Below are 52,791 nucleotides of genomic sequence, written 5' to 3' on the forward strand. Positions count from 1 at the left end.
CATGCCGGAGATGAACGCGCTCATCGGGATCGCCGACTACAGCACCCAGTCCGACCAGCCGCTCATGAAGAACGTCGCGGTGCGGCTGGTCAAGTCGGCCTAGCCCGGGAGCCGGTCGGCCCCCGGACCGGGGTCAGTACCGGGCGATCGTCTCCACCTCGTCGGCCTCGGACTCGAGGGTCTCGGGGTCGTCGTCGGGCGCACCGTCGACCTCCTTGCCGCCCGTCAGCAGCGAGGCGACCGCGCCGAGGAGGCAGACCACCGCGGCGAAGGAGAAGGCGAGCTCCAGGCCCGAGCGGAAGGGCTCGGCGATGAGGTGCGGGAAGAACTGCAGGCCCGTGAGGTGCTGGGTCTGCTCGGCCGTGAGGTGCAGCTGCGCCAGGTGCGGGCCGAGCAGCTCCTGCACCGGGTTGTAGCCGAGGAAGGCCGCGAACAGCACCGCCACCGGCGGCAGCGCGGCGATCTCCGAGGCGTACTGCGGGGGAACGCCGTTGGCCTGGAGCCCCGTCGACATGGCGCCGGGCAGCGAGCCCGACAGGCCCGCGATCATCAGCGAGAAGAACAGGCCGATCGAGAGCACCATGGCCGAGTTCTGGAAGGTCGTCATCATTCCCGAGCCCGACCCGCGGGACGTCGCGGGCAGCGAGTTCATCACGACCGCGCGATTGGGCGAGCCGAACATGCCCATGCCGACGCCGTTGACGAACAGGATGACGGCGAAGGCCCAGTAGGCGAAGTCGACCGGCAGGGCGATGAGGGCGAGGAAGGTGAGCGCGGTGATGACGAGGCCCACGGAACTGAGTGCGCGGCCGCCGATCCGGTCCGAGAGGGCGCCGGAGATCGGGGCGGAGAGCAGGAATCCGACGGTCATCGGCACCATGTAGATGCCCGCCCACAGCGGGGTCTGCGTGTAGTCGTAGCCGTGCTGCGGCAACCAGATCCCCTGCAGCCAGATGATGAGCATGAACTGCAGCCCGCCGCGGCCCAGCGAGCCGCAGAGGTTCGCGGCGTTGCCCCATATGAACGCCCGGTTCCGGAACAGGTGCAGGTCGAACAGCGGGGAGTCGACCCGGAGCTCGATGACGCAGAAGACCGCGAGCACCGCCGCGCCGCCCAGCAGGCAGGCGAGCACGAACGGCGAGGTCCAGCCCATCGCGTGGCCGCCGTAGGGCTGGATGCCGTAGGTGATGCCGACCAGGACCGCGATGAGACCGACGGCGAAGGTCAGGTTGCCCCACCAGTCCATCGTCGCCGGCACGCGGGCGCCGCGGTCCTCGAGTTTCAGGTACGCCCAGACGGTGCCGATCACCCCGAAGGGCACGGAGACCAGGAAGATCAGGTGCCAGTTGATCGGCGCGAGCAGGCCGCCGATGATCAGGCCCAGGAACGAGCCGGCGATCGCCGCGACGCTGTTGATGCCGAGCGCGAGCCCCCGCTGGTCGGGCGGGAAGGCATCGGTGAGGATCGCGGAGCTGTTCGCCATGAGGAAGGCGCCGCCGACGCCCTGCACCACGCGCCAGCCGATGAGCCACAGGGCCGCGGCGTGCCCGTCGAACCAGGTCGCCGCCAGGAAGATCGACGAGACCGAGAAGATCAGGAAGCCCATGTTGTACATGCGGGCCCGCCCGAACATGTCGCCGAGCCGGCCGAAGGCGACCACGAGGACCGCGGTCACGACCAGGAAGCCCATCATCATCCACAGCAGGTAGCTGGTGTTGCCCGGCTCCAGCGGGTTCAGGTGGATGCCCTTGAAGATGTCGGGCAGCGCGATCAGCACGATCGAGCTGTTGATCGTCGCGATCAGCATCCCGAGGGTGGTGTTGGACAGGGCGATCCACTTGTACGAGTCGCTGTGCGGCTTCGATGCGGGGGTGTCGAGCAGGGCCGGCGCCAACGTTCCGTCCTTAAGGTTAGAAGATCTTATCTATCTACCTCGAGGAGCTTAGGCCTGCGAACGGAGTGCCGCCACGTGGGGCGGGAGGTGCGTCTTTTTCGCCCGATTCGGGACTGTCAGACCCGCCACTCGATCCGCTCGACCTGCTCCGGCGGCCACGGCGCGGGAGGAGCGAAGGGGGCGCCGGTCAGCGCGACGACCGAGACCGCCGATGCCGGCTTGCGGGCGGGGGCGCCGTCCTCGTCCAGGAGGTAGAGCCACTGCCGGTAGCCGGCGTCGTCCCGCTCGGACCGCACCTGCACGCTGGAACCCAGGGGGATCGGCGCGAGGTACTCGATGATCGCGCGGTGCGGGGCCGCGAGAAGGGCGTCGCCGTTCAGGTCGTCCTCGACGAGCTGCAGGTACGCGGCGTTGTTGAGGTGCTGGTACGGATCGAAGTCGGTGGCGCGCAGTTTCACGGTGTAGTCGCCCGCCGAGGGTTCGGGCGGCGTGGCGGTGTTGAGCGCCTTCCAGCGCAGCCGGGTCTCCGTCACGTACTGCTGCAGGTACTCCATGCCGCCGTCACTGATGTGCGTCGGCATCCCCGAGTCGGCGCTGAACCGGATCCAGAAGGCCTCGGTCTCGATGTGCCCACCGGAGCTGCCGCGCAGCGTGATCCGCATGTTGCACCACCGGGAGCTGGTGGACTCGCACCAGCGCAGCAGCGTCACGTCCGAGGGCCAGTGCAGCGGCTCGAGCACGTCGATGATGCTGCGGCGCACCAGCCAGTACGGGTCGGTGGCGTCGAAACCGCGGTGGAACATCTCGTCGTTCGCCATGTCCTGCAGGTAGCGCGCGACCCCGTCGAGCCGGACCCGCCGCTCGGGGTCGACGTCACCCGTGCGGACGGGCCAGCTCCTCTCGAAGGAGGGACCGGGCGGCGCAGCCTGCAGGAACTCGTAGTCACTCACATGGCGAGCCTAACGACGTGGGTGGTCAGTCGCGGCTGAACTTGGCCTTGAGGGCGTTGATCCGGTCCTCGTTCTTGTCGTGGCGCTCCTGCTTCTTCTGCTCGTGCGCCGCCTTGCGGGCGGCCTTCGCGGCGGCGTCCGCGGCGTCCTGCTGCGCCTCGAGCTCGCTGATCACCTCGTCGAGCGGGCGGCGCGCGATGCGGCCGCCGGCCCGCGCGACCTGCGCGTCGAGCGCGTCGGTCGTCGGCTCCTCGGTCTGCACGATGATCGCGTTGTTGCCGGGCGGGAGCTGCTGCGCGAAGAGGGAGATCACGTCGTCGCTGTCGTCGAGGTTGCTCGCGTCCACCAGCGCGCCGGTCGCCGTGCCCACCGACATGCCGAGCAGCATGCCCACCGGGCCGCCGAGCACGCCCACGAGCATGCCGATGAGCGAACCGCTGAGGGTGCCGGTGCCCGTGGTGCCGTCGGTGGTCTCGGGAATGTCGTAGGTGCCGTCCGCGTTGCGCTCGACGATCGCGGAGGACACCACCCCGTACGTGTCCGCGGTGTTCTTGAGTTCCGAGTACTCCTCGTACGTGGCGGCGCGGGTGGGCAGGGAGATGACGGCAACGTATTCGCTCATGGCACTTCCTTGTATCCGTGGGTGATTCGTTCGGGGTGGTGACGCTGCAAAGCCTACGCTGCGATTGCGAAGAGGCGGTGGCATCGCGGGAACGGCCGCCGCGGCCGGCGACGGGCATGACAGGCTGTCCGCATGGCTGAGGTGACGATCGTCGGTGCCGGCGTGATCGGACTGTCGTGCGCGGTGCGCCTGCTCGAGGCGGGGCACGGTGTTCGCGTGTACGGGCGGGAACTCTCGCCCGGCCTGACCTCCGCGGTCGCCGCCGCCGTCTGGTACCCGTACCTCGCCGAGCCCCGCGACCGGGTGACCGGATGGTCCGCGGCGACGCTCGCCGAGTTCACGGCGCTCGCCGCCCGCGGCGTCGACGGTGTCGTCATGACGCCCGGTACCGAGATCTTCCGCGAACCGGTCCCGGAGCCGTGGTGGACCTCCGCCGTGCCGTCGGTCGAGCGGGTCGCGGCGCCGCGACCCGGTTACGCCGAGGGGTGGAGCTTCGTCTCGCCCGTCATCGAGATGCCCGTCTACCTGCCCTGGCTCGCGGGCCGCGTCCGCGAGCTCGGCGGCACCGTCGAACAACGGGGGGTTCGGTCCCTCGACGAGCTGGACGGCACCGTCGTCAACGCGACCGGACTGGGAGCGCGCGAGTTCGTCGGCGACGCCACCCTCGAGCCGGTGCGCGGGCAGGTGGTCTACCTCGAGCAGGTGGGCGTGCACCGTTGGTGGATCGACGATTCCGCGCTCGACCTCGGCGTCACCACGTACGTCGTGCCGCGCTCGAACGACGTCGTGGTCGGCGGCACCGAGGACCACGGCGCGGAGGACCTCACCGTCGACCCGGCCACCGCGGACGCCATCCTCGCCCGGGCCCGCGCGCTCGTCCCCGAGCTCGCGGACGCGCGGGTGCTCGGCCACAACATCGGCCTGCGGCCGTCCCGCCCGACGGTGCGCCTCGAGCGCGAGGGCGACGTCGTCCATTGCTACGGCCACGGCGGCGCCGGGGTGACCCTGAGCTGGGGCTGCGCCGACGAGGTCGCCGCGCTGGTCGGGTGAGCGCGGCCGCGTAACGTGCGCGGCAGGCGAAGCGGGAGATGAGTACTGACGCCGATGCCCTTGGGGCACTGCGGTTCGTACCGTCGAGCGATGACGATCATCAGACACCGCCGGCACGTGCGCGCCGCCGCGACGATCTCGCTCCTCGGCCTCGCGGTCGTGGGCTGCGTCCCGCTCTCGGACGCGGCATCAGCTCCGGGCACGACCTCGAGAGGCCCCGTCGACGCTCTCACCGTGGAGGTCAGCGGCGGACCGACCGGGAAGTCGACCGAACTCGCCGAGCCCGTCACCTGCCGGTGGTACCAGTGGGGGACCCGCGGCCACCACTACACCTTCAACGGCGTCGTGCGGATCAACGGCCAGCCCTACCGGCTGTCGATCGGGATCTCGTCGGTCGAGGAGGGCCGGACACGCTTCATGATCACGAGCATGAGCACCGGCGTCGTCACCTTCTACCGCGACTCGGCCGGCGTCGTCTCGGACGAGCGCTGGGCGTCCGGCCCCGTCACGAACGCGAGTCAGGTCAAGGGGACCATCACCCTCGACGCGGACAAGTCCGGCAGCATCGACGCCGTGCTGTCCCGGCAGAAGGGGACCCCGGGTACGCCGCTGACGATCAGGGCCTCGTGGAGCTGCGCGACGATCCTCGGGGCGCCGTGATGCGGACGCCGGGGCGGTGCTGCCGGGGCGGTCAGCGGGTGCCGTAGTCCGGCGTGCGCGGCGGGGCGGTCGGCGGCGCGGAGGCGCCGGTGGGCGGGAGGACGCGGGTCGTGACGCGGACGGAGCTGGGCGTGGTCGGAGTGACAGTGGTGTCCGAGGCCCGCAGGAACGTGAAGCCGAGGAAGCCGGCGACGGCGAGGACGCCCACCAGGAGAACCGCGATGCCGCCCTTGAGGATCCCGGTGCCGCGGGACGATTCGGTGGGCTCCGGGGCGGGCCCGGCCGCGCGGAGTTCCGTGCGTGCGAAGTGATCGGCGGCGGGCATCGTCGTAGGAGGCACTGCCGGCAGGGCGATCGCCTGCGTCGTCGGAGGTGGGGCGGGGACGGGAGCCGCGCCGGACAGCGCGGCGACGAACGACGCGCAGTCCTGGAAGCGGTCCCGCGGCTCCTTCGCCAGCACCGTCGCGAACACCGCGTCGAGGTAGCCGGGCAGGGTGGGCACGCGCTCGGTGATCCGGGGGATCGGCCGGTTCAGGTGCGCGGACATGAGGGCGACGGAGGTGCCGGTGTACGGCATCGTCCCGGTGAGCATCTGGAACGCGGTGCAGCCGAGCGAGTAGACGTCGGCGCGCAGGTCCAGCGGGCGGCCCTCGATCGCCTCCGGCGCGATGTAGCTCATCGTGCCCACGGTGACCCCGGTCGAGGTCAGCGACGTCGTCTCGCCGGCGGCCTTGGCGATCCCGAAATCGACGAGCTTCACCGTCGTCGCGCGGCCGCCCGTCAGCCGCACCAGGATGTTCGCGGGCTTGACGTCCCGGTGCGTGATGCGGTGCTCGTGCCACCCGAAGTCGAGCGCCGCCCCGGCGCCGGCGACGATGTCGGTGACCAGGCCCAACGGCATCGGCCCGTTGCGCGCGAGGATCACCGCGACGTCGTCGCCCGCGACGTACTCCATCGCCAGCCACAGCCGGCCGTCGACCTCGCCGCGGTCGTACATGCCCACGATGTTCGGATGCGACAGGATCGACAGGACGTCCGCCTCCCGGCTGAACCGAGCCTTGAAGTCCGCGTTGCGCGAGACGCTCGAGTCCAGCAGCTTCAGCGCGTCCCGGCGGGGCAGCCGCGGATGCTGGACGAGGAAGACCTCGCCCATGCCCCCGCTGCCGAGGCGGCGCAGTACGCGATAGCCCGCGATCTCCTGTGCCTCCCCCGTTCCCTCTCCCATGCGACAGCAATTTACCCGGGACGGGACTACCGTCGGAGTATGTGCCGGAACATCACTGAACTGCGGGGACTCGAACCCGCCGCCACCGACGAGGAGATCGAGGCCGCCGCGCGGCAGTACGTGCGCAAGGTCTCGGGGATTCAGAAGGTCAGCGACGCCAACCACGACGCCTTCGAGCTCGCGGTCGCCAAGGTGACCGCCGCGACGGAGGAACTGCTCGACGCGCTGCCCGCGCGCCGGCAGCCGCCGAAGACGGTGCCGCCGCTGCGCCGCCCGGAGGTCAGGGCGCGGATCGAGGCCAGAGCCGCCGCGACCGAGTCCGCGTGACCGGACCGGCCTCGCTCCCGTGAGGTTCGGCGGGACGTAGCTCAGTCCCCGTCGTCGGTGGTCGTGGTGTCGCCGGACCCGGTCGCGTCGGTGGGCGTGGTGGCGTCGCCCGACCCGGGGGCGTCGACGGTGGCCGACGGGCTCTGCCCGGCGCCCGCGGCATCGTCGGGGTTCGTCGACCGCGCGCCCGCGCTCGTCGGCCCGCCGGTCGACGGCGTCGAGAGCGCCCGCTCCAGGATCCGCGCGTTCTCCGCCGCCACCGCTCCCGCGGCGTCCAGCCCGGCCTGGACGGCGGCGACGGGGTCGCCGGACTCCGCGAGCGTCGTCGCCGCGGCGTTCGCGGTCTGCGTCGCCCCGAGCAGCGACAGCTCCGGGACGTAGAAGGCCGCCGCGAAGAAGGCGTTCGTCCCCTGCGCCACCGCGGTCTCCGCCGCGTTCTGGGGCGTGGGCGTGATGCCGAAGGCCGGCGGCGTCGTGAGCGGGGGAGGAGTGGCGGCGACCGGCGGCAACGGCTGCTGCAAGGCGGCGAGCAGGTCGGTGCGCAGCGCGCCGACCGAGCCGGTGCCGCCCCCGATCCGCATCAGATCGAGCAGGCCGATGACCACGCCGTTCTGGAACCGCGGCACCACCTGATTGAGATCGTTGCCGATGATGCCGGTCATCGCCGCGTCCGCGGGACCGGTCACCGCCGCCGCCCCCGCGCCGAGCGCGCGGAACGGGCCGCCCGCGGCCGCGGCGAGCGCCGCGCCCGGCGCGGCGACCACCCCTGCGGGCACCCCGATCGCGCCCTGCAGCGCGTACGGGCAGATCGCGGCGCAGTTCTCCAGTTGGTTCTGCGCGAACTCGCCGAGCAGCGCGCCCGGCGGCGGCGACGCCCCGAACGCAGGGGCGGCCGCGCACAGCGCCAGCGCCGCCGCGAGGGAGAGGGAGTGCCGCACACGCATGGCAGTGAATCTACTCCGTCTGTGATCCGCATCACAGAGCGATCTCCACCTCGGCCTCCACCCGCGGGTGGATCCGATCGGCGCAGGTCGCGGGCATCGTCGACAGCATGACACCGGCACTGGAACTCAGATCCCTGACCAAGACCTACGCGACCCCGACGGGGGAGCGGTTCACCGCCGTCGACGGCGTCGACCTGACCGTCCGCCAGGGCGAGGTGGTCGCCTTCCTGGGCCCCAACGGCGCGGGCAAGAGCACCACCATCGACATGATCCTCGGCCTCATCACCCCGGACGCCGGCACGGCGACGCACACCGGCACCGTCGCCGCCGTGCAGCAGTCGGGCGGGCTCCTCCCAGCGCTCACGGTGCAGGACACCGTCGACCTGATCGCGTCGCTGCACCCCGGTTCCGATCCGGACGCCGCGATCGCCCGCGCCGGCCTCGAGGACCTGCGGCGGCGCACCGTCGGGAAGTGTTCCGGCGGGCAGCAGCAGGCGCTGCGGTTCGCCCTGGCCCTGCTCGCCGAGCCCGACCTGCTCGTCCTCGACGAGCCCACCGCCGGCATGGACGTCGACGCCCGGCGCCGGTTCTGGGCCGCCGTCCGCGCCGACGCCGGCCGCGGCACGACGGTCCTGTTCGCCACCCACTACCTGGAGGAGGCGGACCAGTTCGCCGACCGGGTGGTCATGATCGCGGGCGGGCGGATCGTCGCCGACGGCGCCACCGCCGACGTCCGGGCCGCCGCCACCGGCCGGCGGGTCTCCGCGGTCCTCGGCCCCGACGGTGCCGCCGCCCTCGTCGCGGCCGTGCCCGGCCTCCGCGTGGCGGAGGTGCGCGGCGAGCGCACCGTCTTCGCCGTCGACGGCGACCCGCGCGCGTCCGACGACGCGCTCCGCTTCCTGCTCACCCGTACCGACGCCCGCGACGTGGAGACCCTCACGCACGGTCTCGAAGAGGCGTTCCTGCAGCTCACCGAGGAGAAGGCATGACCACCATCGCGACCTGGGGCCTGACGCCCCGCTTCCTGCTGCTCGACGTGCGGCGCCAGCTGCGCAACCGGCAGACCCTCATCATCACGACCGTCCTGCCGGTGGTGCTGTACCTGGCGCTGCACGCCCAGGCCGGGCCGGACGCGCGGTTCGCGCACGGCGACTTCGCCGCCTGGATGATGATCGGCCTCGCGCTCTACGGCTCGGCGGCGGCGGCCACGACGACCGCCGCCCAGGTTGCGGCGGAGCGCTCGACCGGCTGGGTGCGCACCCTGCGGCTCACGCCCCTGCGGCCGCCCGGCTACATCGCCTCGAAGGTGGTGAGCGCCCTGACCATGTCGGCGCTCCCCGTGGTCGTGCTCGCGGCGCTGGCCGCGGTGACCGGCGCGCAGGCCGAGCGGCAGGTCTGGGTGCTCTCGCTGCTCCTCGCGTGGCTCGGCTCGGCGCTGTTCGGCGCGCTGGGGCTCGCCCTCGGCCTCGCGCTGCGGCCCGAGATCGTGATGCACGTCCCGGGGCTGCTGCTCACGGTGCTCGCCTTCGGCGGCAACGTCTTCTTCCCGCTGTCGGGCGGGATGCTGACCGCCGCGCAGTTCACGCCGATGTACGGGATCACCGCCCTCGCCCGCTACCCGCTGACCGGCGGAGAGATGCTCTCCGGCGGGCACGTCTCCCTGCTCGGGGCCGTGGTCAACGTGCTGGTGTGGTTCGCGGTCTTCGCGGGCGCCGCGGCCCTCGCATACCGGCGCAGCGGCGAGCGCTGAGCGTTTCGCCACGATTGTGAGCGGAATCACACCGGCGTAGCGTGGAGGCATGACGACTACGCGAACCACACCGAACCTCCTCGAGCGGGTGAAGTACCTCATGGGGATGCGCCTGCCCGACTCCATGCGCGACTGGGTGGTCAACGACGCCACCGGCCCCGGCCACAACCGTCGCTTCTTCATCCGCGGGGCGCTGATGTTCGTGCCCTTCCTCGTCGTCGCCCTGCTGCTCCCGTCGCCGCTGTGGGTCAAGCTCGCCCTCGTCGCGATGATGGCCCTGCCGGCCATCGTCTTCGTCGGCGGCCTGCGCTCGATCTACCTGCAGGAACTGCTGGTCGACAACGGCATCGACCCGCACACCGAGAGCGGCAGCCAGCTCGCCGAGCACCGTCGCCGCGCGCAGGTCTACGAGGAGAAGTACCGGCACCGGGCGGCGTAACCTCGCCGGGTGACGGCAGAACGCTCATGGGCTCCGGGGTACTTCCTCGACCTTCATGGCACCGTCGGCGTGCTCCGCCGCGGCGCGGGCGATCCGGCCTACGCGCGCACGCCCGACGGTGCGCTGTGGCGGGCCGTGCACACCCCGGACGGACCGGGGACGCTGCGCCTGCGCTTCGTCGACGGCACGGTGACGGCGCAGGCGTGGGGGAGCGGCGCGGACTGGCTCCTCGACCACGCCCCCGCGATGGTCGGCGCGGACGACGAGCCGTCGGCCCTGGTTCCGCGCCACGACGTCGTCGAGCGGGCGGTCGCGGCCTCGCCCGGGCTGCGCCTGACCCGGTCGAACCGGGTCTGGGAGACGCTCGTCCCGACGGTGCTGGAGCAGAAGGTCGTGGGCGCGGAGGCGTGGCGGTCCTGGCGGTACCTGGTCCGACGGTTCGGCACGGTCGCCCCGGGACCGACGGGCGGACCCGACCTGCGGGTGCCGCCGCCGCGCGCCGCCTGGGCCGCGATACCCGGCTGGGAGTGGCACCGCGCCGGCGTGGAACCCGTCCGGATGCGCACGATCATCGGGGCGAGTGCTGTGGAGGTCGAGCATCGGCCCGCGAAGCTCGGGGCCCTCCCCGGCATCGGGCCGTGGACCGTCGGCGACCTGCTGGGCCGGGCGTGCGGCGACCCGGACGCCGTGCCCGTCGGCGACTACCACCTGCCGCGGATCGTGGGAATAGCGCTCGCGGGCGAGGCGTTGGACGATCCCGGAATGCTCGACGTGCTCGAGCCTTATCGGGGCCAGCGCGGGCGGGTGATCAGGCTGCTGGTCCGAGCGGGCGTCGACCGCGAGCGCCGCGGGCCACGGGTGTCGGTGCGCGACTATCGTGGCCTGTAGGCAATGCATTTTGACCAGTGTGAGTTCAGGCGGGTAAGCTAGGTCGCCGTGCCTGGGTAACCAGGACTGTTCACACGTGTCCATGGCTAGGCCGGACCTCCGGAACCGCCCACGGATACGCGACACGCCCGACCTCGGGGTACGTGCGAGGCGGGTAGCTACTTCCCGGAAACGGGACTGACCAGCGGAAACGGCGAGAGCCGTTGAAGCGGGTGGGGCCGCGCTGCGGAAGTCGTTCTCCCCTTCGCGGGGGCGCGCGGCTTGCCCGGAGCTACAACCGCAGCAGCAGGAAGAGTCGACCGTGCGGTCGGCGACAGCCGAAACGAAGGAAAAAGCGCTTCTATGCCAACTATCAACCAGCTGGTCCGCAAGGGCCGCCGGGACAAGGCCACCAAGACGAAGGTGGCCGCCCTCAAGGGCTCGCCGCAGCGTCGTGGCGTGTGCACCCGCGTCTACACCACGACCCCGAAGAAGCCGAACTCGGCTCTCCGTAAGGTCGCCCGCGTCCGCCTGACCACCTCGGTCGAGGTCACCGCGTACATCCCCGGCGAAGGCCACAACCTTCAGGAGCACTCGATGGTGCTCGTCCGCGGCGGTCGTGTGAAGGACCTCCCGGGTGTTCGCTACAAGATCATCCGTGGCTCGCTCGACACCCAGGGTGTCAAGAGCCGCAAGCAGGCCCGCAGCAAGTACGGCGCGAAGAAGGAGAAGGGCTGATGCCTCGTAAGGGACCGGCGCCCAAGCGCCCCGTCGTCAACGACCCCGTCTACGGCTCGCAGGTCGTCACGCAGCTCGTGAACAAGGTGCTCCTGGACGGCAAGAAGTCGACCGCCGAGCGCATCGTCTACGGCGCGCTCGAGGCCACCCGTGAGAAGACCGGCACCGATCCGGTTCTCACCCTCAAGAAGGCGCTCGACAACGTGCGCCCGTCGCTCGAGGTGAAGAGCCGCCGCGTCGGTGGCGCCACCTACCAGGTGCCGATCGAGGTGAAGGCCGGTCGCGCCAACACCCTCGCGCTGCGCTGGCTGGTGACCTTCACGCGGCAGCGTCGCGAGAAGACCATGGTCGAGCGTCTCGCCAACGAGATCCTCGACGCGAGCAACGGCCTGGGCGCTTCCGTGAAGCGTCGCGAGGACACCCACAAGATGGCCGAGGCCAACCGGGCGTTCGCGCACTACCGCTGGTGATCTGATCCCGCGGGCCGGCCCACCGGCCGGCCCGCGGGACACCGGAGAACCGCTGCCGCTACCGAGCTGCAGGTGCCGCTCCCGCGGCGGAGTTCCAACCATCCTTTAACGAGAACGAGGCTTACCACCGTGGCACAGGAAGTGCTTACCGACCTCACGAAGGTCCGCAACATCGGCATCATGGCGCATATCGATGCCGGTAAGACCACCACTACCGAGCGCATCCTCTTCTACACCGGTGTGAACTACAAGATCGGTGAGACCCACGACGGTGCCTCGACCACCGACTGGATGGAGCAGGAGAAGGAGCGTGGTATCACCATCACCTCCGCCGCCGTGACCTGCTTCTGGAACGGCAACCAGATCAACATCATCGACACCCCCGGGCACGTCGACTTCACCGTCGAGGTGGAGCGTTCGCTCCGCGTGCTCGACGGCGCCGTGGCCGTCTTCGACGGCAAGGAGGGCGTCGAGCCCCAGTCGGAGCAGGTCTGGCGTCAGGCCGAGAAGTACGACGTCCCGCGTATCTGCTTCGTCAACAAGATGGACAAGCTGGGCGCCGACTTCTACTTCACCGTGCGCACCATTGAGGAGCGCCTCGGCGCGAAGCCCCTCGTCCTGCAGCTGCCGATCGGCGCCGAGGATGCCTTCGACGGCGTCGTCGACCTCATCGAGCAGAAGGCCATCACCTGGCGCGGCGTCGTGCCGACCGGTGCTGAGCCGACCATCGAGGAGATCCCCGCCGATCTCGTCGACAAGGCCGCCGAGTACCGCGAGAAGCTGCTCGAGACCGTCGCCGAGTCCGACGAGGCTCTGATGGAGAAGTACTTCGCCGGCGAGGAGCTCTCGATCGAGGAGATCAAGGGCGCCATCCGCAAGCTCACCGTCTCGCGCGAGCTCTACCCCGTGCTGTGCGGCTCGGCGTTCAAGAACAAGGGCGTGCAGCCCATGCTCGACGCCGTGATCGACTACCTCCCCAGCCCGCTCGACGTCCCCTCCATCGAGGGTCACGCCGTGGGCGACGAGGAGAAGATCATCTCGCGCAAGCCCAGCAAGGACGAGCCCTTCTCGGCCCTGGCCTTCAAGATCGCCGCGCACCCCTTCTTCGGCAAGCTGACGTTCGTCCGCGTGTACTCGGGTCACATCGACTCGGGCACCGGCGTGCTCAACGCCACGAAGGGCAACAAGGAGCGCATCGGCAAGCTCTTCCAGATGCACGCCAACAAGGAGATGCCCGTCGAGGATGCGACCGCCGGTCACATCTACGCGATGATCGGTCTCAAGAACACCACCACCGGTGACACCCTGTGCGACCCGGCGAACCCCATCGTCCTCGAGTCGATGACGTTCCCGGACCCGGTCATCAACGTCTCGATCGAGCCGAAGACCAAGTCCGACCAGGAGAAGCTGGGCGTCGCGATCCAGAAGCTCGCCGAGGAGGACCCCACCTTCTCCGTCGAGCTCGACGATCAGACCGGCCAGACCGTCATCGGCGGCATGGGCGAGCTGCACCTCGACATCCTCGTCGACCGCATGCGTCGCGAGTTCAAGGTCGAGGCCAACGTCGGCAAGCCGCAGGTGGCGTACCGCGAGACGATCCGCAAGACCGTCGACAAGCACGAGTACACCCACAAGAAGCAGACGGGTGGCTCCGGCCAGTTCGCGCGCGTCATCATCAAGCTCGAGCCGCTCACGGAGGCCGAGGACGGCGTCACCTACGAGTTCGTGAACGCCGTCACCGGTGGTCGCGTGCCGAAGGAGTACATCCCCTCGGTCGACGCCGGTGCGCAGGACGCGCTGCAGTACGGCGTGCTCGCGGGCTACCCGATGGTCAACGTCAAGGTGTCGCTGCTCGACGGCGCGTACCACGACGTCGACTCGTCCGAGATGGCGTTCAAGATCGCCGGCGCGCAGGCCTTCAAGGAGGCCGCGCGCATGGCCGGTCCCGTCATCCTCGAGCCCATCATGGCTGTCGAGGTCACGACCCCCGAGGATTACATGGGTGACGTGATCGGCGACCTCAACTCCCGCCGTGGCCAGATCCAGGCCATGGAGGAACGCAGTGGTGCCCGTGTCGTCAAGGCGCAGGTCCCGCTGTCGGAGATGTTCGGCTACATCGGCGACCTCCGGTCGCGGACCCAGGGCCGGGCTAACTACTCCATGGTCTTCGACTCGTACGCCGAGGTTCCGGCGAACGTGGCGAAGGAGATCATCGCGAAGGTGAACGGGGAGTAATTCTCCCCGCTCTCCGGAGCGTGACGCCACAGAACAATTCCGCGGCGTCGAACAACTGAAGTAAATACACCCGCTTGTGGGGCAACCGGCCTCTCAAGCACCTACGTCCAGGAGGACATCAAGTGGCGAAGGCGAAGTTCGAGCGGACGAAGCCGCACGTGAACATCGGCACCATCGGTCACGTCGACCACGGCAAGACCACCCTGACGGCTGCCATCACCAAGGTTCTGGCCGAGAAGTACCCGGACCTGAACGAGGCCTCGGCCTTCGATCAGATCGACAAGGCGCCGGAGGAGAAGGCTCGTGGTATCACGATCAACATCTCCCACGTCGAGTACCAGACGGAGAAGCGTCACTACGCTCACGTCGACGCTCCCGGTCACGCCGACTACATCAAGAACATGATCACCGGTGCGGCCCAGATGGACGGCGCGATCCTGGTCGTGGCCGCCACCGACGGCCCGATGCCCCAGACGCGTGAGCACGTGCTGCTCGCCCGCCAGGTCGGCGTGCCCTACATCCTGGTCGCCCTGAACAAGTGCGACATGGTCGACGACGAGGAGATCCTCGAGCTCGTCGAGATGGAGGTCCGCGAGCTGCTGGGTTCGCAGGAGTTCGACGAGGACGCCCCCGTCGTCCGCGTTTCGGGCTACCAGGCGCTGCAGGGCGACCCCAAGTGGACCGAGTCGATCCTCGAGCTGATGAACGCGGTCGACACCGCGATCCCGGATCCCGAGCGTGAGACCGACAAGCCCTTCCTCATGCCCGTCGAGGACGTCTTCACGATCACCGGTCGTGGCACCGTCGTCACCGGTCGTGTCGAGCGCGGCATCGTCAACGTCAACGAGGAGGTCGAGATCGTCGGCATCCGCGAGAAGTCGACGAAGACCACCGTCACCGGCATCGAGATGTTCCGCAAGCTGCTGGACTCGGGCCAGGCGGGCGACAACGTCGGCCTGCTGGTCCGTGGTCTCAAGCGTGAGGACGTCGAGCGCGGCCAGGTCGTCGTGAAGCCCGGCACCACCACTCCCCACAAGGAGTTCGAGGGCCAGGCGTACATCCTGTCGAAGGACGAGGGCGGCCGTCACACCCCGTTCTTCAACAACTACCGCCCGCAGTTCTACTTCCGTACCACGGACGTGACCGGCGTCGTGACCCTCCCCGAGGGCACCGAGATGGTCATGCCCGGCGACAACACCGAGATGAGCGTCAAGCTCATCCAGCCGGTCGCCATGGACGAGGGCCTGCGCTTCGCGATCCGCGAGGGTGGCCGCACCGTCGGTGCCGGCCGCGTCACCAAGATCATCGCCTGATCTTCGGTAACCAGCCGTGAACGGCGCCTCTCCCTTCGGGGAGGGGCGCCGTTCCGCGTTCCGGGCTTCTCGGGTTCGCGCCCCGGCGTTCGCGCGATCGGCGATAATCGCCACGACACGTGGGTCGGGCCCACCGGAGGCGAGGAGCGAGACGATGCCGAAGCTGATGAGGGCGGTGGCGGCCGCGGCCGTGGCGCTGGGGTGCGCCGCGCTGGTGCAGGCGCCCGCGCAGGCCGACGGCCGGCTCGACGAGGGCCGGTTCGTCGTGGCCTCGAAGAACCTCCACGACTTCACCAAGCCGTTCGGCGATCGGACCACGGACGCCCAGATGGTCCGGTTCGGCTACCGGGCGTGCGCCGCGCTCGACCGGAACCCGGGGAGCACCGCCGGGGCGACGCGCGCGCTCTACAACGACGAGCGGGCGTACCCGCTGTGGGAGCGGCAGCAGCTCGTCTTCTACGCGGCGCAGTACCTGTGCGTCCGCCACTGGGACCGGTACAAGACGTACCCCTGATGGCCGCTCAGCGCGCCAGGTAGCGCGCGAAGGTCCAGCCGTAGATCGCGGACTCCAGGTCGTGCCGGGCCGCGGCGATCGTGACCTCCACCAGCGCGCGCTCGACGAGCCGGGACCGGAGCGCCGCACCGTCGGGCGGGCCGCCGCCGGCGGTCAGCGACCGCGGCGGGGTGCGCGCCAGGTTCAGCGCATCGGCGAGGGCGTCCTGGTCGAGCAGCAGCTGATCGCCCACCGCCGCGGGCACGTCCCGGCCGGCGGCGAGGTACCGTCGCGCCTCCGCGCGGGCCTCGTCGACGCCGATCGCGTACTCGGGCTCGACGGTGATCCGCTCCAGGTCGCGGAGGAGGGCGCGGGCCTGGCGATCGGCCTCGTCGGGGTACAGGGTGCGGATGTGCGCGACGCGGGCGGGGGAGGCGACGGCCTCGAAGCGCGTGACCCGGTACGGCAGTACCTGCCCGGGATGGCGCTCGCCGACGAGCTTCCACGGGCCGTTCGGGATGTGGTGCGCCCGGCTGGGGTGGGTGGTGGCGACCGCGTGGATCGTGTAGCCCTCGGCCTCCGCGAACTCCACCAGCTGCCGCACGGGATCGTCGACGGTGGCCCACGCGGCCGCCGTGGGGACGTTCCACAGCACGCGCACGCCCGCGGGGACGATGGTGCCGAGCGGCAGCCAGCCGGCGTCGGTGGTGGTCACGACGAGCAGCGGCTCGGGTCCGCGCGTGAGGTAGGCGGCGGCCCAGTTCAGGCCCGACTCCGGCAGGTGCGGACCGCCGCGGAGCGACCCGAGGATCGACGCGATGACGGCTCGGACCTGATGGACGGCAGGGTTTTCCGGCGGCACGCCCTCGGGCACCGGGCGGCGCACGATCGGTACGGGGATCAGTAGCGGAAGGTCGATGACACCCTCCTCGTGCGACCGTCGTAGTGCGATCGCAAGTCTATCGGATGCCCTGACGGGTCGCCGGTGGGAGGAGGTGACGGTCGCCACGCGCCCGCCCGGTACGTCGACGGCCCGGCGATCCCTGTCGGGTTCGCCGGGCCGTCGCGCGGTTCCGCTATCCGCTCTTGCGGCGGAACTGCTGCTGGTGGCTCTCCGACCCGTGCGGGGTCGCGGGCTTCGCGGACCCGTCCAGGTGGGCGGAACCCTTGCGGTTCGACGCGTTCTTGCGTTCGAGTGCTTCCTTGAACTTGTCGGCGATACCGTCGTCGGTCATGGGGTCTCCTCTGGTCGGCGTGCGTTCACGCTAAACCGGACCGGGGCGGATGTCATCCGATTTGCCGCGAATCCGTTCGCAGGGGGAAGGATGGGGGATATGAGCATGTACGTGGTGACGGGTGCGGCGTCGGGTCTCGGCGCGGCGACGGCGGAGCGGCTGCATGCCGCCGGGCACGGCGTGATCGGCGTCGACCTGCGCGGGACCGACGTCGAGGCCGATCTCGGGACGCCCGGGGGCCGGTTCGAGGCCGTCGCGCGGATCGGCGAGCTGGTGGGTTCCGCGCCGCTCGCCGGCTTCGCCGCGTTCGCCGGGCTGGGGCCGGCCGCGGGCCGTTCGGGCGCGTCGGTCGTCGCGGTGAACTACTTCGGGGCGGTCGACCTGCTGGTGGGGCTGCGGCCCCTGCTCGCCCGCGGGCCGTCGGCGGCGCTGCTGGTGAGCTCGAACTCCACGACCACGCAGCCGGGCTGGCCGCTGGAGCTGGCCGAGATGTGCCTCGACGGCGACGAGCACGCCGCTTCCGACCTCGCCGACTCCTACGGCGAGTACGCCTCGATCCTGGCCTACCCGGCGACGAAGGCCGCGCTGGCCTACTACGTGCGCACGCACGCCGCCGAGTACGTGCGGCAGGGCATCCGCCTCAACGCCATCGCGCCGGGGCTCATCGACACCCCGATGACGCAGGCCGGGCGCGCCGATCCGCAACTCGGCGCCGCGATGGACGCCTTCCTCGAGCTGATCCCCGCGGGCCGCGCCGGGCGGCCGGAGGAGATCGCCGCGCTGGCGCAGTTCCTGCTCGGCCCCGAGTCCGGGTACTGCGTCGGTTCCGTCGTCTTCGCCGACGGTGGCCTCGACGCCCAGCAGCGCCCAACGGACTGGCCGCGGCCCGCGTCGCCGCCGGAGGCGCCCGAGGCGTAGCTCAGAACAGGATCACCTGGCGGAGACCGGCTTCCTGCTCCACAGTGCCGCCCCGAGCGTGATCAGCAGACTCAGGGCGACGAAGCCGGAGCCCGCGAGGAATGCGCGATCCATGCCCGAGATCAAGTCCGGCACCGTCGTCGTCGCACCCTCGCCGGAGCTGATTCCGGAGATCGCGATGAGCACAGCGAGGCCGAGCGCTACGCCGCCGGCCTGCTGCGCCGTCTGCATCAGGCCCGCGGCCGCGCCCGCATCGGAGGCGGGGACGCCCGAGAGGATGCGGCTGGTGAAGGGCATGAAGGCGAGCCCGCCGCCGATGCCGAGCAGGAGTGTGGGGACGAACACGGCGGCCCAGTAGCCGCTGCTCGTGGTGAGTTGTGCAAGCTGGAAGTGCCCCACGGCCAGCAGGATCGTGCCGACGACCGCGACCGGCGCGGGCCCGAATCGGTTCACCAGGCGCGGCGAGATCCGGGAGACGCCGAAGATGCCCAGCGTCAGTGGGAGGAAGGCGACGCCCGTCAGGAACGCGGAATAGCCGTGTACCACCTGGAGGAACTGCACCAGGAAGAAGAACGCGGTCATCTGCGGGCCCACGATGAGCACGAACCCGACCAGTGCGGCCACCCGGTGGGGATCCCGGAGCAGGCGGAACGCGAACAGCGGGTGATCGGTGCGACGTTCGACGACGCAGAGCGTGGCCAGGGCGATCACTGCTACGCCGAACGCCGCCACGGTGCGCGGCGCGATGCCGCTCTCGGGGAGCCAGACGAAGCCGGCGACGAGCGATGTCATGCCGATGGTCGCGGCGAGCGCGCCGGGCACGTCGAAGGGCTCGCGTCGACGGGGCGTTCTCGGGAGCAGCCGGGATCCGAGGATCAGCGCGGCGATCCCGATCGGCACGTTGATGAAGAAGGCCCAGCGCCAGGACGCCCACGAGGTGAGGGCGCCGCCGAGGAGCAGGCCGACCGAGCCGCCGCCGGAGCTGACCGCCGCGAACAGGCCGAGCGCGCGGTTGCGCGCGGCGCCCTCCGGCTGTGACCGGGTGAGCAGGGCCAGCGCCGCCGGCGCGGCGATCGCCGCACCCACGCCCTGCACCGCGCGGGCGGCGACCAGCCAGACGCCCGTCAGGGCGAACCCGCCGAGCACTGAGCCGATGAGGAAGACGACGAGCCCGCCGAGGAAGGTTCGCCGGTAGCCGAGCACGTCGCCGAGACGCCCGCCCAGCAGGAGCAGCCCGCCGAACGCCAGGGTGTAGGCGTTGAGTACCCACGACAGGTCGGCGGCGGAGAAGCCGAACGCGCTGTGCACGATCGGTAGCGCGACGTTCACGACGGTGGCGTCCAGCACGAGCATGAGCTGGACGGTGAGGATGACGGAGAGGATGAGGCCGGGGCGCGCAGGCGCTCCTGGTCGGTCCGGGAGAGCCGATGCGGTGATCGTCGACATGAAGTGTGTCCTGATTCACTGGTGATGGCGGGTCGATGGTCCCCGGTTCTCGGCCGAGGGGCTACGATGTGGAGAGCGGCTCCGGTTTTTCGGAGATGAATCGGCGAATCGGAGGCCCTCTCCGGTTACGCTACGGAGGCAGTCTCCGGTTTGCAAGGGGTGTGAGCGAAGTGTCCGAAAGGTCGGTATCGGTCGGCGGTGCGCCACGGGTCGAGGCGCCGCGCCCGCTGCGTGCGGACGCACAGCGCAACCGCGACAAGATCCTCGCGGTCGCCCGCGAGGCGTTCGGTGATCGCGGAGCCGATGCGTCTCTCGATGAGATCGCCAAAGCCGCGGGCGTCGGGCCGGGCACCCTGTACCGGCACTTCCCGACCCGCGCGCATCTGCATCGCGCAGTCCTGGACGACTGGCAGGTGGAGGTCGCCGCCGACGGGGAGCGGCTGATCGCCCTCGCCGACGTCGAACCGGAGCGCGCCCTCTCCGAGTGGGCGCACAGCCACTACGAGCACAAGTCGTTCTTCCGCGGCCTGCACGCTCGCCTGCTCGCCGACGCGGACGACGACGACACCTCGGTCCTCTACAGCTGCAAGACCGCACTCGGCTCCGCCGGCGAGGGTGTCCTCGAGCGCGCGCGGGCCGCCGGCCTCGTGCGCCCCGAGATCGGCTACCGCACCGTGTCGCAGCTGATCAGCGGTATCGGCATGGTCGCCGAGCAGGTGCCGGACGGCATCGACGTCGCCGGTCAGATCGGCATCGTCCTGGCCGGCATCCGGCCCGCGACCTAGGCGTCAGAAGCGGATCACCTGGCGGACGGCGGCACCGTCGGCCAGGGAGTCCATACCCTCGTTGATCTGCTCCAGCGTGATGACGCCGCTGATCAGCTTCTCGACCGGCAGGCGGCCGGCGCGCCACATCTCGACGTACCGCGGGATGTCGCGCTGCGGGACGGCGGAGCCGAGGTAGCTGCCGATGATGGTGCGGGCCTCGGCGGTGAGCACGAGCGGGCTGATCTCGGACCGCGCAGCGGGATTCGGCAGCCCGACGGTCACCGTCCGGCCGCCGACAGCGGTCGCCGCCACCGCGGATTCGAAGGCCTTCGGGTGGCCCGCCGCCTCGATCACGACGGGCGCGCGCACGCCGGCCTCGGCGAGTTCCGCAGGGGTGTAGGCGGCGTCGGCGCCGAGGGCGCGCACCTGCTCCAGCTTCGCGGGCTGCGCGTCGACGCCGATCACGCGGCCGACGGCACCGTCGGCCTGCAGGGACAGGGCGGTGAGGACGGCGGCCATGCCGACCCCGCCCAGGCCGACGACGATCACGTCGTCGCCGTTCGACGGTGCGCCGGCGTTGAGCACCGCACCGCCGCCGGTGAGCACGGCGCAGCCGAGGACGGCCGCGATCTCCGGCGGCACATCGGCATCCACGCGGGTGACGGAGCGGGCGTCCACCACGGTGTGCGTCGCGAAGCCGGACACCCCGAGGTGGTGGTGCACCTCCGCGCCGTCGCGCGACAGTCGCCGGCCGCCGCCCAGCAGCTCGCCGGCGTTGTTGGCGACGCTGCCCGGCGTGCACGGAAGCTGGCCGTCGGTGCGGCAATTGGCGCACTCGCCGCAGCGGGGGAGGAAGGCCATGACCACGCGGTCGCCGACCGCGACGCCCTCGGTACCGGGCCCCAGCGCCTCGACGATGCCGGCCGCCTCGTGGCCCAGCAGCATCGGCACGGGGCGGACGCGGTTGCCGTCGACCACCGACAGGTCCGAATGGCACAGGCCCGCGGCCTCGATGCGGACCAGCAGCTCGCCGGGGCCCGGCGGCGCGAGCTCGAGCTCGCCCACCGAGATCGGCTGCGACTGCGCGTACGGACGCGCGCGCCCGATCTCCTCCAGCACCGCTCCGCGGATCCGCATCAGTACTCGACCTCCAACTCCGGCGACGTCGGCTTCGCCTGGCACCCCAGAATGTAGCCGTCCTCGGCGTCGTCGGGGTCGAGTCCGTCGGTCACCGCCATCGCGACGGTGCCCTTCGTCAGCTTGCACAGGCACGTGGCGCACTCGCCCGATTGGCAGGAGTACGGCACGTCGTGGCCGTTGTTGATGAGCACGTCCACCAGCGACTCGCCCTCCGGCCACGGCACGGTGAAGCTCGCGCCCAGGTTGTGGACGGTGACCTGCGGCGAGTCCGCGGTGACCTCCACCTCGTGGGGCACGATGTCGGCGAAGGCGTCGCCGGTGAGCGAGGCGTAGATCTCCTGGTGCACCTGCTCGCGCGGGGTGCCGATCACCCTGGCGGCCTCCTTGCAGGCGGCCATGAACTCGTCGCGGCCGCACAGGTAGGTCGCGCGCGAGTGGTACGGCGTGAGCAGCGCGGACAGCATGTCGGCGTCGGGGATGCCCCGCTCGGACTCCATCCACCAGATCACCGTGAGCCGTTCGTGTTCCGCCTCCAGTCGCGCGATCTCCGCGCGGAAGATCGTGGCCTCCGGGTCGGCGTTGGCGTACAGCAGCGTGACCGGCTGCGTGCCGGCCTTGAGTGCGGCCGCCAGGATCGACATGATCGGCGTGATGCCGCTGCCCGCCGCGAGCAGCAGCAGCGGCACGTCGAGGCTCTCCGGCACGAAGACGCCCGACGGCGGCAGGACCTCGAGCTCGTCGCCCGCGGTGACGTTGTCGCAGAGCCAGTTCGAGGCGTACCCGTCGACGGTCCGCTTGACGGTCACGCCGGGCTTCGCGTCGTCGAACGGGGAGGTGTACAGCGAGTAGGAGCGGGCGACCGACCCGGTGCGCTCCGACGGGACGCGGACGGTGACGAACTGGCCCGGCCGGTAGTCCCACTCCGCATCGAAGACGAAGGACTTCGCGAGCGCCGTCTCGTCGATCACCTCGGTCACGGTGACGATCTGGCTGCGGCTCGAATGGGGGGTGAGGCTCATGCGTCCAGGTTATCGGCCGAGCGTGCGGTGGATTCTGCCCGCCCAGCGGGCACTATCGACCGCACGGGCCGGGAGAGTGCGGACTCAGCGTTCCCACAGCGGCCGTGACTACCGTGCACCGGGTGGATCCCGCCCTTCCCGACGCCCTCGCCCACGCCTGGGACCGCGTCGTCGCCGACGTGGCCGACCGCCAGCCCGCGCCGAGCACCGCCGTCCTGGTGGGCACGGCCGTCGCGGCCCTCGTCCTGGTCCTGTGGCGGCCGGCGTGGCGCCGGGCGAGGCACGTGGTGACCATCGCCCACGAGGGCGGCCACGCCGTGACCGCCGTGCTCTGCGGACGCCGGCTCAGCGGCGTCCGCTTGCACTCCGACACCTCCGGACTCACCGTCTCCCGCGGGCGACCCCGCGGGCCCGGCATGGTCGCCACGTTCGCGGCCGGCTACCCGGCGCCGACGGTGATCGGCCTGGTCGCCGCCGTCCTGCTCTCCCGCGGCTACGCCCTGGCCGCGCTGTGGGCCGCGGTGCTCCTGCTGGCGCTGCTGCTCCTGCAGATCCGCAACTTCTTCGGCCTGTACGTGGTGCTCCTCGCCGCCGCGGTCGTGGTCGCCGTCTCCTGGTGGGCGGCCCCGGACGCGAAGGTCGCGCTGGCCCACGTGGGTACCTGGTTCCTCCTCTTCGGGGCGCCGCGCGCTGTCGCCGAGCTGCAGTCCCTGCGCCGTCGCGGGCGGGGCCAGGAGAGCGACGCCGACCAGCTGGCCCGGCTGACCAGGATCCCCGGCGGCGTGTGGGTGGCGCTGTTCGCGGCGACGACCGTCGGGGGAGCGGTGCTGGGCGTCGTGCTGCTGGCCGCGCGGGCGGGCGCGACTCCGCCCTGAGTAGGAGGCGGCGGGATGCGCCCGGTTCTACACTGACGTAGATTTCAACTGACGTTCCGTTCACAAAAAGGGCAGTGGACGATGGAGGGACTGGACATGACGCACGACGTGATCATCGTCGGCGCGGGGTTCGGCGGCATGGGTGCCGCGATCGAACTCCTCGGCCGCGGTCGCAACGACATCCTCATCCTCGAGCGCGAGGAGGACCTGGGCGGGACGTGGCACGTCAACCACTACCCGGGCCTCGCGGTCGACATCGCCTCGGTGACCTACTCGTACTCCTTCGAGCCCAACCCGAATTGGTCGCGGCTGTACGCGCCCGGCTCCGAGCTCAAGGCCTATGCGAGCAGGGTCGCCGACAAGTACGGGCTGCGGCCGCTGATGCGCTTCGGCGTCGACGTCACCGGCGCCGTCTGGGATCCGCAGGCCGCCGAGTGGGAGGTCACCGTCGTCCGCGACGGCGGCCTCGAACAGAAGCTCCGCACCCGCTACCTCATCACCGCGACCGGCTTCCTCAGCCAGCCCAAGCTCCCCGACATCGAGGGCATCGACGACTTCGCCGGCACCGTCATCCACAGCGCGAAGTGGGACGACGACGCCGACCTCGCCGGGCAGCGGATCGGGATCATCGGCACCGGCGCGACCGGCGTGCAGCTGGTCCCGGAGCTGGCGAAGGTCGCGGGGCACCTCACCGTCTTCCAGCGCACCCCGATCTGGGTGGTGCCCAAGGTCGACTTCGAGGTTCCCGGCCCGGTGAAGGCCCTGTTCGGCCGGCTCCCCGTGACGCAGCGCGCGGCGCGGCTCGCGAACTCGACGGCGCTCGAGGTGCTCAGCACCGTCGGCGTGCTCAACTACAAGTACGGGCACCGCTTCAACGACGTCGCGGCGCTGCTCGCCAAGGCGCACCTGCGCGCGCAGGTCCCGGACCCGGAGACGCGGGCGGCGCTCACCCCGTCGTACTCCTTCGGCTGCAAGCGGCCCACCTTCTCCAACACCTACTTCCCGACCTTCAGCCGCGACAACGTGACCCTCGAGGCCTCGTCCATCGCCCGTGTGCTGCCGCACGGCATCGAGATGGCCGACGGCACCGTCCACGAGCTCGACACCCTCGTGCTCGCCACGGGGTTCTCGCTGTGGGAGAAGAACTTCCCCGCGATCGACGTGACCGGCCGGGACGGGCGGAACCTCGGCGAGTTCTGGCGCGAGGGGCGCTTCCAGGCCTACGAGGGCATGGCAGTGCCGAAGTTCCCCAACTTCTTCAGCCTGCACAGCCCGTACAGCTACACGGGCCTGAGCTACTTCTGGACCATCGAGGCGCAGATGGTGCACCTGCGCCGCGTCTTCGACGAGATCGACCGGACCGGCGCGCGCACCGTCGAGGTGACGGAGCAGGCGAACGCGAAGTTCCTGGAGACGATGTCGTCGCGGCTGGGGCGGTCCGTCTTCCAGCTGGGCGCGTGCGAGGGCAGCCGCAGTTACTACTTCGACCCGCACGGCGAGGCGACGCTGCTGCGGCCGAGCTCCGTGATCGGCGCCCGCCGCGACGCCCGCACCTTCCCGATCGAGGACTACGCCTTCGCCTGATCCAGCAGCGCGATCACGGCGTCGGCGGCCTTCGCCGGTGCGCCGGACTTCGCGGGCGCCAGGTCGTGCGCGGCCGCGACCTCGACGGTGGTGGTGGGGCCGGCGATGAGCGCCGCGGCCTCCGCCATCTCCTCCGGCGAGGCGAAGGGGTCGCGCCGGCCGTGCACGAGCACCGTCGGGACGGCGATGTCCGGCAGGTGCGCCGTGCGGGCCTTCTCCGGCCGCCCGGGCGGGTGCAGCGGGTAGGACAGGAGGAGAAGGCCGTCGGGCCGCTCCGGTCCCTCCGCGACGGCCATCGACGCCATCCGCCCGCCGTAGCTGTGCCCGCCCCACAGGATCGGGCCGTCGAGCTCCAGGAGCCGGGCGGTCTCCGCGAACGAGGCCCGGTCGGCCGCCTGGCCCGACGGTGACGGCGGCCCCTTCGGCCGCAGCCGCCGGAACGGGAGGTCGATGCGGACGGTGCGGACGCCGCGCTGCGCGAGTTCCTCGCCGAGCAGCCGCAGCATCGCCTGGTCGCGGTTGCCGCCCGCGCCGTGCGCGAGCACGAGATTCGCTCGCACGTCACCGTCGGGGTCGTGAATCGAGAGCCAGGTCACCCGCCCAGCCTACGGGCAAGTTAACGTGCATTCATGACTGATTCGAAGCAGGGTCCCCTCGCGGGACTGAAGGTGGTCGAGTTCGCAGGTCTCGGCCCCGCCCCGCACGCCGCGATGCTCCTCGCCGACCAGGGCGCCGACGTCGTCTCGGTGCAGCGCCCCGGCATCGGCGTGAACGGCATCACGGGCACGCCATCGGGCGTCAAGCGCGGCCGCACCATCGTCGAGGCCGACCTGAAGAACCCCGCCGACATCGCCACCATCCTCGAGCTCATCGACCGCGCGGACGTGATCGTCGAGGGCTTCCGCCCCGGCGTCATGGAGCGCCTGGGCCTCGGCCCCGACGTGGTGCTCGAGCGCAACCCCCGCATCGTCTTCGCCCGGATGACCGGCTGGGGCCAGGACGGCCCGTTCGCGCAGCGCGCCGGCCACGACATGAACTACATCTCCCTCACCGGCCTGCTGCACGCCATCGGCCGCAAGGGCGAGCGTCCCGTGCCGCCGCTCAACCTCGTCGGCGACTTCGCCGGCGGCTCGATGTTCCTCGTCTTCGGCGTGCTCGCGGCGCTCTACGAGCGCAACACGTCCGGCAAGGGGCAGGTCATCGACGTCGCCATGGTCGACGGTGCCTCCCTCATCGGGCAGATGCAGTGGGACTTCCGGGGCCAGGGCATCTGGAGCGACGAGCGCGGCGTGAACACCCTCGACGGCGGCGCGCCCTTCTACGACACCTACGAGACCTCCGACGGCAAGTACGTCTCCGTCGGCGCGATCGAGCCGCAGTTCTTCGCCGAGCTGCTCGACAAGCTGGGCCTCAAGCAGGAGGACCTGCCCTACCAGCTCGATCAGGCCCGCTGGCCCGAGCTGCGCGCCGCCCTGGAGGCCGCGCTGAAGACGAAGACCCGCGACGAATGGGCCGAGGTCTTCTTCGACTCCGACGCCTGTGTCGCGCCGATCCTCACCTTCGAGGAGGCCTCGAAGCACCCGCACATGGCCGCCCGGCAGAACCTGCAGGAGGTCGGGGGAGCGATGGCCCCGATGCCCGCGCCGCGCTTCTCGCGCACGCCCGCCGCGACGCCCGAGGCGCCGAACCCCGAGGCCGTCGACCCGGCGACGCTCTGGCGCTGATGCAGGCTTCCGAAACCGGCGGAAATCGCGGCCGCGCCGCGCTATTCGCGGCGCGATCGCAAATAACGCCGGTTTCGGGAGGTATGCCGGAAGCCGTCGGCGGTGGCCGCTAGGATTCGCGCATGTCGATGCAGGCCGGTGCAGAATTCGCCGGGTTCCGGGTGGTCCGCCGGCTGGGCGCGGGTGGCATGGGTGAGGTCTACCTCGTCGCGCACCCGCGGCTGCCGCGCGAGGAGGCGCTGAAGATCCTCCCGCAGGACCTCTCCACGGACGAGTCCTACCGCGTGCGGTTCAACCGCGAGGCGGACCTGGCGGCCACGCTGTTCCACCCGAACATCGTAGGCGTGCACGACCGCGGCGAGGCCGACGGCAAGCTGTGGCTGTCGATGGACTACGTCGCCGGCGTCGACCTCGACGCCCTGCTCCGCGACCGGCACCCGCGCGGGCTGCCCGTCGCCGACGTGGTCTCCGTCATCACCCAGGTCGCCTCCGCGCTCGACCACGCCCACGGCAAGGGCCTGATCCACCGCGACGTGAAGCCCGCGAACATCCTGCTCGCCGAGTCGGGCGCCGACGCGGGCGGCCGCGTCCTGCTCGCCGACTTCGGCATCGCCCGCCGCATGGACGACGACGCCGGCCTCACGGCCACGAACACCGCGGTGGGCACGGTGACCTACGCGGCGCCGGAGCAGTTGGCGGACGAGGCCGTCGACGGCCGCACCGACCAGTACGCCCTCGTCGCGACGGCGCTGACCCTGCTCACGGGCCGCAGCCCCTTCGCCGGCACCACGCCGGGCGCGGTGATCAGCCGGAAGATGCGCGGCGAGGTCCCGCGCGCCGCCGACACCGATCCGCGCCTCGCGCCGCTCGACCGGGCGCTGTCCACGGGCATGGCCGCCGACCCGGCCCGGCGGTTCCGCACCTGCGCCGAATTCGCCCGCGCCCTCGAGGCCGAGGCCGCGCACCTCGGATCCGGGCCAGTGTCGCGCGTGACGCCGCAGCCGCCGCGGGCGCCGCGGGCGCAGACCCCGCCGCCGGCCCCGCAGACTCTGCACACCCCGCCGCCGTACGGGCAGGCCCCGGCGCCCGCGGCGTACGGGCAGGCGTCGATGCCGGGTCCCGCGGTCGCGCAGCCGGGGCCGGGACCCGGGCCCTACGGCTCGCAGCCCTCGTTCCCGGCGTTCGGCGCCGCCCTGGTCCCGGCGAAGCTGCCCTGGCAGGCGATCATCGCCGCGATCGTCCTCATCCTGTGCGGGATCTTCGGCGTGCTGCTCGGGATCTCGGGATTCGCGGACCCGGAGATCGGCGTGCCGCTGGGCGTGCTCTGGGTGGTGAGTTCCCTCGCGGGCCTGGTCGGCGCCGGCCTGCTCTTCGCGAAGCGGACGCGCACGGCGCTGATCGTCGCGACCGCGTCGGCGGTGATCCTCGGCGCCACGTGCTCGGGCCTCATCGCGACCGTGCTGGTCCCGATCCTGCTGTGGGCGCCGAAACCTGTCCGGGCCTGGTACAGCGAGTAGCGCGCGGCGGACTCTCGGATTCCGTCCGAGATGGACAGCGTGTCCGAACCGGACAGAATTCGAGAGTCGACGAGACGATGGCCGGTCCGGTCCCGGCCGCCGGCCGGGCTGCTAGCCGACGACGAGCGACGTGCCGGTGGCGCGGAGCGTGGAGCCCAGGTCGTAGAACAGCGAGCCGCTGCGGGCGAGCGGACCGTCGAACGTGGCGGCGCGGCTCGCGATGCCGAGCGCGGCGTTGTCGGAGCTGCGGATGAGCGGGCCGCCGCTGTCGCCGACCTGCACCGGGATCGTGGTGGCGATGTAGCCGCCGTCCACACTCACCACGGAGCCGCAGCGCCAGCCCGACGAGACGCCCTGGCTGCACACCGCGTCGCCGGGGCGGGCGGTGCCCACCGAGGTCGGCCGGACGCGGCCGCCGGGGGCGGCCTTCGCGAGCTTCGGGTCGAGGGTGAAGACGCCCCAGTCGGGGGCGTCGGGCACGACGAAGGTGTCGGACTTGGTCAGCGCGGGCGCCGACGAGCCGGTGTTCACGCCCACGATCCGCCCGTTCACGACCACCTGCTGGCCCTGGGCGCCGCAGTGCCCGGCGTACAGGCCCACGCGGGTGCCGTCGGCCCGCTGGCCGACGAAGCCGACGGTGCACCCGCGGCCGTCGGCGACGTTGCCGACCAGCTTGGTGACCGTGAGCACGGAGCTGCCGGGGAAGACGGTCGCGACCGGCTCCGCCTGCGCGGAGGCGGGAAGGATCAGCGCGGCGACGCCGCCGAGGACGGCCACGGACGCGGCGGCGTTCCTCGGGAACGACGTGATGGTGCGGCGCATGATCCTCCTCGGGTGGGCGCAAGACTGTGCGACGGTAGCGTGCCACACGCCACACCGCCTGTAAACCGAGTGAACGACGATGCGCAGGTCAACTCGAGTGACTCGAGTTGCGAATTTTCCCTACTTCGAGGGCTTGGGTGTGACCCAGGTCGTGATCTTCGCGTGCACCACCTCGGTGCCCTTCTTGTCGCGGACGGCGATGTCGACGACCACGTCGCGCCCGGTGGTGATCGCGTCCCAGTCGATCTCCTCGGCCAGCGTCGCGGTGGCGACGAGCGAGGACTCGGCCTTGGCCAGGTAGTCGACGGTCATCGACTTCGGCAGCCAGCGGTGCGTGCCCGGCGTGGACGCCTCCATCACCATGCCCATGCCCACCTCGGCGAGGTTGCAGGCCGCGATGGCATGGAAGGTGCCGATGTGGTTCTGCACGAACCACCACTTCGGCCCGTGGACCACGGCGCGGCCGTACTCGATCTCGGAGATGTACGGGGTGACGGAGGCGAAGTACGGCGCCTTGAGCGACGCGGCGGCGGAGAAGGCCAGCTTGCCGAGCGGCTTGTCGCTGAGCGTGCGCCACATCTTGTACGTGGTGGTGTCGGTCATGGCCGCTATCTTACTCCACGGTAAGTTCGACGGTGCGCGTCACCGGGGCGGGTTCGCCGCGAGCGCGTCGAAGCCCTCGCGGGCCAGCTTCACGATGGTCTCGCGGATCCGCGGCCAGTACGGCGAGCGCACGTTGACGGGGGTGCCGTGGTTCGCCCCGTCGAGCTCCACCAGCAGCGACGGTGCGCCGAGCGCCCGCGCCGCCGCGACGAAGTCCACCGACTCCGACGCGGGCACGATCGAATCCTCCGAGCCGTGGATCGCGACGGACGGCATGAGCGGATCGATCCGCTGGATCGGGTTCGCCAGCGCGTACCGCTCCGGCACCCGGTCCGGCATGCCGCCGAGCGCCTTGCGGACGTGGTCGTTGAGGCGCGAGCTGGTGCGCATGTCGAGCACCCCCGCCATGGAGACGAAGGCGCGCGGGGTCACCGTCGGGCCGCCGCCCGCCGGCCAGGTCACGCCCGGCGACCCCGCCGGGAGCGTGCGCCGGGTGGCCGCCCACGCCGCGAGCTGGCCGCCCGCGCTGTGCCCGACCAGGATCACGTTCGTCGGGTCCAGGGCCGGCGCGGACTCGGCGAGGGTGGGGACGAAGTCGACGGCGTGGCCCACGTCGGTGAAGGTGGTCGGCCAGCCACCGCCCGAGCCGACCCGCCGGTACTCGACGTTCCACACCGCGAGGCCCTGCGCCTGCAGCGCCCGCGCGACCTCGGCCATGTACCCCGCGCTCGACCGGTTCTTCCAGCCGCCGCCGTGGATGAGCACCACCACGGGCAGGCTGCGCGGCGCGTGGGCGCCGCGGGGGAGGTAGAGGTTGCCGTAGTTCTGGCGGGGATCCGCGTTCGGGGCGGGGTAGCGGTAGCGGATCGCGTCGTCCCGCACCGCGGCGACGGGGCGCGGCACGGCCCGGGACTTCGAGGCCGCGGCCGAGGACAGTGCAGCGGCACCGTCGACGGGGGTCACCGCGCAGCCGGAGCCCAGAAGGGCACCGGCGCACAGGAGGACGGCCAGGAGCAACGCGCCCGGCCTCGGCGCGACGCTCCGTTCGGTCATGCCCGATATTCTTCCAGAGCGCGCCCCGGCAACGCGTGTGACGCGAATCGCACCGGCGGGATCGACCGGTTCGATTTGAAGATGCGGCCCGAGCAGTGCATACTGGTCGGGTTGCCTTGTCGGGCGGCGCGGTCCTGTATGGGGCCGTCCCACCGGCTTCGGTATCGCCCGGCTCCCCTCGAGGGAGCCACCGGAACACACGGCGGAGTATGAGCGCCAGCGCGACACGCCCGACCGCGTGGACCGGAGCAATTTGATACATGAACAGCGTCGATCGACTTCAAGCGGGATACGTTCCCGCAGGTGATTCAGCTGTCCGTGTGTCTGGCAATACGTTTGAACACTTGACGGAAGAGGACACAGCGTGGCGGGACAGAAGATCCGCATCAGGCTCAAGGCCTATGACCATGAGGCGATCGACGCGTCTGCTCGGAAGATCGTCGAGACCGTGACTCGCACCGGCGCCCGTGTCGTCGGTCCCGTGCCGCTGCCGACGGAGAAGAACGTGTACTGCGTCATCCGCTCGCCGCACAAGTACAAGGACTCGCGCGAGCACTTCGAGATGCGTACGCACAAGCGGCTGATCGACATCCTGGACCCGACGCCGAAGACGGTCGACGCGCTGATGCGCATCGATCTGCCGGCCAGCGTCGACGTGAACATCCAGTAAGCGGCTGCGGAGAAACGATATGACTGAGAACAAGATCAAGGGAATCCTGGGCACCAAGCTCGGCATGACCCAGGTCTTCGACGAGAACAACCGGGTCGTCCCGGTCACCGTCGTCAAGGCCGGGCCGAACGTGGTCACCCAGATCCGTACCCAGGCCGCTGACGGCTACGACGCCGTGCAGCTCGCCTTCGGCGCGATCGACCCCCGCAAGGTGAACAAGCCCGTCTCGGGCCAGTTCGCCAAGGCCGGTGTCACCCCGCGTCGCCACATCGCCGAGCTGCGGCTCGCCGACGCCGATGCCGCCGCCGACTACGAGGTGGGCCAGGAGCTGGGCGCCGACGTGTTCGAGGCCGGCAACTTCGTCGACGTCACCGGCGTCAGCAAGGGCAAGGGCTACGCCGGCGTCATGAAGCGCCACGGCTTCTCGGGCCTCGGCGCCAGCCACGGTGTGCAGGCCGTGCACCGTGCGCCCGGTTCCATCGGTGGCTGCGCCACCCCGGGTCGCGTCTTCAAGGGCGTCCGGATGGCCGGCCGCATGGGCTCGGACAACGTCACCACGCAGAACCTGTCCGTGTTCAAGGTGGACGCCGAGGCCGGCGTCCTGCTGATCAAGGGCGCCATCCCCGGCCGCAAGGGCGGCCTCGTGATGGTCCGTACCGCAGTGAAGGGTGGTGCTCGCGCATGAGCAAGCTGACTCTTGATGTGAAGACCGCCGACGGCAAGGTCGACGGCACCGTCGAGCTCCCCGCCGAGATCTTCGACGTCGAGCCCAACATCGCGCTGATGCACCAGGTGGTCGTCGCGCAGCTCGCCGCTGCGCGTGCCGGCACGCACTCCACCAAGACCCGCGGCGAGGTCCGCGGCGGTGGGCGCAAGCCGTACCGCCAGAAGGGCACCGGCCGCGCCCGTCAGGGCTCGACCCGCGCGCCGCAGTTCAACGGCGGTGGCACGGTGCACGGCCCGCAGCCGCGCGACTACAGCCAGCGCACCCCGAAGAAGATGAAGGCCGCCGCCCTGCGCGGTGCCCTCACCGACCGGGTTCGCGAGGACCGTATCCACGTCGTCACCGAGCTGGTGTCCGGCCAGGAGGCGTCGACCAAGACCGCGCGCCTGTTCCTGGCCGCGCTGTCGGAGCGCAAGAAGTTCCTCGTGGTCGTCGGCCGCGAGGACCTGACCGCGCAGCGCAGCGTCCAGAACCTGCCGAACGCGAAGTGGATCTACTCCGACCAGCTCAACACCTACGACGTCCTGGACGCCGATGATCTGGTGTTCAGCCGCGAGGCTCTGGGTTCGTTCATCGCGAGCGCCACGAAGACCGAGGAGGCGAACGCCTGATGGCCACCGCAACCATCCCCGCCGACCCGCGGGACATCCTGCTCGCGCCGGTGATCTCCGAGAAGGCCTACGGCCTCATCGAGGAGAACACGTACACCTTCGTGGTGCACCCGGACGCGAACAAGACGCAGATCAAGATCGCCGTGGAGAAGGTCTTCGGCGTCAAGGTCGACAGCGTCAACACCTTGAACCGCCAGGGCAAGCGCAAGCGCACCCGTGCCGGTTACGGTCAGCGCAAGAGCACCAAGCGCGCCATCGTGACCCTGAGTGCCGATAGCAAGCCCATCGACATCTTCGGAGGCGCGAGCTAAATGGCTATCCGTAAGTACAAGCCGACCACTCCGGGTCGCCGCGGCTCGTCGGGCTCGACGTTCGACGAGGTCACGCGTTCGACCCCGGAGAAGTCGCTGATCCGTCCGCTGCACGGCCGTGGTGGCCGTAACGCGCACGGCCGCATCACCACCCGGCACAAGGGTGGCGGCCACAAGCGCGCCTACCGTCTGATCGACTTCCGTCGTCACGACAAGGACGGCATCAACGCCAAGGTCGCGCACATCGAGTACGACCCCAACCGCACCTCGCGGATCGCACTGCTGCACTACTTGGACGGCGAGAAGCGTTACATCCTCGCCCCCAAGGACCTGAAGCAGGGCGACATCGTGGAGTCGGGCCCCAACGCCGACATCAAGCCGGGCAACTGCCTGCCGCTGCGGAACATCCCCGCCGGCACGGTGATCCACAACGTGGAGCTGCGTCCCGGTGGCGGTGCCAAGATGGCCCGCTCGGCCGGTGCCAGCGTCCAGCTGCTGGGCAAGGAGGGCGCGTACGCGACCCTGCGTATGCCCTCCGGCGAGATCCGTCGCGTCGACGTGCGCTGCCGCGCCACCGTCGGCGAGGTGGGCAACGCCGAGCAGAGCAACATCAACTGGGGCAAGGCCGGCCGCATGCGCTGGAAGGGCAAGCGCCCGACCGTCCGTGGTGTCGTCATGAACCCGGTGGACCACCCGCACGGTGGTGGTGAGGGTAAGACCTCCGGTGGTCGCCACCCGGTGAGCCCGTGGGGCAAGCCCGAGGGCCGCACCCGCAAGAACAAGGCGAGCGACAAGATGATCGTCCGTCGCCGCAAGTCCGGTAAGAACAAGCGCTAGGAGGGAGTTAGAGAATGCCACGCAGCCTCAAGAAGGGCCCGTTCGTCGACGACCACCTCCTCGCGAAGGTCGACGTCCAGAACGACAAGGGCACCAAGCAGGTCATCAAGACCTGGTCGCGCCGCTCCACCATCATCCCCGACTTCATCGGTCACACCTTCGCCGTCCATGACGGTCGCAAGCACGTGCCGGTGTTCGTCTCGGAGAACATGGTGGGTCACAAGCTGGGCGAGTTCGCCCCGACGCGGACGTTCAAGGGCCACATCAAGGACGACCGGAAGGCGAAGCGCCGCTAATGAGCAACGACACAGCAGCACAGACCTCGGCGTCGGCGACCGCACGTTTCGTGCGCGTCACGCCCATGAAGGCCCGTCGCGTCATCGACCTGGTCCGCGGTAAGGACGCCGAGCAGGCGCTCGCGATCCTGCGGTTCGCGCCGCAGGCCGCGAGCGAGCCCGTCGCCAAGGTTCTCGCGTCGGCCATCGCCAACGCGCAGAACAACCTGGGCCTCGACCCGCGCACCCTGGTCGTCTCGGAGGCGTACGCCAACGAGGGCCCGACCATGAAGCGCATCCAGCCGCGGGCCCAGGGCCGCGCGTACCGGATCCGCAAGCGCACCAGCCACATCACCGTGGTGGTCGAGTCGGTCGAGTCGAAGAAGCCCGCCGCCAGCCGGAACCGGAAGGGAGCGTAAGCATGGGTCAGAAGATCAATCCCCACGGCTTCCGCCTCGGCATCACCACGGACTGGAAGTCCCGCTGGTACGCCGATAAGCAGTACTCGGAGTACGTCAAGGAAGACGTCCAGATCCGTAAGCGTCTGACCGACAGCCTCGAGCGTGCCGGCATCAGCAAGATCGAGATCGAGCGGACCCGGGACCGCGTGCGGGTGGACATCCACACCGCGCGTCCGGGCATCGTCATCGGCCGCCGCGGCGCCGAGGCCGATCGCATCCGCTCGGAGCTGGAGAAGCTCACCAAGAAGCAGGTGCAGCTCAACATCCTCGAGGTGAAGAACTCCGAGGCCGACGCCCAGCTCGTCGCGCAGGGCATCGCGGAGCAGCTGAGCAACCGCGTGGCGTTCCGCCGCGCGATGCGCAAGGCGATCCAGTCGGCGATGCGTCAGCCGAACGTCAAGGGCATCCGGGTCCAGTGCTCGGGTCGCCTTGGCGGCGCGGAGATGAGCCGCAGCGAGTTCTACCGCGAGGGCCGCGTGCCCCTGCACACGCTGCGCGCCGACATCGACTACGGCCTGCACGAGGCGAAGACCACCTTCGGGCGGATCGGCGTCAAGGTGTGGATCTACAAGGGCGACGTCGTGGGCGGCCGGCGCGAGCTGGCGGCACCGTCGAACGACGACCGTCGCGGCCCGCGTCGTGAGCGCCCGCAGCGCCCGCGTCGCAGCGGCGCGTCGGGCACGACCGCCACCAGCACCGAAGCCGGTCGCGCCGCAACGGAGGAGACTCCTGTGGCGGCGGCTCCGGCTGCAACGAACCAGGAGGGCTGACGCCATGTTGATCCCCCGTCGGGTGAAGCACCGCAAGCAGCACCACCCCGGCCGTTCCGGCCAGTCCAAGGGCGGCAACCATGTGACGTTCGGTGACTACGGCATCCAGGCTCTCGAGCCCGCCTACATCACCAACCGTCAGATCGAGTCCGCTCGTATCGCCATCAACCGGCACATCAAGCGTGGCGGCAAGGTCTGGATCAACATCTTCCCGGACCGCCCCCTCACGAAGAAGCCCGCCGAGACCCGCATGGGTTCCGGTAAGGGTTCGGTCGAGTGGTGGGTCGCGAACGTCAAGCCCGGTCGCGTGCTGTTCGAGATGACCTACCCCAATGAGGAGACCGCTCGCGAGGCCCTGCGTCGCGCCCAGCACAAGCTCCCCTGCAAGACCCGCATCGTGACCCGAGAGGAGCAGTTCTGATGTCGAACACCGTCGCCGCTGATCTTCGCGGTCTCACCGCGGACGAGCTGGTGGAGAAGCTGCGCGAGGCCAAGGAGGAGCTGTTCAACCTGCGGTTCCAGATGGCCACCGGGCAGATGAGCAACAACCGTCGCCTGCGCACCGTGCGTACCGACATCGCCCGGATCTACACGATCCTGCGCGAGCGGGAGCTCGGCCTGGCCTCGGGCCCGGAGGGTGACGCCGCATGAGTGAGAACGGAAGCAATGTGACCACCGAGGAGCGGAACAGCCGCAAGGTCCGCATCGGGTACGTCGTGTCCGACAAGATGGAGAAGACCATCGTCGTCGAGCTCGAGGACCGCGTGAAGCACTCCCTGTACGGCAAGATCATCCGCACCACCTCCAAGGTGAAGGCGCATGACGAAGAGGGCGTCGCCGGTGTCGGCGACCGCGTCCGGATCATGGAGACCCGTCCGCTGAGCGCCAGCAAGCACTGGCGCCTGGTGGAGGTGCTGGAGAAGGCCAAGTAAGGCCCACCCGCACCGCACAGACGACGAAGGCCCCCGTCCACTCCGCGAGGAGAGGACGGGGGCCTTCGCGTCGTTCCGGGGTGGGGTCAGAGCTTCTTGCCGACGGCGACGACCGCGTTGCAGGCGTCGTACACGCGCTGGAGGGCCGGGTTGGACAGCTTCCACGTGGCGCCTTCGCTGCCGCGGGCCGCGCGGTCGGCGGCGAGGGCGCGCGAGTACTCGGTCAGGCGGGTCTGGTAGGTCCGCAGCGCCGCGACCAACTGCGGGTTCGACGCGGCGCGGCCGATGGTGCCCGGCAGCGTGCCCAGCTCGACGCGCAGCGCGTTCTGCTCGGCGTCGAGCGTCGGGGCGATGCCCTCCCAGGTCCAGTCCTTGTTCTTGGTGGCCTGGACGGCGGCGCGGCTCGCGGCCTGCCGCGGCGCGCGGTTGGTGTTCCACAGGTCGTACGCGGCGCGGGCGGGCGAGGCCGCCGGCGCGCCGGGCGCCGACGGTGCGCCGGGAACCGGCGTCGGCGCGGCGGCGGCGACACCGGCGAGGGGAGTGGCGAGGGCGGCGGCCAGCAGGCCGGCGGAGACGGTGCGGGCGCCCCAGGTACGAATGGTCACGATGATTACCTCTCGATGTCAAATGATGAACATCAAGAAGATAGCCCGGCGAACGACGTCAGTGTACGGAAATCTTCGTGATCTCGAACACGTAGTTGTCGATCAGGCGCAAACGCGACGCACGGCGCTGGCCGCATCGCCCAGCGCCGAGAACGCCGGGTTGCTCTTGACCCAGGTGTTCTCGCCCGAGCCGCGCGCGGCTTGATCGGCCCGCAGGCCGTCGTTGTAGGCGTCGAGCTTGGCCTTGTAGTCCGTGATCGCGGTCTTGATCGTGGGCGCGAGGTTCTCCGTCGCGATGATGCCCGGCAGCCGGCCGGTCTCCGTGGCGATGGCGGCGAACTCCGCGTTGATCAGGCCGGTGATGCCGTCCCAGGTCCACTTCGGGTCCTTGGTGAAGGCGACGGTGGCGCGACTCGCGACGATGCGGGTGTCGTACCCGGACTGCCACGAGGAGCACGCGGACTTGCCCGCGGCCGCCGCGGCGGCGGCCCGCGACGACGCGATGGTGCTCTGATAGGCGGCGACGTCCTGCGGGTCCGCCGAGCCGGTCCCCGCCACCGAGCCGCAGCCGGCCAGTGCGAACAGTGAAGCCCCGACGACCAGTGCCGCGCCCCCGCGGCCGCGGAGCGGATGGATCCTCGTACGTGCGGTCATGATCATGCCTCCCCTGGTGCGCGTCGACGTGCGCGCCTTATGACTGCATTGTCGCTCATGAATCGCCTCCGCGTTTCATGAGGGTGCGAACGCACAGTGTGTGAGCATCGGCACTCCACCATCGATTATGCGGGACGATGCGAACAGGTTTGCTATGCTGTGGAACATGCGGGACGGTGACGTCCCGCGCCGTCGTAGGGCACCCGGGCCCCTGACTCGCCGATCTCGGCTCGAGACCATTTCCCGGTTCTTTTCTTGCGGCGAACGGATGCGGCCACCGCCGCCTTCGCCACCACCACCGTTAGGTACCCCCTTACCGTGAGCACCCCTGTGTCCACCCGTTCCTTCGCCGACCTCGGCGTGCCCTCGAACCTCATCGCCGCCCTGAACGACATGGACCGCAGCACGCCGTTCCCCATTCAGGCCGACACCCTCCCCGACACCCTCGCCGGCCGCGACGTGCTCGGCCGCGGGAAGACGGGCTCGGGCAAGACCCTGGCCTTCGCGATCCCGCTGGTCGCGCGCATCGCCGGGCACCGCGCCCCCGCGGGCAAGCCGTCCGGCCTCGTCCTCGCCCCCACGCGTGAGCTGGCCACCCAGATCACCGCCACCGTCGAGCCGCTGGCCCGCGCCGCCGGCCTGCGCGTCACCACGATCTTCGGCGGGGTGAAGCAGACCCGCCAGGAGCAGGCGCTGAGCAACGGCGTCGACATCGTCGTGGCCTGCCCCGGCCGCCTCGAGGACCTGATGCGGCAGCGCATCGTCGACCTGTCGCGGGTCGAGGTCACCGTGCTCGACGAGGCCGACCACATGGCCGACCTCGGCTTCCTGCCCGTCGTCACCCGGATCCTGGCCGCGACCCCGGCCGGCGGCCAGCGGATGCTGTTCTCCGCCACGCTGGACAACGGCGTCGACAAGCTGGTCCGCAAGTTCCTCACCGACCCGGTCTCGCACTCCGTCGACCCCGAGAACTCGCCGGTCGTCGCCATGACGCACCACGTCTTCGAGGTGGGCGGCAAGGACGACAAGAACGAGCTGGTGCGCGCCCTCGCCTCGGGCACGGGCCGCCGCATCCTGTTCACCCGCACCAAGCACCAGGCCAAGAAGCTGGCGAAGCAGCTCACCGCCGACGGCATCCCCGCGCGCGACCTGCACGGCAACCTCAGCCAGCCGCAGCGCGACCGCAACCTCGAGGCCTTCAGCACCGGCACCGCCCGCGTGCTCGTCGCCACCGACATCGCGGCCCGCGGCGTCCACGTCGACGACATCGAGCTGGTCGTCCACGTCGACCCGCCGGCCGAGCACAAGGCCTACCTGCACCGCAGCGGCCGCACGGCCCGCGCCGGCAACGAGGGCACCGTCGTCACCGTGATGACCTCCGATCAGCGCAAGGACACCCAGGCGCTGCTCAAGAAGGCCGCGATCAGCGCCCGGCCCGTCGCCGTGACCGCCGCGTCGCCGGTCGTCGTCGACCTCGTCGGCGAGGTCGCGCCGTACGTCACCCCCGAGCCCGTCGCGCCGCAGCCGCAGCAGCAGCGCAGGTCCGGCGGCGGTCACGCCCCGGGCCGGGGCCGCGCCGGGCGCGGCAAGGGCACCGGGCAGCGGTCCGACGGTGCCGGTCGCGGCCAGGGCGGTTCCGCCGGTCAGGGCGGCCAGCAGCGTCGTCAGGGCCAGGGCGGCCAGCAGCGCTCCGGCGCCCGGCAGGCGCCGTCCGGCCAGGGCCGCCCGCAGGGCCAGGGCCGCGCCCAGCAGCCCCGCCGTCGCGCCACCCGCCCCGCGGGCTGACGCCCGCCCGCACAATCGGGTAGTCGGCTACTCGTTCGCAGCGCGCCTCGCCGGGGTCCAATGGACCCAGGGAATCGGAGGTGCGCGATGGACGGATCGAACGGCGGCCGTGATGCCGTCGAGGCGGCGACCGCGGCGGTGCGGCGGGACCCGCTCCGCGAGGACGCGCACCGCGCGCTCGCCCGGGCGCACCTCGACGCCGGCGACCTCTGCGGGGCCCGCGCCGCGGTGCAGCGCTACGCGCAGCTGACGCGGCGCGAGCTCGGCGCCGAGCCGGCGCCGGACCTCTGGACGATGGTCGGGCTGCCCGCGTGGACCCACGCGCGTCCCGCCCGGTCGTCAGCCGCGGGCGATCGCCAGCACCTCGTCCTCGGTGGGCGGGCTGGCGGCGTGATGGCTCAGGCACATCGGTGAGTGCAGGCGCACCGTCGCCGCGCCGGCCCCGAGATAGAAGTCGCCCGCGCCCAGCCCGCCGATGCCGTCGAGCCGCCCGCCGCGGGCGGCGGCCAGGTCCTTCGCGGCCTGGATCTGCACCGGCGCGTTGAGCTTGCCGTAGAAGTGCGTTGCGCTGTTGCCGACGATCTTGTCGTGCAGGCCCTTCGGGGCCTGCGTCGCGAACACCAGCCCCAGCCCGTACTTGCGGGCCTGCGAGGCGAGCAGCAGCGTCGACTCCGTGGACGGCTTCACCGACCCCGACGGCGCGATCTGCTGCGCCTCGTCCATCACCAGCAGCCAACCGAGCGGCTTCTCGCCCGCCGGATGGCGCTTGATCCACGAGAACAGCGCCAGCTGCAGCTGCGCGACGAAGGTCTGCCGCTGCGTCTCGTCGGGCAGGCCGATGAGGCTGATCACCGAGATCCGCGCGCGCTTGCCGTCCGCGGGGGTCAGCAGTGTCGCCGGGTCGACCGCCTCGCCGCGGCCGCCGAGCAGCGGGTTGTTGATGAGCGCCGCCTGCAGGTTCGCGGCGAGCTCGGGCGCCAGCTTGTCGGCGCTGCCGAGGCTGCTGCGCGTCGAATCCCACGCGCCGAGGAACTCGGCGAACGCCCGGATGTCGGCGCGGCCGATCTCCCGGCCGTAGGCGTCGAGCGCCTCGCGCAGGATCGCGCGCTGCTGCTCGCGGCGCGATCCGCCCACGCCGACGTGCTGCTCCAGCGCGCTCGCGCACGCCTCCACCGCCATCGCGAAGCCCTCCCGCGCCTCCTGCGCGTCGAGATCGTCGCCGTCCATGCCTGCGCGCAGCGCCGCGAAGTCCGGGATCGGCTGCAGCACCAGCGGCCGCGCGGACGCCCGGTTCGGCGTCCACACCACCACGTCCGTGTCGGCGAGGTAGGTGCGCGCCCGCTCGGCGTCGCCCTCCCACCATCCCGCGGGCTCCTGCGGCCACGCCTCGCCGAGCCGGGAGAGGTCGTTGTTCGGGTCCAGCACGATCGCCGAGACGCCGCGCAGCGCGCACTCCTCGATGAGCCGGCGGATCAGCACCGTCTTCCCCGAGCCGGAGCCGGCGAAGATCGCGGTGTGCTTGCGCAACTCGGCGAGGTCGACGGTGACGGGCGCGTGGTCCGGGCCGAGGCCGACGGCGATGCCCGCCGGGCCCGACGGTGCCGCCGGCGCGGCCGGGACCTCGGCGTTCGGTGCCGCGGGCTCCGGGCGCGGGGTCGGCGGCCCGCCGAACATGACGTCGGCGACGGAGCTCGACAGCCCGCCCACGCGGCCCACCGCGTCGCCGGGGATCATGCCGCGGGCGCGGCGCGAGGCGGGGCGCTCGGCCGCGGGCTTCGGGGCGCCGTCGAGCCCCGCGAACATCCGCAGCCCGTGCGCGGGCCGCCGCGCCGTGAGCCAGTCGTCGAGGCCGTCGGGCCCGTTCGCGATGATCCGGCCCAGCGCGTCGAGGGTGGCGAGATCGGCCTCGTCGAGGGGGAGGAGCTCCGCGCCGCGCTCGACGGCGTCGGCGATCACCGACGACGCCTTCGGGCTGGTCGGCCAGGGCGTGGAGCGCAGCAGGAAGAGCTTGCGCCGGTCCATCCCGGCGGCGACGCCGGCCGCCGTCGCGGCGCTCTGCACGCGGTTGGTGGTGGCGACGGCGTTGGAAGCGGGGATCGCGCGGAAGGCCCAGTGCTGCTCGTCCTCGACGCGGCCGGGCAGGCGGCGCCGCAGCCGGCCGTCGAGCTGCTTGTTGCCGCGCTCGATCTGGAAGCCGTCGCCGCCGTCCTCGCGGGTCCACGCCCGCAGGCCGGCCTCGATGAGGCCGCCCATCCGCTTGTCGGCGACGGCCTGGTCGGTCGCCACGTCGCCGACGCGGGCCCGGATCCGGAGCGCCTCGAACTGTTCGTCGATGCGGGTCAGCACGTCGACGGGCGGGTCCGCGGGGGGCTCGGCGGGCTCCATCGGCGTCGGCTCCGGGACCGACGGCGCCACGCGCGCCGGCCCGTCGTCGAAGGAGGCGAGCTCGAAGTCCGTGCGGGTGGTGACGCACGCCCGGATGTGCGCATCGACCTTGGTGAGCAGGTCGCGCGGGGTGTGGTGCACCGCGGAGGCGAAGGCCTCCGGCGCGATCGGCCACGTGGGGTGCGGCGGGACGAACTCCTTCGCGCGGTACGCGGCCGTGAGCCTCCGCTCGACGATGGCGCGGGCGATGGCACCGTCGGGCAGCGACTTGAGCGGGCCGACCACCCGGAACCGGGCGGCGACGGATGCGGTGGCCCGGCTGGAGAGCGTCTCCCACGCCGTCGGCAGCATGCAGGCGACGGTAACCGTGCGATAGAGGCCCTGGCGCAGCGACATCAGGCCGTGGCCGACCTGCTCGATGACCTCGCTCTCCGCGGCGTCCGGCGCGGTGAGGGTGGCCGCGGACTGCGCGAGCAGGGTGTCGATCTGGTCGACGGCGAAGACGGTCGCCGCGGTCTCCGCCATGAACGCCGAGACCGCGCGGACCGTCTCCACGGCGGCGAAGCCGTGCGCGGGCAGACCCCAGTGCAGGCGCTCGGCGGCGGTCTCCTCGACCTCGATGTCGTCGAGGAACGCCGAACCCAGGTCGGCGAGACGGGAATCGGGGGAGCCGAGCAGCACCAGCGCGCGCAGCACGCCGTGGTACTGCCGCACCTGCGGGCGGCGCTTGCTCATGGCCGCGACGAGCGCGTCCAGGCCCTCCGGCGTGGGCACCGCGTCGCCCGAGAACTCGCGGCGGTGCGCGCGAGAGAGCCCGGCCTCGTCGGAGAGCAGCCACAGCAGCTGCGCGAGCTGGGTCTCGTGGTCGCGGGCGGGGCGCAGCAGCGAGCTGCGCAGCGAGGTCAGCGCGGCGCGCCAGAAGTCGGAGGCGTCCAACAGCTCCAGCAGGACGAAGTAGTGGCCCGCGGCCTGCACCTCGGACCGGAACCGGGTGAGCAGGTGGGTCTTCCCGGTGCCCGCGTTGCCGGTGATCACCAGGCCCGTCGGGGAGGCGCCGGTCGACGCGACGGCGTCGCCGAGGGCGTCCTCGAGATCCTCCCAGACGTCGGTGTGCAGGCCGTCGACGTGCGTGTCCTCCGCTGCGGCGTCCCACACCTCCTCGTACGTGGGCGCCCAGCTCAGGCGGACGGAACGCAGCGCCGCGCGCTGGGTGTCGGAGAGCGTCATCGGGTGATCCGTATCGCGTGCAGGGGACGGCCGCCCAGCTGCAGCGCGGCGGCGTGATCGTCCGGGGTGAGGGCCTTGAGGTTGTCCTCGGCGACGATGTGCACGCCGGGCTCGGGGTACAGGGCGCGCAGGCCCTCGTCGACGACGGTGCGCGGCACGCCGGGCAGCGCCGCCCGCAGGTCACGCAGGGCCACCCAGGCGCCCAGCGCGGCGACCGCGCGGTAGGCGGCGCGCACCCGGTCCGCGGGCGGGCCGTCGGGGACGGATTCGTGCCGGGCCGGGGCCGGCGGCACCGTCGGGGCCGGGGCGGGCGCGGGCGGATCGGCGGGCGTGACCACCTCGCCCAGCGCGAGCGACTCGCGGCGCAGGTACCGGCCGATGCCGGCCGCGAAGGTGAACAGGGCGCGCAGCTGCGGCGTTGCGCGCGGCGGGGGAGGGGACTCGAGCAGTTCCGAGGCCGCGGCCCAGCCGCGGTCGGTGAGGGAGAGCAGCAGCGCGCGGCGCTCGCCGACCTCGACGTCCAGCAGGCCGCGCTCGACCAGCTTGCGCCGGGAAGGGGCCTCCAGCGCGGGGCCGAGCAGCTTGAGATCGGGGTTGCGCACCGGCTCGACGGCCGACGCGAGCACGAGCAGCACCGCGGATTCCGTGCCCGTGAGCCCCGCGATCGACTCGCCCATCACGCACCCCTCCCGTGGCCCGATCCCGTTGCAGTGACCAATGTACGGATGATCGACATGGATTCCGCGAGGTCGTCCATGATCCGCGCGTTGGTCAGCCGCAGCACCCGGAAGCCGGCCAGCATGAGGTCGGCGTCGCGGCGCCGGTCGGCCTCGTACTTCTCGCGTCCGCGGTGGTCCGGCCCGTCGACCTCCACCACCAGGCGGGGCTGCGGGAACAGCAGGTCGACGCGGACGGGCCGGGCCAGCGGCCCCAGGTCGATGGCGTAGTTCCAGTGCCGCGCGGACGCCCACGCCTGGCCCACCAGCCCCCGCTCGAGGCACTGCTCCGCCGCGCTCGCCGGGTGCGGCTTGCCCGCGACCGGCGGGAACGCGGGCAGCGGCTCGAGCCCGACGGTGAACTCCGACGGCCCGCGGCGCGGCTCGGCGGCGAGCGGCGGACCGTCGACCACCGGGAACCGGTCCAGCGGCGCCGCGCCCGGCCCGAACAGCCAGACGGTGCTGTCGCCCCGCGCGAGCCACTGCGACGCGCTGGAGAGGGCGTCGCCGAGGTGCGGGGCGAGTGGCCGTTCGACGTCGATCGCGAGCGCCACCGACGGGGCGTGATAGCTGCGGGTCAGGGCGTACTCGAGGGCGTCCCGACGGTCGGCGGCGGGCAGCTCGGCGAAGCCGCGGCCCGACTCGGGTCGCAGCGCCGCGGTGGCGAGCGCGCCGAGCGCCGTGCCGATCCCGGCACCGCCGTCGTGCCGGTGCGCGAGCTCGCGGGCGGCGAACCGGTCGAGGATCCCGCCGGATTCGGGGGCGAGCGACGGGTCCGGCAGCCAGGCGGGAAAGACCTCGAAGGCCACGGCGACCTCCCGGGTCAGCACGTCGTCGATGATCGCGCCGGGGGAGGAGGGCAGCGGCTGCGTGAGGCCCGGGAAGACCACGACCGGGTCCTGCGGCCCGCGGCGCTCGGCGGCGGAGGCGAGCGCGGCGGCGGAGGTGCCCCGCAGTCGCGCCACCCCGCGCGCGGGCAGATCGGAGAGCTGCACGAGATGAAGTTACGGCATCGCGATCGCATCCGGAGGTGCCTGTCGCCCGGCGAATCCGATCCTCCGAGCGGCGAGCGCGGATCACGCCGTCTATATACTCTGATATATAGCGATCGAAAGGTGGTCTCCCATGGCTGTCACCAGCGTCGACCTCGACCCCCGACTGATCGAGCGGGCTCGGGAACTCACCGGGGAGCGCTCGAACCGCTCCGTCATCGATCTCGCCCTGCGTCGGCTCATCGCGTCGAAGCAGAAGGGGGCGATGATCGACGGCATCGCCGGGCTCGCCGGACTCCCCGATGGCCTCGGCGCGCCCGTCGTCGATCCGACCGCGACGCCGTGACGGACTACCTCGTCGACAACTCCGTCTGGACGCGGCTCGCGACCGGAGACGAGAGGATCGCGAACCGCCTGCGGCGCATAGAACGTTCACCCGCCGATCTGTTCGTGACGTGCCCGCCCCAGGTGCTCGAGTTCTGTCACAGCGCGCGAACGCCCGACGAGCACGAGCTCTATCGGGACCGGATCACGATGGGCTTCCCGCTCGAGCGTGCCCCGGACGAAGATCTCGTCCTCGATATGCAGGCCGCGCTGAGGTCGTCCAGGCTCGTCCGCGCCGCGTGCCCCGCGGACATCCTCATCGCCGCGTACGCCATCGTCAACGACGCGACCGTGCTCGCCGCCGACCACGACTTCGACCACATCGCCCGCGTCAGCGAGCTCACGCACGAGTACATCGCGCCGGCGACGTGATTCGTGATCGTCGAGATCGGGGCGGCACCGTCGGACATGATGGCCGGCGGCCGGGGCCCGACCGGGCGCGATTCGACATCTACCTGCGACTTCCCCTATCATGGACGGGTTGCCCGGCGCCCTGTGGTGCCAGGCGGCTGACCACGCGTGTTCGGGTCGGAAATCCGGCGCGCATGAAAATCCAGGTCGAGGAGACTCTCTAGTGATTCAGCAGGAATCGCGGGTGCGGGTCGCCGACAACACGGGTGCTAAGGAAATCCTCTGCATCCGCGTGCTCGGTGGAAGCTCGCGCCGCTATGCCGGCATCGGTGACATCATCGTCGCCACCGTCAAGGACGCCATCCCCGGCGGCAACGTCAAGCGCGGCGAGGTCGTCAAGGCCGTCATCGTGCGGACCGCCAAGGAGCGCCGCCGTCCGGACGGTTCGTACATCAAGTTCGACGAGAACGCCGCTGTCATCATCAAGAACGACAACGACCCTCGTGGCACCCGCATCTTCGGCCCGGTCGGCCGCGAGCTGCGCGACAAGAAGTTCATGAAGATCGTTTCGCTGGCTCCGGAGGTGCTCTGACATGAAGGTGCACAAGGGCGACACCGTCATCGTGATCTCGGGCCCCGACAAGGGTGCCAAGGGCAAGGTCGTCGAGTCCTTCCCGAAGGCTGACAAGGTCCTCGTCGAGGGCGTCAACCGGATCAAGAAGCACACCAGCACGTCCGCCACCGCGCAGGGCGGGATCGAGGTCCGCGAGGCTCCGATCCACGTCTCCAACGTGATGGTCGTCGACTCGGACGGCAACCCCACCCGCGTGGGTTACCGGACCGACGAGGAGACCGGCAAGCGCGTGCGGATCTCCCGCAAGAACGGGAAGGACATCTGAGATGACCACCTCTGAGAAGACCCAGCCGCGCCTGAAGGCGCGCTACCGCGCCGAGATCAAGGACGCGCTGAACAGCGAGTTCGACTACGCCAACGTGATGCAGATCCCCGGCGTCGTCAAGGTGGTCGTGAACATGGGCGTCGGCGACGCCGCCCGTGACGCCAAGCTCATCAACGGCGCCGTCAAGGACCTCGAGCTGATCACCGGCCAGAAGCCGGAGATCCGCAAGGCCCGCAAGTCCATCGCGCAGTTCAAGCTGCGTGAGGGCATGCCGATCGGCGCGCGCGTCACCCTCCGTGGCGACCGCATGTGGGAGTTCCTCGATCGCCTCACCTCGATCGCGCTCCCCCGTATCCGCGACTTCCGCGGCCTCAACGGCAACCAGTTCGATGGCAACGGCAACTACACGTTCGGCCTGAACGAGCAGTCGATGTTCCACGAGATCGACGTGGACTCCATCGACCGCCCGCGCGGTATGGACATCACCGTCGTCACCACTGCCACCAACAATGAGGAAGGCCGCGCGCTGCTCAAGCACCTCGGCTTCCCCTTCAAGGAGAACTGAGCCATGGCAAAGAAGGCGCTGGTCAACAAGGCCAACAAGAAGCCGAAGTTCGCCGTCCGCGGCTACACCCGTTGCAACAAGTGCGGCCGTCCGCACTCGGTGTTCCGCAAGTTCGGCCTCTGCCGTATCTGCCTGCGCGAGATGGCGCACGCCGGCGAGCTCCCCGGTGTGCACAAGAGCAGCTGGTGAGTCCCGCCCGAGCCTGACTCGGGACTGATTCGCGCGAGGGCGCGCACTCCGCTTCGGCGGGGTGCGCGCCCTTCGTCGTCTGCGGGAGGCGGTCGTTCCACGCGATTCGCGTCACGAAACGCGCAGCGGATTCACAGTGTTACCCGCTTGTTAACTATGCTGTCATCTCATGTTGGTGCGTGAAGACTTCGCGCTCCCGCGGGGTCCACGCGGTGAGCGTCCCCGCAGCGGGTTCCGGAACAGCCCGTGGATGTGGGCCGTGCTCGCGGTCGTCGTCTTCGTCGCCGCGATCCAGGCCGCCGCGACGGTCTACGGCCTCCCCGGCCCCGTCGAGGGCCTGGCCAAGGATTTCGTCGGCCGCCCCGTCACCGGCGAGGTGAAGATCGCGGCCCTCGCGCTCGCCCTCATGTGCATGCCCGCGCGCCTGCGCCCGCCGTTCGCCGGCGTCGTCGTCGGCACGGAGGTCCTGTTCAACGCCGAGCGCCTCGCCGCCGGTTCACCCCTGCACTTCGGCAACGGCGTGATGTGGGGCCTGGTCGCGCTGGCCGCCTACGCCGGCCTGCGGCTCACCGGCCGCGAGCAGGTGGCGGCGTTCAAGGCCGCCGGCGTCGCGGGGATCCTCATCGTCGCGAACGCCTGCTCGTCCGTGTGGCTGGGGCTCACGATGGAGGCGCTGCCGTACGTCGCCGACCACTTCGTCGAGGTCGCCGACCGCGCGCTCGGCAGCCCGTCGTGGGTGATGGGCCGGTTCGTGCACGAGCACGGGTGGTACCTCGCCCTGATCACCAAGGTCTACACCTACCTGCCGGTGGGGGCCGCGGTGGTGGCGTACTTCCAGCTGCGCCGAAGCTCGACCGAGGGCTTCCCGCGGCATCACATCGTGCGGTCCTTCGTCCTCATCGGCGCGATCGGGCCCATCGTCTACTTCCTGTTCCCCGTCGTGGGTCCTGCCTACGCCTTCGGCAACGAGGTGGCCGGCGCCGGCTGGATGAACGTCTGGCCGCACGTCGTGCCCACGTCGCTCGAGCCGGTCTCCGCGTACTTCAGCCAGGCCGCGCCCCGCAACTGCATGCCGAGCCTGCACACCGCCTGGGCGACCGCGATCCTCGTGCACTCCCTGCGCGGGCCGCGCCTGCTCAAGGTGTTCGGCGTCGTCTGGTGGGTCTGCACGATCTCCGCGACGCTCGGCATCGGCGCGCACTACGGCGTCGACCTCATCGCCGGCTTCGTCTTTGCGCTGACCCTCGAGGCCGCGATGGTCCGCCCCGAGGACGGCTGGCACCCGCGCCGGATCGCCACCGTCGTGGGCGGGGCGCTCGCCTTCGTCGCGATCCTCCTGTCCATCCGCTACCTGAGCGTGCCCATGGCGCAGAGCGGCTACCTCGCCGCCGGCGCCCTCCTCGGCGCCGCCGGCGCGATGGCGGTCGCCTACGCGCGGATCGCCCGGCCCCCGTCGCCCGACGGTGCCGTCGCGCCCCGTCCGGTGGGGGAGCAGGCGCTCGCCGCCTGACGACTACGCTGTGGATCGTGGGTGATTCCGATGCGTAACACGATCATCGCGGGCGCGCTCGGCGTCGCGGCGGTCGCACTGATCGGCACCCGGTTCGTCGGCCCGATCGGGCTGCTGTTCCTGGCCGGCGCGCTGATCGTCGTCATGGTCGTGCTGCTCGCGGGCGGCGGCGACCCGGCCGCGGTGCGTCGGGACGATCCGCTGCGGTTCGTCGACGTGAAGCCCGCTCCCGAGCGGCCGCGTGCGGAGCGCGCGGGGCCGAAGCCGGCCCCGGCACCGTCGGGCCGGGCGCTGTGGGACCGGGCCACCGGCCGGCACGACACGGTGCTGGGGGAGTACGCGGCGTACGAGCTCGACCCCGAGATGCTGCTGCGCTTCCCCGCGATGTGGGACTTCAGCTCGCCGAAGGTGATCGCCTTCCACGACGCGCTCGAGCACGCCGGCGCCCTGCGCACCGACGAGTACCCCGGCGACGAGTCCGCCGCGGAGTACGCGGAGGCCGTCACCGACCTGCGCACCTCCTGGTACGCCGCCGATCGGTACGCCCGCAGCACCGGCTCCGACGGCCTCGCCGACGAGGACGTGCGCGACCTCGACCGCGGCCTCAAGCTGTACCGGCACGCGTCGTCGAGCGTCGCCGCCGAGCGGGCCGCGTACCTGAACCAGGTGGTCAGCACCGTCGACAAGCTCGTCGACCGTGGCGTGCTCCCCGCGCCGCCCCGCTTCCGCGCCGAGCTGGAGGCCGAGGCCCGCAAGGCCATCGAGGGCTGACACCCGTTCCGAAACCGGCCGAAGTCTGCGTGACGATGCGAATACGTCGTCGCGAGCCCGGAAACGGCCGGTTTTGCGACGCGCGACGGCACCCGGCCTTCACCGTTCTGTGATTGTTGTTGCGTATGGTGTTGATGTGACTGCTGTGACTCGACGGGTTCTGCTGGGGACCGCCGCCGCGCTGCCGGCCGTGATGGTGGCCGCGCGCGCCGCCGCCGACCCCGGCTCCGGGACGGGGGCGGGCGGCACGGTCGGGCCGACGACCCCGGGCGCGACGACACCGGGCGCGAACCCCGCCGGGCCGGCAGCGCGCTGGACGCCCGAGCGGGCGCAGCAGTGGCGCACGCAGAACCCGTGGATGGTCGGGGCCAACTACATCAACGCCAACGCCGGGAACCAGTTCGAGATGTTCCAGGCGCAGACCTTCGACCCGAACCGGATGAACCTCGAGCTCGGCTGGGCCCGCGGTCTGGGGATGACCACCATGCGCGTCTTCCTGCAGGACCAGCTGTGGACCGCCGACCCCACCGGCTTCGTGCAGCGCCTCGACGCCTTCCTCACGATCGCTCACAACAACGGCATCAAGATCATGTTCGTGCTGTTCGACTCGTGCTGGGACCCGAGCCCGAAGCCCGGCGTGCAGCGCGAGCCCACGCCCGGCGTGCACAACTCGACGTGGGTGCAGAGCCCCGGCGCCGCGGGCCTGACGAACGCCGACACCGCGGGCCTGCAGGCCTACGCGACCGGCGTGGTCAAGGCCTTCGCGAACGATCCCCGCGTGGTCGCGTGGGACGTGTGGAACGAGCCGGAGAACCTCGCCGACTCGTACCCGCTGAGCCCGCCCGACAAGGTCGCCCGCGTCGCGAAGCTGCTGCCGCAGGCCTTCGCGTGGGCCCGCGCCGGCGGGCCGACGCAACCGCTGACCTCCGGTGTCTGGGCCGACACCCGCCCCGAGATCCGCGCGATCCAGCTGGAGCAGTCCGACGTGATCAGCTTCCACAGCTACGACCCGCCGGAGAAGTTCCGCGCCATGGCCGCCGACCTCGCCAAGCAGGGGCGCCCGATGCTCCTCACCGAGTACATGGCCCGCCCGCAGGGCAGCACCATCGAGACGATCCTCCCGATCTGCAAGGAACTCGGCATCGACGCCTACCAGTGGGGCTTCGTGGCCGGCCGCAGCCAGACCTACTACCCGTGGGACTCGTGGAAGCAGCCCTACGTCGGCGCGCGCCAGCCGCAGCAGTGGTTCCACGACCTGCTCTGGCCCGACGGCCGCGCCTACCGCGACGCCGAGGTCGCCACGGTCCGCCGCCTCACCGCCGCCCGCACGTAGACGCCGGCATCTAGTCGGTGCGCACGAAGGCGCCGTCCAGCCGGTAGTAGGCGCTCGCGTTCGAGCCCGGCCCGAGGCCGACCTCCATCACGGGCGGCGCCGTCCGGTCGGAGGTGTGGGCCCGGCTGTCCTCGTCGACCTCGATGCCCAGGGCGTGCGCGTCGATCGGCAGCACGGAGAAGCGTTGCACGAGGTCGGCTCGCGCTCGCTCGATCCCGGCGGCCGTCACGACGCGCAGCGCGAACGCCGAGCTGCTCGTCGATCGCGACGGGCTGAGGCTCACCTCGGGGAACTTGCCGACGGTCTCCTTGAGGGTGCCGGAGCGGCCGCCGCCCGAGATCCGCATCTCGACGGTGCCCTTCCCGCTGCCGACCGAGCCGACGTTCGGCGCGAAGACGCGGTACTGCAGCTCGTCGATCACCGGCTGCGCGGGATCGAGGCCGTTCGTGCGCAGCAGTCGCTCGGCGATGGGGAGGAGACCGTCGACCTTCGCGAGCGCGAGGTTGTCGGGCAGGTTTCCCGCGGCGTCGGTCTCGACGTCCACGCCCGACATGCCGAAGGTCGCGACCAGGCGCTTGTCGCCGCTTCGCCGCTCGATCTCGATGCCGTCGGACGCGTGGGGAGAGCTCCGGTCCATGCCGATCGTGTCCGCGGCCGCGGTCACCTTCGCCGCCGTCGCGGTGAGATCGAGCCCCGCGATGTCGGAGGCGCGGAAGGCGGAGTCGGCACGGTCGTTCGTGGAGTTGCGGGTCGGCTCGTACCACTTGTCGCTGCTGCGGGAGAAGTACGCGGAGACGCGTTGGCCGGTGGTGAGGTCCAGCGTCGTCACCCGGGTGGTGTTCTCGTCGATGTCGATCTCGAGGAGGGAGTCCGCGCCGCCGGGCTGGATCTCTCCGGCCTTCGCGACGGCGCGCCGGAGCTCGGTCGACGGGTCCGCCACCGGGCTCGCGGAGCCGGGCGCCACCCCTGCCCCGGCCGTGCTCGATGCCGGCGAGCCCGACCCCCGCGACTCCGTCAGCACGATCGCCGCGGGGAGGCCGGCGGAGACGATGAGGATGCCGGTGACGAACGCGGCGACCAGCCCCATTCCCGGCGGCGCGGACCGCAGCCGCCACGCGAGTACGCCCGCGACCACGACAGTCCCGATCGCCCAGGCCAGGGAGGCGGCACCGTCGGACGCGACGGCCCCGACCAGGCCCACCGTGGTGAGCACGGAGAGCAGGGCGACCGTCAGGAAGGTGGACACGCGCTCAGCGTATCGGCAGCGAATCACGCTGACCGCAACCGCTGTGCGGCCGCGGGAACGGACATATGTTCCGCGAAGGAATCAACCGTCCGAATCAGGAGTGCCCCATGACCGCATCCGCCACCGGAACGCTCGCCGCCATCATCGACGCGACCGACCAGGCCGTCACCCGCAACACCGCCAACGCGCACGTCGTCTTCGCGGCGACGGCCGTCCCGCAGGGCACGGTCGGCAGCGTCACCACGGCGCGCCAGCACACCCTCGTGGTCGACGAGCCGCCGACGCTCGGCGGCGACGACACCGCGATCAACCCCGTCGAGGCCTACCTGGGCGCGCTGCTGTCCTGCCAGGTGGTGACCTACCGCTTCTACGCCGACAAGCTGGGCATCACCATCGACGAGCTGAAGCTCAGCGCCGAGGGTGACCTCGACGTGCGCGGCTTCTTCGGCCTCGACGAGACGGTCCGCCCGGGCTTCACCGCGGTCCGCGTCACGGTCGACATCACCGGCCCGGACACCGAGGAGCGCTACCGCGAGCTGACGGACACCGTCGACAAGCACTGCCCGGTCCTGGACCTCACCCAGAACCCGACGCCGGTCACGACGACGCTGCGGGTGAACTGACCCGGGGACCCGTCGCGGCGAGCGCTGCGTAGAAGACCAGCAGCGACGAGGCCGCCGCGAAGTTCAGCCGCAGGTCGCGCGCGCGGATGTGCAGCCCGACGGCCGTGCAGAAGTACAGCGTCAGCATGATCGCGGTGAGCCGGGCCAGACCCGGCCACCGCGGTGCGGCCGCGAGGCCCAGCGCCGACGCGCCCTTGACCAGCGGGAAGAACCAGCGGCCACCGTCGGGCCAGCCGACGTCGTCGAGGCACTGCGCGACGTACGGGATGGGCTGGATGCAGATGG

At 71.2% G+C, this 52,791-nt stretch carries 63 protein-coding genes (2 of these 63 cut by a window edge); 42 read left to right on the forward strand and 21 right to left on the reverse strand.

The genetic code is table 11. The features are described from left to right. Positions 1–103, forward strand: the end of a protein-coding gene (locus tag ACLQ3K_RS09355; RefSeq protein WP_425998770.1) for an FdhF/YdeP family oxidoreductase. Its footprint begins 2,237 nt before the window's first position; only the last 103 of its 2,340 coding nucleotides appear in the window; the start codon falls outside the window, past its left edge; its stop codon occupies positions 101–103. Between the two features lie 30 nt (positions 104–133). On the opposite strand, the gene ACLQ3K_RS09360 is transcribed toward ACLQ3K_RS09355, so the two are convergent. The 3 genes from ACLQ3K_RS09360 to ACLQ3K_RS09370 all read right to left on the reverse strand — a co-directional run bounded on the left by ACLQ3K_RS09360 (position 134) and on the right by ACLQ3K_RS09370 (position 3,466). Continuing rightward, positions 134–1,894, reverse strand: coding sequence for an MFS transporter (locus ACLQ3K_RS09360; RefSeq protein ID WP_425998772.1), 1,761 nt, complete (start codon positions 1,892–1,894; stop codon positions 134–136). 116 nt (positions 1,895–2,010) lie between these two features. Then, positions 2,011–2,844, reverse strand: a complete 834-nt coding sequence (locus ACLQ3K_RS09365; protein WP_425998774.1) for an acyl-[acyl-carrier-protein] thioesterase — start codon at positions 2,842–2,844, stop codon at positions 2,011–2,013. A 25-nt stretch (positions 2,845–2,869) separates the two neighbouring features. Beyond that, complete coding sequence (locus tag ACLQ3K_RS09370) at positions 2,870–3,466, reverse strand: DUF1269 domain-containing protein (RefSeq protein ID WP_425998776.1); 597 nt, start codon at positions 3,464–3,466, stop codon at positions 2,870–2,872. Positions 3,467–3,598: 132 nt separating this feature from the next. Between ACLQ3K_RS09370 and ACLQ3K_RS09375 the strand changes: the two genes are divergently transcribed. Both ACLQ3K_RS09375 and ACLQ3K_RS09380 read left to right on the forward strand, forming a co-directional pair. Beyond that, entirely contained in the window at positions 3,599–4,516 is a 918-nt protein-coding gene (locus tag ACLQ3K_RS09375; protein ID WP_425998778.1) for an FAD-dependent oxidoreductase, read from the forward strand. Positions 4,517–4,606: 90 nt separating this feature from the next. Next, positions 4,607–5,176 carry a hypothetical protein gene (locus ACLQ3K_RS09380; RefSeq protein ID WP_425998780.1) on the forward strand — a complete coding sequence of 190 codons (570 nt, stop codon included), beginning with the start codon at positions 4,607–4,609 and terminating at the stop codon, positions 5,174–5,176. A 31-nt stretch (positions 5,177–5,207) separates the two neighbouring features. On the opposite strand, the gene ACLQ3K_RS09385 is transcribed toward ACLQ3K_RS09380, so the two are convergent. Then, positions 5,208–6,401, reverse strand: a complete 1,194-nt coding sequence (locus ACLQ3K_RS09385; protein WP_425998782.1) for a serine/threonine-protein kinase — start codon at positions 6,399–6,401, stop codon at positions 5,208–5,210. Positions 6,402–6,440: 39 nt separating this feature from the next. Between ACLQ3K_RS09385 and ACLQ3K_RS09390 the strand changes: the two genes are divergently transcribed. After that, entirely contained in the window at positions 6,441–6,728 is a 288-nt protein-coding gene (locus tag ACLQ3K_RS09390; protein WP_425998784.1) for a DUF2277 domain-containing protein, read from the forward strand. A 41-nt stretch (positions 6,729–6,769) separates the two neighbouring features. On the opposite strand, the gene ACLQ3K_RS09395 is transcribed toward ACLQ3K_RS09390, so the two are convergent. Continuing rightward, complete coding sequence (locus tag ACLQ3K_RS09395; protein WP_425998786.1) at positions 6,770–7,672, reverse strand: hypothetical protein; 903 nt, start codon at positions 7,670–7,672, stop codon at positions 6,770–6,772. A gap of 107 nt (positions 7,673–7,779) precedes the next feature. On the opposite strand from ACLQ3K_RS09395, the gene ACLQ3K_RS09400 reads away from it, so the two are divergent. The 9 genes from ACLQ3K_RS09400 to ACLQ3K_RS09440 all read left to right on the forward strand — a co-directional run bounded on the left by ACLQ3K_RS09400 (position 7,780) and on the right by ACLQ3K_RS09440 (position 15,998). Next, positions 7,780–8,661, forward strand: a complete 882-nt coding sequence (locus ACLQ3K_RS09400) for an ABC transporter ATP-binding protein (RefSeq protein WP_425998788.1) — start codon at positions 7,780–7,782, stop codon at positions 8,659–8,661. Continuing rightward, positions 8,658–9,422 carry an ABC transporter permease gene (locus tag ACLQ3K_RS09405; RefSeq protein ID WP_425998790.1) on the forward strand — a complete coding sequence of 255 codons (765 nt, stop codon included), beginning with the start codon at positions 8,658–8,660 and terminating at the stop codon, positions 9,420–9,422. The genes ACLQ3K_RS09400 and ACLQ3K_RS09405 overlap by 4 nt, the downstream gene beginning before the upstream one ends. A 49-nt stretch (positions 9,423–9,471) precedes the next feature. Beyond that, positions 9,472–9,861, forward strand: a complete 390-nt coding sequence (locus tag ACLQ3K_RS09410) for a DUF5313 family protein (RefSeq protein ID WP_425998792.1) — start codon at positions 9,472–9,474, stop codon at positions 9,859–9,861. A gap of 9 nt (positions 9,862–9,870) precedes the next feature. Next, a complete protein-coding gene (locus ACLQ3K_RS09415) occupies positions 9,871–10,749 on the forward strand; it encodes a DNA-3-methyladenine glycosylase family protein (RefSeq protein WP_425998794.1) in 879 nt (292 codons plus the stop codon). 342 nt (positions 10,750–11,091) lie between these two features. Then, positions 11,092–11,466: a 30S ribosomal protein S12 gene (rpsL, locus tag ACLQ3K_RS09420; protein ID WP_224647328.1), complete on the forward strand. Its 375-nt coding sequence runs from the start codon at positions 11,092–11,094 to the stop codon at positions 11,464–11,466. Then, the gene (gene rpsG, locus ACLQ3K_RS09425) at positions 11,466–11,936 is read left to right on the forward strand and encodes a 30S ribosomal protein S7 (protein ID WP_068522691.1); all 471 of its coding nucleotides are present in this window, start codon (positions 11,466–11,468) and stop codon (positions 11,934–11,936) included. The genes rpsL and rpsG overlap by 1 nt, the downstream gene beginning before the upstream one ends. Positions 11,937–12,065: 129 nt before the next feature. After that, positions 12,066–14,171, forward strand: a complete 2,106-nt coding sequence (fusA, locus tag ACLQ3K_RS09430) for an elongation factor G (RefSeq protein WP_224647327.1) — start codon at positions 12,066–12,068, stop codon at positions 14,169–14,171. Positions 14,172–14,293: 122 nt separating this feature from the next. Continuing rightward, a complete protein-coding gene (gene tuf, locus ACLQ3K_RS09435; protein WP_224647326.1) occupies positions 14,294–15,484 on the forward strand; it encodes an elongation factor Tu in 1,191 nt (396 codons plus the stop codon). Positions 15,485–15,638: 154 nt separating this feature from the next. Then, complete coding sequence (locus tag ACLQ3K_RS09440; RefSeq protein ID WP_224647325.1) at positions 15,639–15,998, forward strand: DUF732 domain-containing protein; 360 nt, start codon at positions 15,639–15,641, stop codon at positions 15,996–15,998. Between the two features lie 7 nt (positions 15,999–16,005). Here the strand turns inward: ACLQ3K_RS09440 and ACLQ3K_RS09445 are convergent, their stop codons facing one another. Next, the gene (locus ACLQ3K_RS09445) at positions 16,006–16,863 is read right to left on the reverse strand and encodes a hypothetical protein (RefSeq protein ID WP_425998798.1); all 858 of its coding nucleotides are present in this window, start codon (positions 16,861–16,863) and stop codon (positions 16,006–16,008) included. A gap of 190 nt (positions 16,864–17,053) precedes the next feature. Then, entirely contained in the window at positions 17,054–17,212 is a 159-nt protein-coding gene (locus ACLQ3K_RS09450) for a DUF5302 domain-containing protein (protein ID WP_224647322.1), read from the reverse strand. A 99-nt stretch (positions 17,213–17,311) separates the two neighbouring features. Between ACLQ3K_RS09450 and ACLQ3K_RS09455 the strand changes: the two genes are divergently transcribed. After that, entirely contained in the window at positions 17,312–18,130 is an 819-nt protein-coding gene (locus ACLQ3K_RS09455) for an SDR family oxidoreductase (RefSeq protein WP_425998800.1), read from the forward strand. Between the two features lie 12 nt (positions 18,131–18,142). On the opposite strand, the gene ACLQ3K_RS09460 is transcribed toward ACLQ3K_RS09455, so the two are convergent. After that, on the reverse strand, positions 18,143–19,576 hold the full coding sequence (locus ACLQ3K_RS09460) for an MFS transporter (RefSeq protein ID WP_425998802.1): 1,434 nt from the start codon (positions 19,574–19,576) through the stop codon (positions 18,143–18,145). A gap of 170 nt (positions 19,577–19,746) precedes the next feature. Here ACLQ3K_RS09460 and ACLQ3K_RS09465 point away from each other — a divergent pair, with 170 nt between their 5' ends. Then, positions 19,747–20,361, forward strand: a complete 615-nt coding sequence (locus tag ACLQ3K_RS09465; RefSeq protein ID WP_425998804.1) for a TetR/AcrR family transcriptional regulator — start codon at positions 19,747–19,749, stop codon at positions 20,359–20,361. 3 nt (positions 20,362–20,364) lie between these two features. Here ACLQ3K_RS09465 and ACLQ3K_RS09470 read toward each other — a convergent pair whose 3' ends face one another. Continuing rightward, entirely contained in the window at positions 20,365–21,480 is a 1,116-nt protein-coding gene (locus tag ACLQ3K_RS09470; RefSeq protein ID WP_425998806.1) for an alcohol dehydrogenase catalytic domain-containing protein, read from the reverse strand. Then, positions 21,480–22,502, reverse strand: a complete 1,023-nt coding sequence (locus ACLQ3K_RS09475) for a ferredoxin--NADP reductase (protein ID WP_224647316.1) — start codon at positions 22,500–22,502, stop codon at positions 21,480–21,482. Before ACLQ3K_RS09475 ends, ACLQ3K_RS09470 begins: the two co-directional genes overlap by 1 nt. Before the next feature lie 122 nt (positions 22,503–22,624). Here ACLQ3K_RS09475 and ACLQ3K_RS09480 point away from each other — a divergent pair, with 122 nt between their 5' ends. Both ACLQ3K_RS09480 and ACLQ3K_RS09485 read left to right on the forward strand, forming a co-directional pair. Continuing rightward, entirely contained in the window at positions 22,625–23,377 is a 753-nt protein-coding gene (locus ACLQ3K_RS09480) for a M50 family metallopeptidase (protein WP_425998808.1), read from the forward strand. 96 nt (positions 23,378–23,473) lie between these two features. Next, the gene (locus tag ACLQ3K_RS09485) at positions 23,474–24,961 is read left to right on the forward strand and encodes a flavin-containing monooxygenase (RefSeq protein ID WP_425998810.1); all 1,488 of its coding nucleotides are present in this window, start codon (positions 23,474–23,476) and stop codon (positions 24,959–24,961) included. On the opposite strand, the gene ACLQ3K_RS09490 is transcribed toward ACLQ3K_RS09485, so the two are convergent. After that, positions 24,946–25,557, reverse strand: a complete 612-nt coding sequence (locus tag ACLQ3K_RS09490) for an alpha/beta hydrolase family protein (protein ID WP_224647313.1) — start codon at positions 25,555–25,557, stop codon at positions 24,946–24,948. The two genes, ACLQ3K_RS09485 and ACLQ3K_RS09490, sit on opposite strands and share 16 nt — an antisense overlap. Before the next feature lie 33 nt (positions 25,558–25,590). Between ACLQ3K_RS09490 and ACLQ3K_RS09495 the strand changes: the two genes are divergently transcribed. Continuing rightward, entirely contained in the window at positions 25,591–26,685 is a 1,095-nt protein-coding gene (locus ACLQ3K_RS09495) for a CaiB/BaiF CoA transferase family protein (protein ID WP_224647312.1), read from the forward strand. 122 nt (positions 26,686–26,807) lie between these two features. Next, positions 26,808–28,202 carry a protein kinase domain-containing protein gene (locus tag ACLQ3K_RS09500; RefSeq protein WP_425998813.1) on the forward strand — a complete coding sequence of 465 codons (1,395 nt, stop codon included), beginning with the start codon at positions 26,808–26,810 and terminating at the stop codon, positions 28,200–28,202. Positions 28,203–28,313: 111 nt separating this feature from the next. Here the strand turns inward: ACLQ3K_RS09500 and ACLQ3K_RS09505 are convergent, their stop codons facing one another. From ACLQ3K_RS09505 to ACLQ3K_RS09515, 3 genes are all read right to left on the reverse strand, one after another. After that, complete coding sequence (locus ACLQ3K_RS09505) at positions 28,314–29,024, reverse strand: S1 family peptidase (RefSeq protein WP_425998815.1); 711 nt, start codon at positions 29,022–29,024, stop codon at positions 28,314–28,316. A gap of 120 nt (positions 29,025–29,144) precedes the next feature. Continuing rightward, the gene (locus ACLQ3K_RS09510) at positions 29,145–29,627 is read right to left on the reverse strand and encodes a hotdog fold domain-containing protein (protein ID WP_224647310.1); all 483 of its coding nucleotides are present in this window, start codon (positions 29,625–29,627) and stop codon (positions 29,145–29,147) included. Positions 29,628–29,666: 39 nt separating this feature from the next. Next, positions 29,667–30,680 (reverse strand): alpha/beta hydrolase family protein, encoded by a 1,014-nt coding sequence (locus tag ACLQ3K_RS09515; RefSeq protein WP_425998817.1) that lies wholly within the window; start codon positions 30,678–30,680, stop codon positions 29,667–29,669. A gap of 364 nt (positions 30,681–31,044) precedes the next feature. On the opposite strand from ACLQ3K_RS09515, the gene rpsJ reads away from it, so the two are divergent. From rpsJ to rpsQ, 11 genes are read left to right on the forward strand one after another with little or no spacing between them, the layout of a single operon-like run. Next, positions 31,045–31,350, forward strand: a complete 306-nt coding sequence (gene rpsJ / locus ACLQ3K_RS09520; protein ID WP_003938093.1) for a 30S ribosomal protein S10 — start codon at positions 31,045–31,047, stop codon at positions 31,348–31,350. A gap of 19 nt (positions 31,351–31,369) precedes the next feature. Next, positions 31,370–32,035, forward strand: coding sequence for a 50S ribosomal protein L3 (gene rplC, locus ACLQ3K_RS09525; protein ID WP_224647306.1), 666 nt, complete (start codon positions 31,370–31,372; stop codon positions 32,033–32,035). Further along, positions 32,032–32,685 carry a 50S ribosomal protein L4 gene (rplD, locus tag ACLQ3K_RS09530; RefSeq protein ID WP_224647305.1) on the forward strand — a complete coding sequence of 218 codons (654 nt, stop codon included), beginning with the start codon at positions 32,032–32,034 and terminating at the stop codon, positions 32,683–32,685. Before rplC ends, rplD begins: the two co-directional genes overlap by 4 nt. Further along, positions 32,685–32,996, forward strand: coding sequence for a 50S ribosomal protein L23 (gene rplW / locus ACLQ3K_RS09535; RefSeq protein WP_068522672.1), 312 nt, complete (start codon positions 32,685–32,687; stop codon positions 32,994–32,996). Before rplD ends, rplW begins: the two co-directional genes overlap by 1 nt. Next, positions 32,997–33,833 carry a 50S ribosomal protein L2 gene (rplB, locus tag ACLQ3K_RS09540; RefSeq protein WP_224647304.1) on the forward strand — a complete coding sequence of 279 codons (837 nt, stop codon included), beginning with the start codon at positions 32,997–32,999 and terminating at the stop codon, positions 33,831–33,833. It abuts the gene before it with no gap. A 14-nt stretch (positions 33,834–33,847) separates the two neighbouring features. Beyond that, entirely contained in the window at positions 33,848–34,129 is a 282-nt protein-coding gene (gene rpsS, locus ACLQ3K_RS09545) for a 30S ribosomal protein S19 (protein ID WP_068573204.1), read from the forward strand. Then, positions 34,129–34,527, forward strand: coding sequence for a 50S ribosomal protein L22 (rplV, locus tag ACLQ3K_RS09550; protein ID WP_068522669.1), 399 nt, complete (start codon positions 34,129–34,131; stop codon positions 34,525–34,527). The genes rpsS and rplV overlap by 1 nt, the downstream gene beginning before the upstream one ends. Positions 34,528–34,529: 2 nt before the next feature. Then, complete coding sequence (rpsC, locus tag ACLQ3K_RS09555) at positions 34,530–35,339, forward strand: 30S ribosomal protein S3 (protein ID WP_068522668.1); 810 nt, start codon at positions 34,530–34,532, stop codon at positions 35,337–35,339. Between the two features lie 4 nt (positions 35,340–35,343). Then, positions 35,344–35,760 carry a 50S ribosomal protein L16 gene (gene rplP / locus ACLQ3K_RS09560; protein WP_224647303.1) on the forward strand — a complete coding sequence of 139 codons (417 nt, stop codon included), beginning with the start codon at positions 35,344–35,346 and terminating at the stop codon, positions 35,758–35,760. Continuing rightward, entirely contained in the window at positions 35,760–35,990 is a 231-nt protein-coding gene (gene rpmC, locus ACLQ3K_RS09565; protein WP_013128010.1) for a 50S ribosomal protein L29, read from the forward strand. The genes rplP and rpmC overlap by 1 nt, the downstream gene beginning before the upstream one ends. Next, positions 35,987–36,271 carry a 30S ribosomal protein S17 gene (gene rpsQ / locus ACLQ3K_RS09570; RefSeq protein ID WP_068573211.1) on the forward strand — a complete coding sequence of 95 codons (285 nt, stop codon included), beginning with the start codon at positions 35,987–35,989 and terminating at the stop codon, positions 36,269–36,271. Before rpmC ends, rpsQ begins: the two co-directional genes overlap by 4 nt. Before the next feature lie 86 nt (positions 36,272–36,357). On the opposite strand, the gene ACLQ3K_RS09575 is transcribed toward rpsQ, so the two are convergent. Together ACLQ3K_RS09575 and ACLQ3K_RS09580 are read right to left on the reverse strand one after the other, a co-directional pair. Then, positions 36,358–36,876, reverse strand: coding sequence for a hypothetical protein (locus ACLQ3K_RS09575; RefSeq protein WP_425998824.1), 519 nt, complete (start codon positions 36,874–36,876; stop codon positions 36,358–36,360). Between the two features lie 102 nt (positions 36,877–36,978). After that, positions 36,979–37,530: a hypothetical protein gene (locus tag ACLQ3K_RS09580; RefSeq protein ID WP_224647301.1), complete on the reverse strand. Its 552-nt coding sequence runs from the start codon at positions 37,528–37,530 to the stop codon at positions 36,979–36,981. 393 nt (positions 37,531–37,923) lie between these two features. On the opposite strand from ACLQ3K_RS09580, the gene ACLQ3K_RS09585 reads away from it, so the two are divergent. Continuing rightward, entirely contained in the window at positions 37,924–39,315 is a 1,392-nt protein-coding gene (locus tag ACLQ3K_RS09585; RefSeq protein ID WP_425998991.1) for a DEAD/DEAH box helicase, read from the forward strand. A gap of 87 nt (positions 39,316–39,402) precedes the next feature. Then, entirely contained in the window at positions 39,403–39,729 is a 327-nt protein-coding gene (locus ACLQ3K_RS09590; protein WP_425998827.1) for a BTAD domain-containing putative transcriptional regulator, read from the forward strand. Here ACLQ3K_RS09590 and ACLQ3K_RS09595 read toward each other — a convergent pair. Genes ACLQ3K_RS09595 through ACLQ3K_RS09605 form a run of 3 tightly spaced genes read right to left on the reverse strand, consistent with a single transcriptional unit; the run spans position 39,655 to position 44,638 of the window. Further along, positions 39,655–42,927, reverse strand: a complete 3,273-nt coding sequence (locus tag ACLQ3K_RS09595) for a helicase HerA domain-containing protein (RefSeq protein ID WP_425998829.1) — start codon at positions 42,925–42,927, stop codon at positions 39,655–39,657. The two genes, ACLQ3K_RS09590 and ACLQ3K_RS09595, sit on opposite strands and share 75 nt — an antisense overlap. Continuing rightward, the gene (locus tag ACLQ3K_RS09600; protein ID WP_425998831.1) at positions 42,924–43,604 is read right to left on the reverse strand and encodes a hypothetical protein; all 681 of its coding nucleotides are present in this window, start codon (positions 43,602–43,604) and stop codon (positions 42,924–42,926) included. Before ACLQ3K_RS09600 ends, ACLQ3K_RS09595 begins: the two co-directional genes overlap by 4 nt. After that, positions 43,604–44,638: an endonuclease domain-containing protein gene (locus tag ACLQ3K_RS09605; RefSeq protein WP_425998833.1), complete on the reverse strand. Its 1,035-nt coding sequence runs from the start codon at positions 44,636–44,638 to the stop codon at positions 43,604–43,606. Before ACLQ3K_RS09605 ends, ACLQ3K_RS09600 begins: the two co-directional genes overlap by 1 nt. A 130-nt stretch (positions 44,639–44,768) precedes the next feature. Here ACLQ3K_RS09605 and ACLQ3K_RS09610 point away from each other — a divergent pair, with 130 nt between their 5' ends. The 9 genes from ACLQ3K_RS09610 to ACLQ3K_RS09650 all read left to right on the forward strand — a co-directional run bounded on the left by ACLQ3K_RS09610 (position 44,769) and on the right by ACLQ3K_RS09650 (position 50,637). Further along, positions 44,769–44,981 (forward strand): type II toxin-antitoxin system VapB family antitoxin, encoded by a 213-nt coding sequence (locus ACLQ3K_RS09610; protein WP_224650090.1) that lies wholly within the window; start codon positions 44,769–44,771, stop codon positions 44,979–44,981. Further along, a complete protein-coding gene (locus tag ACLQ3K_RS09615) occupies positions 44,978–45,391 on the forward strand; it encodes a PIN domain-containing protein (RefSeq protein ID WP_425998835.1) in 414 nt (137 codons plus the stop codon). Before ACLQ3K_RS09610 ends, ACLQ3K_RS09615 begins: the two co-directional genes overlap by 4 nt. A gap of 202 nt (positions 45,392–45,593) precedes the next feature. Continuing rightward, positions 45,594–45,962, forward strand: coding sequence for a 50S ribosomal protein L14 (gene rplN, locus ACLQ3K_RS09620; protein WP_013128004.1), 369 nt, complete (start codon positions 45,594–45,596; stop codon positions 45,960–45,962). 1 nt (position 45,963) lies between these two features. Then, positions 45,964–46,269, forward strand: coding sequence for a 50S ribosomal protein L24 (gene rplX / locus ACLQ3K_RS09625; protein WP_068522658.1), 306 nt, complete (start codon positions 45,964–45,966; stop codon positions 46,267–46,269). A gap of 1 nt (position 46,270) precedes the next feature. Continuing rightward, positions 46,271–46,834, forward strand: a complete 564-nt coding sequence (gene rplE, locus ACLQ3K_RS09630) for a 50S ribosomal protein L5 (RefSeq protein WP_013128002.1) — start codon at positions 46,271–46,273, stop codon at positions 46,832–46,834. 3 nt (positions 46,835–46,837) lie between these two features. Further along, positions 46,838–47,023 (forward strand): type Z 30S ribosomal protein S14, encoded by a 186-nt coding sequence (locus ACLQ3K_RS09635; RefSeq protein WP_224650095.1) that lies wholly within the window; start codon positions 46,838–46,840, stop codon positions 47,021–47,023. Positions 47,024–47,192: 169 nt separating this feature from the next. Further along, complete coding sequence (locus ACLQ3K_RS09640; RefSeq protein WP_425998839.1) at positions 47,193–48,533, forward strand: phosphatase PAP2 family protein; 1,341 nt, start codon at positions 47,193–47,195, stop codon at positions 48,531–48,533. Between the two features lie 30 nt (positions 48,534–48,563). Further along, the gene (locus ACLQ3K_RS09645) at positions 48,564–49,304 is read left to right on the forward strand and encodes a hypothetical protein (protein ID WP_425998841.1); all 741 of its coding nucleotides are present in this window, start codon (positions 48,564–48,566) and stop codon (positions 49,302–49,304) included. Positions 49,305–49,497: 193 nt separating this feature from the next. Continuing rightward, positions 49,498–50,637 (forward strand): cellulase family glycosylhydrolase, encoded by a 1,140-nt coding sequence (locus ACLQ3K_RS09650; RefSeq protein WP_425998993.1) that lies wholly within the window; start codon positions 49,498–49,500, stop codon positions 50,635–50,637. Between the two features lie 10 nt (positions 50,638–50,647). On the opposite strand, the gene ACLQ3K_RS09655 is transcribed toward ACLQ3K_RS09650, so the two are convergent. Further along, positions 50,648–51,883, reverse strand: coding sequence for a hypothetical protein (locus ACLQ3K_RS09655; protein WP_425998843.1), 1,236 nt, complete (start codon positions 51,881–51,883; stop codon positions 50,648–50,650). A gap of 107 nt (positions 51,884–51,990) precedes the next feature. Between ACLQ3K_RS09655 and ACLQ3K_RS09660 the strand changes: the two genes are divergently transcribed. After that, entirely contained in the window at positions 51,991–52,506 is a 516-nt protein-coding gene (locus ACLQ3K_RS09660; protein WP_425998845.1) for an OsmC family protein, read from the forward strand. Here ACLQ3K_RS09660 and ACLQ3K_RS09665 read toward each other — a convergent pair. Continuing rightward, a protein-coding gene (locus ACLQ3K_RS09665) for a DoxX family protein (protein ID WP_425998847.1) crosses the window boundary here: on the reverse strand, positions 52,481–52,791 show its 3' portion. Its footprint extends 76 nt past the window's final position; 311 of the gene's 387 nt are visible here — the last part of the coding sequence; the start codon falls outside the window, past its right edge; it ends in the stop codon at positions 52,481–52,483. The genes ACLQ3K_RS09660 and ACLQ3K_RS09665 overlap by 26 nt on opposite strands.

The organism is Tsukamurella sp. DT100 (genome assembly GCF_049844855.1).
In the GTDB taxonomy this organism is placed as follows: Bacteria; Actinomycetota; Actinomycetes; order Mycobacteriales; family Mycobacteriaceae; genus Tsukamurella.

Bases quoted from the DNA above. Each gene is read 5' to 3' on its own strand.
- ACLQ3K_RS09370 (WP_425998776.1), bottom strand. From the start codon at position 3,466: ATGAGCGAATACGTTGCCGTCATCTCCCTGCCCACCCGCGCCGCCACG.
- ACLQ3K_RS09375 (WP_425998778.1), top strand. From the start codon at position 3,599: ATGGCTGAGGTGACGATCGTCGGTGCCGGCGTGATCGGACTGTCGTGC.
- ACLQ3K_RS09380 (WP_425998780.1), top strand. From the start codon at position 4,607: ATGACGATCATCAGACACCGCCGGCACGTGCGCGCCGCCGCGACGATC.
- ACLQ3K_RS09385 (WP_425998782.1), bottom strand. From the start codon at position 6,401: ATGGGAGAGGGAACGGGGGAGGCACAGGAGATCGCGGGCTATCGCGTA.
- ACLQ3K_RS09390 (WP_425998784.1), top strand. From the start codon at position 6,441: ATGTGCCGGAACATCACTGAACTGCGGGGACTCGAACCCGCCGCCACC.
- ACLQ3K_RS09395 (WP_425998786.1), bottom strand. From the start codon at position 7,672: ATGCGTGTGCGGCACTCCCTCTCCCTCGCGGCGGCGCTGGCGCTGTGC.
- ACLQ3K_RS09400 (WP_425998788.1), top strand. From the start codon at position 7,780: ATGACACCGGCACTGGAACTCAGATCCCTGACCAAGACCTACGCGACC.
- ACLQ3K_RS09405 (WP_425998790.1), top strand. From the start codon at position 8,658: ATGACCACCATCGCGACCTGGGGCCTGACGCCCCGCTTCCTGCTGCTC.
- ACLQ3K_RS09410 (WP_425998792.1), top strand. From the start codon at position 9,472: ATGACGACTACGCGAACCACACCGAACCTCCTCGAGCGGGTGAAGTAC.
- rpsL (WP_224647328.1), top strand. From the start codon at position 11,092: ATGCCAACTATCAACCAGCTGGTCCGCAAGGGCCGCCGGGACAAGGCC.
- rpsG (WP_068522691.1), top strand. From the start codon at position 11,466: ATGCCTCGTAAGGGACCGGCGCCCAAGCGCCCCGTCGTCAACGACCCC.
- ACLQ3K_RS09440 (WP_224647325.1), top strand. From the start codon at position 15,639: ATGCCGAAGCTGATGAGGGCGGTGGCGGCCGCGGCCGTGGCGCTGGGG.
- ACLQ3K_RS09450 (WP_224647322.1), bottom strand. From the start codon at position 17,212: ATGACCGACGACGGTATCGCCGACAAGTTCAAGGAAGCACTCGAACGC.
- ACLQ3K_RS09455 (WP_425998800.1), top strand. From the start codon at position 17,312: ATGAGCATGTACGTGGTGACGGGTGCGGCGTCGGGTCTCGGCGCGGCG.
- ACLQ3K_RS09460 (WP_425998802.1), bottom strand. From the start codon at position 19,576: ATGTCGACGATCACCGCATCGGCTCTCCCGGACCGACCAGGAGCGCCT.
- ACLQ3K_RS09470 (WP_425998806.1), bottom strand. From the start codon at position 21,480: ATGCGGATCCGCGGAGCGGTGCTGGAGGAGATCGGGCGCGCGCGTCCG.
- ACLQ3K_RS09475 (WP_224647316.1), bottom strand. From the start codon at position 22,502: ATGAGCCTCACCCCCCATTCGAGCCGCAGCCAGATCGTCACCGTGACC.
- ACLQ3K_RS09485 (WP_425998810.1), top strand. From the start codon at position 23,474: ATGACGCACGACGTGATCATCGTCGGCGCGGGGTTCGGCGGCATGGGT.
- ACLQ3K_RS09495 (WP_224647312.1), top strand. From the start codon at position 25,591: ATGACTGATTCGAAGCAGGGTCCCCTCGCGGGACTGAAGGTGGTCGAG.
- ACLQ3K_RS09500 (WP_425998813.1), top strand. From the start codon at position 26,808: ATGTCGATGCAGGCCGGTGCAGAATTCGCCGGGTTCCGGGTGGTCCGC.
- ACLQ3K_RS09505 (WP_425998815.1), bottom strand. From the start codon at position 29,024: ATGCGCCGCACCATCACGTCGTTCCCGAGGAACGCCGCCGCGTCCGTG.
- ACLQ3K_RS09510 (WP_224647310.1), bottom strand. From the start codon at position 29,627: ATGACCGACACCACCACGTACAAGATGTGGCGCACGCTCAGCGACAAG.
- ACLQ3K_RS09515 (WP_425998817.1), bottom strand. From the start codon at position 30,680: ATGACCGAACGGAGCGTCGCGCCGAGGCCGGGCGCGTTGCTCCTGGCC.
- rplC (WP_224647306.1), top strand. From the start codon at position 31,370: ATGACTGAGAACAAGATCAAGGGAATCCTGGGCACCAAGCTCGGCATG.
- rplD (WP_224647305.1), top strand. From the start codon at position 32,032: ATGAGCAAGCTGACTCTTGATGTGAAGACCGCCGACGGCAAGGTCGAC.
- rplW (WP_068522672.1), top strand. From the start codon at position 32,685: ATGGCCACCGCAACCATCCCCGCCGACCCGCGGGACATCCTGCTCGCG.
- rplB (WP_224647304.1), top strand. From the start codon at position 32,997: ATGGCTATCCGTAAGTACAAGCCGACCACTCCGGGTCGCCGCGGCTCG.
- rpsS (WP_068573204.1), top strand. From the start codon at position 33,848: ATGCCACGCAGCCTCAAGAAGGGCCCGTTCGTCGACGACCACCTCCTC.
- rplV (WP_068522669.1), top strand. From the start codon at position 34,129: ATGAGCAACGACACAGCAGCACAGACCTCGGCGTCGGCGACCGCACGT.
- rpsC (WP_068522668.1), top strand. From the start codon at position 34,530: ATGGGTCAGAAGATCAATCCCCACGGCTTCCGCCTCGGCATCACCACG.
- rplP (WP_224647303.1), top strand. From the start codon at position 35,344: ATGTTGATCCCCCGTCGGGTGAAGCACCGCAAGCAGCACCACCCCGGC.
- rpmC (WP_013128010.1), top strand. From the start codon at position 35,760: ATGTCGAACACCGTCGCCGCTGATCTTCGCGGTCTCACCGCGGACGAG.
- rpsQ (WP_068573211.1), top strand. From the start codon at position 35,987: ATGAGTGAGAACGGAAGCAATGTGACCACCGAGGAGCGGAACAGCCGC.
- ACLQ3K_RS09580 (WP_224647301.1), bottom strand. From the start codon at position 37,530: ATGACCGCACGTACGAGGATCCATCCGCTCCGCGGCCGCGGGGGCGCG.
- ACLQ3K_RS09585 (WP_425998991.1), top strand. From the start codon at position 37,924: ATGGACCGCAGCACGCCGTTCCCCATTCAGGCCGACACCCTCCCCGAC.
- ACLQ3K_RS09590 (WP_425998827.1), top strand. From the start codon at position 39,403: ATGGACGGATCGAACGGCGGCCGTGATGCCGTCGAGGCGGCGACCGCG.
- ACLQ3K_RS09595 (WP_425998829.1), bottom strand. From the start codon at position 42,927: ATGACGCTCTCCGACACCCAGCGCGCGGCGCTGCGTTCCGTCCGCCTG.
- ACLQ3K_RS09600 (WP_425998831.1), bottom strand. From the start codon at position 43,604: ATGGGCGAGTCGATCGCGGGGCTCACGGGCACGGAATCCGCGGTGCTG.
- ACLQ3K_RS09610 (WP_224650090.1), top strand. From the start codon at position 44,769: ATGGCTGTCACCAGCGTCGACCTCGACCCCCGACTGATCGAGCGGGCT.
- rplX (WP_068522658.1), top strand. From the start codon at position 45,964: ATGAAGGTGCACAAGGGCGACACCGTCATCGTGATCTCGGGCCCCGAC.
- rplE (WP_013128002.1), top strand. From the start codon at position 46,271: ATGACCACCTCTGAGAAGACCCAGCCGCGCCTGAAGGCGCGCTACCGC.
- ACLQ3K_RS09635 (WP_224650095.1), top strand. From the start codon at position 46,838: ATGGCAAAGAAGGCGCTGGTCAACAAGGCCAACAAGAAGCCGAAGTTC.
- ACLQ3K_RS09640 (WP_425998839.1), top strand. From the start codon at position 47,193: ATGTTGGTGCGTGAAGACTTCGCGCTCCCGCGGGGTCCACGCGGTGAG.
- ACLQ3K_RS09645 (WP_425998841.1), top strand. From the start codon at position 48,564: ATGCGTAACACGATCATCGCGGGCGCGCTCGGCGTCGCGGCGGTCGCA.
- ACLQ3K_RS09650 (WP_425998993.1), top strand. From the start codon at position 49,498: ATGGTGGCCGCGCGCGCCGCCGCCGACCCCGGCTCCGGGACGGGGGCG.
- ACLQ3K_RS09660 (WP_425998845.1), top strand. From the start codon at position 51,991: ATGACCGCATCCGCCACCGGAACGCTCGCCGCCATCATCGACGCGACC.